The organism is Actinobaculum suis (genome assembly GCF_900102025.1).
Taxonomy (GTDB): domain Bacteria; phylum Actinomycetota; class Actinomycetes; order Actinomycetales; family Actinomycetaceae; genus Actinobaculum; species Actinobaculum suis.
This window is the reverse complement of record NZ_FNAU01000002.1, coordinates 115,344-173,014: the sequence shown is the minus strand read 5'-3', so window position 1 is coordinate 173,014 and position 57,671 is coordinate 115,344. Positions and strand designations below refer to the sequence as shown.

45 protein-coding genes and 1 tRNA gene (2 of these 46 cut by a window edge) are annotated in these 57,671 nt (G+C 58.4%); 20 read left to right on the top strand and 26 right to left on the bottom strand.

Features of this window, described 5'->3' with window-relative positions:
* From BLT47_RS01870 to BLT47_RS01855, 4 genes are all read left to right on the top strand, one after another.
* Nucleotides 1-598: the 3' portion of a glycoside hydrolase family 13 protein gene (locus BLT47_RS01870; protein WP_074661024.1), read on the top strand. It extends 1,166 nt beyond the left edge of the window; only the last 598 of its 1,764 coding nucleotides appear in the window; its start codon lies off the left edge, out of view; the stop codon is at nucleotides 596-598.
* A 341-nt stretch (nucleotides 599-939) separates the two neighbouring features.
* Nucleotides 940-1,440, top strand: a complete 501-nt coding sequence (locus tag BLT47_RS01865) for a phage holin family protein (protein ID WP_074661023.1) — start codon at nucleotides 940-942, stop codon at nucleotides 1,438-1,440.
* The gene (locus BLT47_RS01860) at nucleotides 1,437-2,009 is read left to right on the top strand and encodes a DUF3618 domain-containing protein (protein ID WP_074661022.1); all 573 of its coding nucleotides are present in this window, start codon (nucleotides 1,437-1,439) and stop codon (nucleotides 2,007-2,009) included. Before BLT47_RS01865 ends, BLT47_RS01860 begins: the two co-directional genes overlap by 4 nt.
* 316 nt (nucleotides 2,010-2,325) lie before the next feature.
* Nucleotides 2,326-2,574, top strand: a complete 249-nt coding sequence (locus BLT47_RS01855) for a DUF3073 domain-containing protein (RefSeq protein ID WP_049619769.1) — start codon at nucleotides 2,326-2,328, stop codon at nucleotides 2,572-2,574.
* A 226-nt stretch (nucleotides 2,575-2,800) separates the two neighbouring features.
* Here BLT47_RS01855 and BLT47_RS01850 read toward each other — a convergent pair whose 3' ends face one another.
* From BLT47_RS01850 to BLT47_RS01830, 5 genes are all read right to left on the bottom strand, one after another.
* On the bottom strand, nucleotides 2,801-3,181 hold the full coding sequence (locus BLT47_RS01850) for a sterol carrier family protein (protein WP_049619732.1): 381 nt from the start codon (nucleotides 3,179-3,181) through the stop codon (nucleotides 2,801-2,803).
* Nucleotides 3,182-3,274: 93 nt separating this feature from the next.
* Nucleotides 3,275-4,609 carry an NADP-specific glutamate dehydrogenase gene (gdhA, locus tag BLT47_RS01845; RefSeq protein ID WP_074661168.1) on the bottom strand — a complete coding sequence of 445 codons (1,335 nt, stop codon included), beginning with the start codon at nucleotides 4,607-4,609 and terminating at the stop codon, nucleotides 3,275-3,277.
* 415 nt (nucleotides 4,610-5,024) lie between these two features.
* Entirely contained in the window at nucleotides 5,025-5,978 is a 954-nt protein-coding gene (locus BLT47_RS01840; RefSeq protein ID WP_065414745.1) for a phosphoribosylaminoimidazolesuccinocarboxamide synthase, read from the bottom strand.
* A gap of 524 nt (nucleotides 5,979-6,502) precedes the next feature.
* A complete protein-coding gene (locus BLT47_RS01835) occupies nucleotides 6,503-7,915 on the bottom strand; it encodes a thioester domain-containing protein (protein ID WP_074661020.1) in 1,413 nt (470 codons plus the stop codon).
* Nucleotides 7,916-8,202: 287 nt separating this feature from the next.
* Entirely contained in the window at nucleotides 8,203-9,489 is a 1,287-nt protein-coding gene (locus tag BLT47_RS01830; protein WP_065414743.1) for an adenylosuccinate synthase, read from the bottom strand.
* A gap of 296 nt (nucleotides 9,490-9,785) precedes the next feature.
* Here BLT47_RS01830 and BLT47_RS01825 point away from each other — a divergent pair, with 296 nt between their 5' ends.
* Nucleotides 9,786-12,152: a glycogen/starch/alpha-glucan phosphorylase gene (locus tag BLT47_RS01825; RefSeq protein ID WP_143021738.1), complete on the top strand. Its 2,367-nt coding sequence runs from the start codon at nucleotides 9,786-9,788 to the stop codon at nucleotides 12,150-12,152.
* Nucleotides 12,153-12,692: 540 nt separating this feature from the next.
* Here BLT47_RS01825 and BLT47_RS01820 read toward each other — a convergent pair.
* The 4 genes from BLT47_RS01820 to fbaA all read right to left on the bottom strand — a co-directional run bounded on the left by BLT47_RS01820 (nucleotide 12,693) and on the right by fbaA (nucleotide 17,162).
* Nucleotides 12,693-13,922, bottom strand: a complete 1,230-nt coding sequence (locus tag BLT47_RS01820) for a tetratricopeptide repeat protein (protein ID WP_049619727.1) — start codon at nucleotides 13,920-13,922, stop codon at nucleotides 12,693-12,695.
* On the bottom strand, nucleotides 13,919-14,371 hold the full coding sequence (locus BLT47_RS01815; protein WP_074661015.1) for a tetratricopeptide repeat protein: 453 nt from the start codon (nucleotides 14,369-14,371) through the stop codon (nucleotides 13,919-13,921). The genes BLT47_RS01820 and BLT47_RS01815 overlap by 4 nt, the downstream gene beginning before the upstream one ends.
* Before the next feature lie 248 nt (nucleotides 14,372-14,619).
* Complete coding sequence (locus BLT47_RS01810) at nucleotides 14,620-15,861, bottom strand: hypothetical protein (RefSeq protein ID WP_143021737.1); 1,242 nt, start codon at nucleotides 15,859-15,861, stop codon at nucleotides 14,620-14,622.
* A gap of 278 nt (nucleotides 15,862-16,139) precedes the next feature.
* A complete protein-coding gene (gene fbaA, locus BLT47_RS01805) occupies nucleotides 16,140-17,162 on the bottom strand; it encodes a class II fructose-bisphosphate aldolase (protein WP_049619767.1) in 1,023 nt (340 codons plus the stop codon).
* A gap of 170 nt (nucleotides 17,163-17,332) precedes the next feature.
* Here fbaA and BLT47_RS01800 point away from each other — a divergent pair, with 170 nt between their 5' ends.
* Both BLT47_RS01800 and BLT47_RS01795 read left to right on the top strand, forming a co-directional pair.
* The gene (locus BLT47_RS01800; RefSeq protein WP_065414739.1) at nucleotides 17,333-18,169 is read left to right on the top strand and encodes a Sir2 family NAD-dependent protein deacetylase; all 837 of its coding nucleotides are present in this window, start codon (nucleotides 17,333-17,335) and stop codon (nucleotides 18,167-18,169) included.
* Between the two features lie 87 nt (nucleotides 18,170-18,256).
* The gene (locus BLT47_RS01795) at nucleotides 18,257-20,815 is read left to right on the top strand and encodes an HAD-IC family P-type ATPase (RefSeq protein WP_074661011.1); all 2,559 of its coding nucleotides are present in this window, start codon (nucleotides 18,257-18,259) and stop codon (nucleotides 20,813-20,815) included.
* Here the strand turns inward: BLT47_RS01795 and BLT47_RS01790 are convergent.
* The 3 genes from BLT47_RS01790 to tadA form a co-directional block, all read right to left on the bottom strand.
* Nucleotides 20,812-21,078, bottom strand: a complete 267-nt coding sequence (locus tag BLT47_RS01790; protein ID WP_074661008.1) for a hypothetical protein — start codon at nucleotides 21,076-21,078, stop codon at nucleotides 20,812-20,814. The genes BLT47_RS01795 and BLT47_RS01790 overlap by 4 nt on opposite strands.
* A gap of 208 nt (nucleotides 21,079-21,286) precedes the next feature.
* A tRNA-Ser gene (locus BLT47_RS01785) sits at nucleotides 21,287-21,375 on the bottom strand.
* Nucleotides 21,376-21,421: 46 nt separating this feature from the next.
* Nucleotides 21,422-21,952 (bottom strand): tRNA adenosine(34) deaminase TadA, encoded by a 531-nt coding sequence (gene tadA / locus BLT47_RS01780; RefSeq protein WP_143021736.1) that lies wholly within the window; start codon nucleotides 21,950-21,952, stop codon nucleotides 21,422-21,424.
* Nucleotides 21,953-22,008: 56 nt separating this feature from the next.
* On the opposite strand from tadA, the gene upp reads away from it, so the two are divergent.
* The 3 genes from upp to BLT47_RS01765 all read left to right on the top strand — a co-directional run bounded on the left by upp (nucleotide 22,009) and on the right by BLT47_RS01765 (nucleotide 24,880).
* The gene (upp, locus tag BLT47_RS01775) at nucleotides 22,009-22,647 is read left to right on the top strand and encodes a uracil phosphoribosyltransferase (protein WP_074661006.1); all 639 of its coding nucleotides are present in this window, start codon (nucleotides 22,009-22,011) and stop codon (nucleotides 22,645-22,647) included.
* Nucleotides 22,648-23,040: 393 nt separating this feature from the next.
* On the top strand, nucleotides 23,041-23,907 hold the full coding sequence (locus BLT47_RS01770) for a DUF5926 family protein (protein WP_074661004.1): 867 nt from the start codon (nucleotides 23,041-23,043) through the stop codon (nucleotides 23,905-23,907).
* Nucleotides 23,908-24,097: 190 nt separating this feature from the next.
* Nucleotides 24,098-24,880, top strand: coding sequence for a glycosyltransferase (locus tag BLT47_RS01765; RefSeq protein WP_065414735.1), 783 nt, complete (start codon nucleotides 24,098-24,100; stop codon nucleotides 24,878-24,880).
* A gap of 3 nt (nucleotides 24,881-24,883) precedes the next feature.
* Here BLT47_RS01765 and BLT47_RS09265 read toward each other — a convergent pair whose 3' ends face one another.
* The 5 genes from BLT47_RS09265 to BLT47_RS01735 form a co-directional block, all read right to left on the bottom strand.
* Nucleotides 24,884-27,994 (bottom strand): hypothetical protein, encoded by a 3,111-nt coding sequence (locus BLT47_RS09265; RefSeq protein WP_176764467.1) that lies wholly within the window; start codon nucleotides 27,992-27,994, stop codon nucleotides 24,884-24,886.
* Between the two features lie 271 nt (nucleotides 27,995-28,265).
* Entirely contained in the window at nucleotides 28,266-29,252 is a 987-nt protein-coding gene (pheA, locus tag BLT47_RS01755) for a prephenate dehydratase (protein WP_074661002.1), read from the bottom strand.
* A 260-nt stretch (nucleotides 29,253-29,512) separates the two neighbouring features.
* Nucleotides 29,513-31,126, bottom strand: a complete 1,614-nt coding sequence (locus BLT47_RS01750; protein ID WP_074661000.1) for an alpha-L-fucosidase — start codon at nucleotides 31,124-31,126, stop codon at nucleotides 29,513-29,515.
* Nucleotides 31,113-32,831 (bottom strand): MFS transporter, encoded by a 1,719-nt coding sequence (locus BLT47_RS01745; protein WP_074660998.1) that lies wholly within the window; start codon nucleotides 32,829-32,831, stop codon nucleotides 31,113-31,115. The genes BLT47_RS01750 and BLT47_RS01745 overlap by 14 nt, the downstream gene beginning before the upstream one ends.
* A 647-nt stretch (nucleotides 32,832-33,478) precedes the next feature.
* Nucleotides 33,479-34,150 carry a CYTH domain-containing protein gene (locus tag BLT47_RS01735; protein WP_074660994.1) on the bottom strand — a complete coding sequence of 224 codons (672 nt, stop codon included), beginning with the start codon at nucleotides 34,148-34,150 and terminating at the stop codon, nucleotides 33,479-33,481.
* Between the two features lie 244 nt (nucleotides 34,151-34,394).
* On the opposite strand from BLT47_RS01735, the gene ilvA reads away from it, so the two are divergent.
* Both ilvA and BLT47_RS01725 read left to right on the top strand, forming a co-directional pair.
* A complete protein-coding gene (gene ilvA / locus BLT47_RS01730) occupies nucleotides 34,395-35,666 on the top strand; it encodes a threonine ammonia-lyase IlvA (RefSeq protein ID WP_049619712.1) in 1,272 nt (423 codons plus the stop codon).
* 204 nt (nucleotides 35,667-35,870) lie between these two features.
* Nucleotides 35,871-36,545 carry a 1-acyl-sn-glycerol-3-phosphate acyltransferase gene (locus tag BLT47_RS01725; RefSeq protein ID WP_049619711.1) on the top strand — a complete coding sequence of 225 codons (675 nt, stop codon included), beginning with the start codon at nucleotides 35,871-35,873 and terminating at the stop codon, nucleotides 36,543-36,545.
* Here BLT47_RS01725 and BLT47_RS01720 read toward each other — a convergent pair.
* On the bottom strand, nucleotides 36,535-37,893 hold the full coding sequence (locus tag BLT47_RS01720; RefSeq protein ID WP_049619710.1) for an alpha/beta fold hydrolase: 1,359 nt from the start codon (nucleotides 37,891-37,893) through the stop codon (nucleotides 36,535-36,537). The two genes, BLT47_RS01725 and BLT47_RS01720, sit on opposite strands and share 11 nt — an antisense overlap.
* A gap of 37 nt (nucleotides 37,894-37,930) precedes the next feature.
* Here BLT47_RS01720 and BLT47_RS01715 point away from each other — a divergent pair, with 37 nt between their 5' ends.
* Complete coding sequence (locus tag BLT47_RS01715; RefSeq protein WP_049619709.1) at nucleotides 37,931-38,770, top strand: aldo/keto reductase; 840 nt, start codon at nucleotides 37,931-37,933, stop codon at nucleotides 38,768-38,770.
* 106 nt (nucleotides 38,771-38,876) lie between these two features.
* Here BLT47_RS01715 and BLT47_RS01710 read toward each other — a convergent pair whose 3' ends face one another.
* Both BLT47_RS01710 and BLT47_RS01705 read right to left on the bottom strand, forming a co-directional pair.
* Complete coding sequence (locus tag BLT47_RS01710) at nucleotides 38,877-39,812, bottom strand: LysR family transcriptional regulator (RefSeq protein WP_049619708.1); 936 nt, start codon at nucleotides 39,810-39,812, stop codon at nucleotides 38,877-38,879.
* Between the two features lie 157 nt (nucleotides 39,813-39,969).
* Nucleotides 39,970-41,130, bottom strand: coding sequence for an NAD-dependent formate dehydrogenase (locus BLT47_RS01705; RefSeq protein ID WP_049619707.1), 1,161 nt, complete (start codon nucleotides 41,128-41,130; stop codon nucleotides 39,970-39,972).
* Between the two features lie 445 nt (nucleotides 41,131-41,575).
* On the opposite strand from BLT47_RS01705, the gene thiD reads away from it, so the two are divergent.
* The 3 genes from thiD to BLT47_RS09500 all read left to right on the top strand — a co-directional run bounded on the left by thiD (nucleotide 41,576) and on the right by BLT47_RS09500 (nucleotide 44,299).
* The gene (gene thiD / locus BLT47_RS01700; protein ID WP_197077818.1) at nucleotides 41,576-42,379 is read left to right on the top strand and encodes a bifunctional hydroxymethylpyrimidine kinase/phosphomethylpyrimidine kinase; all 804 of its coding nucleotides are present in this window, start codon (nucleotides 41,576-41,578) and stop codon (nucleotides 42,377-42,379) included.
* Nucleotides 42,380-42,626: 247 nt separating this feature from the next.
* Complete coding sequence (locus BLT47_RS01695; RefSeq protein WP_049619706.1) at nucleotides 42,627-43,349, top strand: HD domain-containing protein; 723 nt, start codon at nucleotides 42,627-42,629, stop codon at nucleotides 43,347-43,349.
* 92 nt (nucleotides 43,350-43,441) lie between these two features.
* Entirely contained in the window at nucleotides 43,442-44,299 is an 858-nt protein-coding gene (locus BLT47_RS09500) for a VIT1/CCC1 transporter family protein (RefSeq protein ID WP_083329988.1), read from the top strand.
* 401 nt (nucleotides 44,300-44,700) lie between these two features.
* Here the strand turns inward: BLT47_RS09500 and BLT47_RS09260 are convergent, their stop codons facing one another.
* A complete protein-coding gene (locus BLT47_RS09260; RefSeq protein WP_049619705.1) occupies nucleotides 44,701-45,657 on the bottom strand; it encodes a hypothetical protein in 957 nt (318 codons plus the stop codon).
* Nucleotides 45,658-45,827: 170 nt separating this feature from the next.
* On the opposite strand from BLT47_RS09260, the gene BLT47_RS01680 reads away from it, so the two are divergent.
* Nucleotides 45,828-46,352 carry a peptidylprolyl isomerase gene (locus BLT47_RS01680; RefSeq protein WP_049619763.1) on the top strand — a complete coding sequence of 175 codons (525 nt, stop codon included), beginning with the start codon at nucleotides 45,828-45,830 and terminating at the stop codon, nucleotides 46,350-46,352.
* A 159-nt stretch (nucleotides 46,353-46,511) separates the two neighbouring features.
* A complete protein-coding gene (locus tag BLT47_RS01675; protein ID WP_049619704.1) occupies nucleotides 46,512-47,189 on the top strand; it encodes a rhomboid family intramembrane serine protease in 678 nt (225 codons plus the stop codon).
* Between the two features lie 591 nt (nucleotides 47,190-47,780).
* Here BLT47_RS01675 and BLT47_RS01665 read toward each other — a convergent pair.
* Nucleotides 47,781-48,911, bottom strand: a complete 1,131-nt coding sequence (locus BLT47_RS01665) for a 6-phosphofructokinase (RefSeq protein WP_049619702.1) — start codon at nucleotides 48,909-48,911, stop codon at nucleotides 47,781-47,783.
* Nucleotides 48,912-50,934: 2,023 nt separating this feature from the next.
* A complete protein-coding gene (locus BLT47_RS01660; protein WP_082160063.1) occupies nucleotides 50,935-51,339 on the bottom strand; it encodes a cell division protein CrgA in 405 nt (134 codons plus the stop codon).
* Between the two features lie 488 nt (nucleotides 51,340-51,827).
* On the opposite strand from BLT47_RS01660, the gene BLT47_RS09405 reads away from it, so the two are divergent.
* Both BLT47_RS09405 and BLT47_RS09255 read left to right on the top strand, forming a co-directional pair.
* On the top strand, nucleotides 51,828-53,135 hold the full coding sequence (locus tag BLT47_RS09405) for a class E sortase (RefSeq protein WP_082160062.1): 1,308 nt from the start codon (nucleotides 51,828-51,830) through the stop codon (nucleotides 53,133-53,135).
* 4 nt (nucleotides 53,136-53,139) lie between these two features.
* The gene (locus BLT47_RS09255; protein WP_176700763.1) at nucleotides 53,140-53,307 is read left to right on the top strand and encodes a hypothetical protein; all 168 of its coding nucleotides are present in this window, start codon (nucleotides 53,140-53,142) and stop codon (nucleotides 53,305-53,307) included.
* A gap of 245 nt (nucleotides 53,308-53,552) precedes the next feature.
* Here BLT47_RS09255 and pknB read toward each other — a convergent pair whose 3' ends face one another.
* The 3 genes in view from pknB to BLT47_RS01640 are tightly spaced (at most 57 nt apart) and all read right to left on the bottom strand, a layout consistent with a single transcriptional unit that may run on beyond the window.
* Nucleotides 53,553-55,538, bottom strand: coding sequence for a Stk1 family PASTA domain-containing Ser/Thr kinase (pknB, locus tag BLT47_RS01650; RefSeq protein ID WP_049619699.1), 1,986 nt, complete (start codon nucleotides 55,536-55,538; stop codon nucleotides 53,553-53,555).
* Between the two features lie 57 nt (nucleotides 55,539-55,595).
* Nucleotides 55,596-57,053: a penicillin-binding transpeptidase domain-containing protein gene (locus tag BLT47_RS01645; protein WP_049619698.1), complete on the bottom strand. Its 1,458-nt coding sequence runs from the start codon at nucleotides 57,051-57,053 to the stop codon at nucleotides 55,596-55,598.
* A protein-coding gene (locus BLT47_RS01640; RefSeq protein ID WP_231583112.1) for an FtsW/RodA/SpoVE family cell cycle protein crosses the window boundary here: on the bottom strand, nucleotides 57,050-57,671 show its 3' portion. The gene runs 1,052 nt beyond the window's last position; 622 of the gene's 1,674 nt are visible here — the last part of the coding sequence; its start codon lies off the right edge, out of view — the gene reads right to left on this strand; it ends in the stop codon at nucleotides 57,050-57,052. The genes BLT47_RS01645 and BLT47_RS01640 overlap by 4 nt, the downstream gene beginning before the upstream one ends.

The window sequence follows — 57,671 nt, the reverse complement described above, 5'->3', positions numbered from 1 at the left end:
CTGGCATTTGCTCACCGCCATGCTTCCCGGTTCGTACTACATCTACCAGGGGGAAGAACGCGAACTTCCCGAACATACAGCCCTGCCGGCCGAAGTGCGCGAAGACCCGGCATTCTTCCGCACCGGTGGAGAAGAAGCCGGCCGCGATGGCTGCCGCGTACCTCTGCCCTGGAACTCTGACCAGCCCGGCTTCGGTTTCTCCACCAGTGGGGAAACCTGGCTTCCACAACCCGCCGAATGGGAACGCTACACGGTAGACGCCCAGGAAGTTGCCGGCCTTACTGCCGTGCCCAGCGCCGCTACCGGCCTGCCTTTCTTCCGCCGCCTGCTTGCCTTGCGGAAAGAATGGGAACTGGGAAGCGGCAGCCTGGCAGACTGCTCGGAACAGTACGCGCCGGCCGGCATTGCCTTCTGCAACCGCGCCGGGCAAGCCGCGGCCGCCCGGCCAGACCTGCTTGCCATCACCGCTTTCGATACACCCATCCCCTTCCCCGGGGAAGAGTGGACCTTGGTACTCAGCTCGCAACCGCTCGCCGAAGCTGCCAGTGCGCAAATCCCTGCCGATACCACGGCGTGGTTCATCCGCGCCCGTGACTAGTAGATCTAGCTATTAGGCAGCCGCCGGCCGGAATCCATCTGGGCGCCAGGAAGGGTTCTGGCCGGCGTGCTTCGGCGTCGGCCCCCGCTAGCCTCCCACCGGCCTTCCATCGGCCTCCTAAAGAAACCAAACTCGCCGGCCTCCTAAAGGAACAAAACTCGGAACGGCAGCTGTACACCCGGCGGTGGAAGATATGCTGAGGAGGGAAGTTTCGAGCCGCGCGGAAAACGGCTCGGGCGCAGTTCGGGGCGGATGCGATTTAGCTCCGGACGTCGAGTTTCAGCGCGGGAAAGCCTAGAATTTTTAACTAGCGCCATATTGGGCTAGTGAGGGGAAAGTAAGTGAGTAACACAGAAAGTACCGGAGCGCACAACGTTTCCGGGGAAGAATCCAGCGCGGGAATTCGCTACACCACAACCAGCAGCGCCCAAGCGCGCGAGGAAGTTGCGGGCGAACAACGCCGCACCATCGGAGAACTTGTAGCGGCGATGACGGCGCAGCTTTCCTCCTTGGTGCGCGACGAAATGACGTACACGAAGAAAGCGTTGACGCACAAGGTCAAGAACTTGGGTATTGCGGGGGTGCTGCTCGCCGGCGCCGGAGTGTTGGCACTGTACCTGCTGCTTTTCGTACTCCTCGGGCTGTCCGCGCTTTTCGCGGCACTGTGCGGCAATAATTGGTGGGCCGGATTCTTCATTACGGCAGGTATTCTGCTCGTTATAGTCGCGATTTTGGCGGCAATAGGCTTCGTCAAGTTCAAGAAATCAGGCAAGTATAAGGCGAATCCCGTGGGCGGAGTTGCCAAGGACGTGGATGCTATCAAGAAGGGAATTTCCAAGTGAGCACGCAGGACAATCGTTCCCCGGAGGAGATCGAACAGGATTTGGCACGCACCCGCGTCGAGCTCGAAAACACCGTGAATGAACTGGTGAACCGGCTAGACCCGCGGGAAAACTTGCGCCAAGCCAAAGGCGCCGCCCAAGCTTCCGTTTCCCAGTTCGCCAACGACGCGCGGGGCAAGGCAAGCGGGCTGGCAGTTTCCACCATTTCGAAGGCGGCAGATTTGAGCCAGGCTGCCAAGCAGAAGGCGGCCGATTTGAGCAACGCCGCCAAGGAAAAAACCACCGCTTGGCGGCAGGCCGCCCAGGAAAAAACTTCGGAACTGCGCGGCAAGGTCGAAGAACTGGCTGGTGATCTGGGTTTGGGCGGCGATAGGGAAACCAAGGCCTACGCTTTTGATTGGGAAACCGGCGAGTTCACCACGGAAGATGCCGCCACTCCGAACCCGCTACAAGCGGAAGCGGAGCGCCTTGCCAACGACGTAAAGCGCGGGGAGCCGACGGCGCTGGCCGTGGTTGCAGGCCTGGGCGTAGCTGCTTTGGGCGCGCTAACTTTGCTGCGGCGCCGATAAGGCTTTGCTCCGGCGCCGATAAAGCTTTGCGGCGAGACCGGTAGCGGTAACGATGCGTGCGGCTGGTAGCTCGCGGATGCGGGAGAGGCATGTTTACGTCCCATCCGCGGCTTGACCGGGGCCGGCGATAGGCTGGCCTGTCGGTTTCGCATTAGCAATGCTACGAGTGTAAAGTAGATATTTGCGTTCACCTTTGGCTCACATAGATATACGTCATGATTTATGGTCCGATCCGATAGTGGACGCTAGGATAAGGTCACGAAAGAGTAAACGCGGGGCGATTCTCGCCCCCAGTGAGATGAAGGGGGTCGAGCCAATGGGGCGCGGCCGTCAGAAGGCTAAGCAGCGTAAGGTAGCCCGAAATCTCAAGTACTACACGCCAGACACCGATTACGCGGCGCTCGAGCGTGAGTTACGTCAGCAGAGCGGGGCTTCGAATACCGAGCAGACCCAGGAGGATAGCGATCCGTACGCGGCGTATTACGACGACTACGCGGAATATGATCCTTGGGCGGATAAATACGAGGACGCCGAAGACGACTCGAAGGATCAGAAGAGCCGGTAATCCCGCACCTGATCTGGAGCGCTAAGCTCCCGGCGTTATTTTGGGGACCCTACCGGGTCCCCTTTCTCGTACCCGTGAGCGGCACGCGGTGCGCAGCTGGGTAGCGCCCGGGCAACACTCAGCCGCCTAGCATCCCAGGAGTAGACCAGTCCGGCGCTTGCAGGTTTTCGGCGCCTGGTACCCGCGCGGCACGCGCCTGAGCAGCGCCGGGACGGCACTCAGCCGGCTAGAGCCGGAAAAGTGGCAGGTACGGGGAAAGATCTGCGCGAATGCCAGAAGCGTCGATCTTGCCGGCAGCTTTGGCTTCCTCCCAGTTTTGGGTGCCAATCGCGAGCGCAATAAAAGTGTCGGCATCTATTTCCACCACATTTGGCGGGGTGCCGCGGCGGTGCGCCGGGCCCGCAATAGCTTGCACGGCCCCCGCGTAGGGCACGCGAATTTCTACAGATTTACCGGGATGTAGAGCCGCTATTTCTTCCAGTGCAAAACGCACTGCCGTGCGGCGAGCAGAAGCTGTTAATTCCTCGCCCGCGGCCGCCTGCCGCAAAATAGCCATGCCGGTAGCCGCATCAATTTTCCGTGGTTTATGCGCGCGTTGAGAAGCCATGCTACGCATTCTAGGCGGCTAGCGTGTTTATATGCCGGCGGGGCCGGGAAGCTCGCCGCTTCCCGGCCCCGCGAGCCATGGTTAGGGCAGGTTTTAGATAACGCCCTGGACGATCATCGCGTCTGCCACGGCTTCGAAGCCGGCAGCGTTGGCACCTACCACGTAGTTGCCCGGGTGCCCGTAGCGATCCGCGGCTGCCAAAGCCGAAGCGTGAATATCATCCATGATCGCATGGAGCCGAGCATCTACGGCGTCGAACTCCCACGATTGCCGCGCCGAGTTCTGTTGCATTTCCAGTGCGGAAGTAGCAACCCCGCCCGCGTTTGCGGCCTTGCCCGGTGCGAACTGTACGCCCGCGTCCTGGAACATGTGGGTGGCAGCCAGCGTGGTGGGCATATTTGCACCTTCCACCACCGCCTGCACGCCATTCTTGATCAGCGTGGTTGCGGCTTCTTCCGCAAGTTCGTTCTGGGTGGCACAGGGCATGGCAATATCTACCGGCACATCCCAGGGGCGTGCCCCTTCCCGATATTCTGCTCCGCGCTGCGCCGCATAGTCAGCCACCCGGCCTCGCTTGTTTTCCTTGATGTCTTGGAGCAGTTCGAAATCGATCCCGCTCGGTTCATAAACCGTGCCATTCGAATCCGAAGCGGTAACCACGGTGGCACCCAACTGCTGCGCCTTCTGGATGGCATACAGGGCCACATTTCCGGAACCAGAAACGGCGATCCGCTTACCTTCCAGAGATTCGCCGCGGTCTTCCAGCATGGATTGCGCGAAGTAAACGGCCCCGTACCCGGTGGCTTCCGTGCGGGCCAGAGAACCGCCATAGCTGATTCCCTTCCCGGTGAGCACGCCGGCCTCGAACCGGTTAGTAAGACGCCGATACTGGCCAAACAGGTAACCGATTTCGCGGCCGCCCACCCCGATATCACCGGCCGGCACATCCGTATCCGCCCCAATATGGCGGTACAGTTCCGTCATGAAGGACTGGCAGAAACGCATCACTTCGTTATCGGATTTGCCCTTCGGATCGAAATTCGATCCGCCTTTGCCACCACCAATGTGCTGGCGCGTGAGCGCATTCTTGAAAATCTGCTCGAACCCAAGGAACTTCAAAATAGAAAGGTTCACGGAAGGGTGGAAACGCAAGCCACCCTTGTACGGGCCCAGCGCGGAGTTGAATTCCACGCGGTAGCCACGATTCACTTGGATCTTCCCGGCGTCGTCCACCCAGGGAACGCGGAACATAATCGTGCGTTCCGGCTCCACAATTCGCCGCAAAATTTCATATTCGCGGTATTCGGGGCGCGCGGCGAGAACCGGCTCAATACTTTCAATAAATTCCTCGACTGCCTGGTGGAACTCCGGTTCTCCCGGATTGTCCTTGACAATCGATTCGTAGACCTGACGGACGCTATCTTTCATCAGCATTTCCCTTCCGTTGGTTTCCACGGCCGCGTCCTTCTAACGCGTTCCGACTGCGTGATACTACCGCGGCGTACCCGCCCGGCCCCCGGTAAATCTCGAAACTCGGACGCCTGCCCGCGCTCAGCAAAAGCACGAATTATTCCTCCACTCCCTTTCCGGCCGGTAAGTTCTAGGTTTACTTAACCCCTGGTTTTTCCTAGCTTTATCCAGCATGTGTTTTCCCGGGGTTTCCACCACGGCTCACAGATTATGTACAGACGCGGATTTTGCCGCGCTTTTGAAGCTAGTGAAAGCCTACCTGACCTTTTCCATTGCGTAAGAATTCACGGCCACGCGTAGCGATTTACGCCGCCGTCTACCCACCGCATTGAGCCCAGCGCACCGCTTTTACCGGGACCAAAGCGCGCTGCTTTTACCGGGACCAAGGGGTGCCGGTAAGCATTTGATATACCCGCGCATAGCGCGCGAAGGTATCGGCCACCACATCCGCCGGGATTGGTGGAGGTTGGGTACCCGAACGCACGTTCCAGCCAGACTGCGGGCTAGCCAGCCACTTTCCAACCACTTCTTTATCGTAGGATCGCAACACTTCGCCGTTCTGGCGGAGCCGCTCATAATCTTCCCGCAACCAGTAGTGGGCTGAATCGGGAGTGAAAGCTTCATCGGCAAACACAAGTTTGTCGCTCCCGGCATCCGCATTGCGCCCAAATTCGAATTTGGCGTCTGCCAGGATTAGCCCGCGCGAAGCCGCAATATCGTGGCCGCGCTCATACAAGGCCAGCGCTATTCTTTCGATCTGTTCCGCGCACTTGCTCCCCACACGTTCCTGGAAACTATCCCAAGGAATCGGCGTGTCCCGCTCCCCGAGCGGCCCTTTCAGATGAACCCCAATAATGGGCGTTGCAAAAGGGTCTCCGGAACGTAAGCCGGGCGGGACCGGGTTCAGATCGATCGTGCCATAGCGGGTGTATTCGCCCAATACGCGGTCAGAAACATAGCCGCGCACTTGGATTTCGTACGGTTCCATTTGCAAGCCGCGCACTAGCATCCCGCGGTCTTCAATTCCCGGGGAGTTATCTGCCGCGATCGCATGGTTGGGAACAATATCGGCAGTTTTTTCGAACCACCACAGCGAAAGCTGCGTGAGGATTTTGCCTTTACCGGGAATTTTCGTGGGAATCACGCGGTCGAAGGCGGCTATCCGGTCCGTTGCCACAATCAGATAAACATCGGAACCGGCGTACGGGCCTGAGGAAGCAGGCCGATAAATATCGCGGATTTTTCCGGAAAAAAGTTTCGTCCACCCGGGCAAAATCGCACCCAGTGACCCTGTGGTATTCACGCCGAAACTTGGAACAGCGGCCATTATTTCCACCTCCCGAACGTATCTACCTAGCTCGCATTCCGCGGGCAAGGATCCTCCGGCGCGGCGTATCAGCATTCCCGGGCGGGATACTTTATACATTCCCTTCGCGGGGTATTTTTAGCACTCCAGCGAATCGGAGGATATTGCTCGTTTTGTTTCCGAGCTGTGTCACTATCTAAAGCTACCACGGTTCACATGGTGGATTAATGGGTACGCCCGGCCGCAATTCGGCCGGGCAAATTCACGCCCAATGATTCCCCGCAAAGCAGCTTAACGATTACTGGCAAAAAGAAGTGGCCGGCGGGGAATACTTTTCCCCGCCGGCCACTTGCACAGCCGTTCCTATTTCAGCTGCCGCCGCAGCCGCGTAGACCTACTTTCAACCCCGCGGCCTGCTTTCGGCCCAGCTGCGGCAACATAGACCTACCTTCAGCCCCGCGGCCTGCCTTCCGGCCCAGCTGCGGCAACATAGACCTACCTTCAACCTCGCGGCCTGCTTTCGGCCCGGATTCAGCCGCGTAGGCCTACTTCTTTTCGCGGCGCCACAGCATCACGCTCGCACCCGTGCATAGCAATACGATTGCTCCCGCGATAAAGGTGAGCGTTTGCGGCCCGGTCTGGATCAGTTTCTTCGCCGGCGTCTGCGCGGCCGGCTTTTCCGCGCCCGGTTTTTCGCCAGCCGCCTTTTCCGCGCCCGGCTTTTCGGTGCCCGGTTTTTCGGCGCCCGGTGCTTCCGTGCCCTTATCCTCCGCGCCCGGGGTTTCCGTATCCGTGGTGCTCGGCGTCGTTACCGGAGGAGTTGCCGTTTCCCCGTTATCTTCGGCCGGCGGAGTTTGCCCGCGGGACGTAACTTCCTCGCCGTTACCCGGCACGGGCGGAGCTGCCGTCTTTTCCCAGTGGAACGGCGCCTGCACCGCCCGGGTTGCCGGCTGCGATTCCATCAAAATAATCGTCTGCCCGTGGTCTTCCGGCCGGGCATCCTTCGGGATAATCACAAGTTTGCCGGCGACGTCGTACCCCGAAACCTTCGCGGTAAAGGTACCGCTTCCGCTCGTGGAACCTTCCGGTTTGATATACAGCTGGGCCCCATTTTCTACCTGGCGCAGATCATAAGGCGTGCCGTCACGGTTGACGATCGAACCCTCCCCCGCATATTCGAGGGCAACGGTTTGGTCGGTGGTTACAGATAGCGGGCCGATCAGATTTGCTTCGGCCGCGCTAGCATCTCCCGCCTCGATCTGGAACTGCGGGGCGCGTACGCGCTGTTCGGAAAGTCCCGTATTTGCCGTACCGGTGAGGTACTGCAAGAGTGCCATGGGCCGCACACTTGCTTGCGCATCCGGACCCTGCTTATTCCCCGACTGTGAGAAACCGCGGGCCGAGTAGCCATCCGTGTACGTCCAAATCGCGGCCTGAGTTGCGGCAACCGCCTCAGCTTCCGTCAAGCCGGGTTGACCAATACGTTCTGCGAGCTGGTCCAGCGGAACCGTCGGATAAGAATTGGCTACAATCCACGCTACTTTTTCCCGTACTTGCGGATCGTCCTTGAAGTTATTGGTACCCGGGAATTCTTCCCAGGTGCCAACCCTAGCTTCCCCAAAACGGGTAGTCACCGTGCTTTCCAAGCAGTAGGCACGGTAAGTCTTGCCCCCAATTTCTACTCTGAACAAAACCGTGGTCTTCCGGCCCGATTTACCTTCCTCGTCCAGGTAGTAGAAATTCATATACTGTTTCTCAGAACCGACGATGCGCGCGGTTTGCGCGGTGGCCGCCTGGCTGTTACCGGCGGTCTCGCCCGAATTTTGCCCACCCGTTTGCAGGCCATCGGCCCGTGCCTGTACCGGCAGGCACATTAGTAGCAAGGCCGCGGCAGCAAACAGCGCCAGCACGGCCCGGAGGATCCGCACCCGACGCGTGGATTCCTCATAGGTATTCATCTAATCCCTTCCTATTCGGTGCACGAGCTTCTTCGTGCACTTCTCTCCGCTCACCCGCGGAGCCCACACAAGAAGGTACTAACACCACCTGGGACCGTCAAACGGTAAATGAACATTATCCACAACTGTAAGTATTTTTTTGCGTTAGTTATGGCTGTGGAACAAAGTATGCGACAATCTGTCGCACTGTACACCTCCCACATCAAAATACGCGAGGTTGCCGGTGGTAGCACCTGCGTGTGCCACCACAAGCAACCCCGCGTATCCGCAGGAAATCGCAGCAAACTCTAGGAAAGCAAATCGTGGAGCACGATTGTTTGCTCGCGATCCGGGCCCACACCAATCAGCGAGAACCGGCACTCACTCATTTCCTCCAACCAGCGCACGTAGTGTTGCGCGGTGGCGGGCAGGTTAGCAAAATCACGCACGCCGGAAATGTCTTCCTCCCAGCCCGGATGGTATTCATAAATCGGCTTAGCCTCTTCGAAATCCCAGGTATCCACCGGGAATTCTTCCACCCGCTGACCATTAATTTCGTAAGCCACGCACACCGGAATACGTTCCAAACCGGTCAAAACGTCCAGCTTGGTGAGCACCATATCCGTCAGCCCGTTCACCCGCGTGGCATAGCGGGCTATAGGAGCATCGAACCAGCCGGTGCGCCGCGGCCGCCCGGTAGTTACACCAAACTCGCCCCCGCGTTCACGCAACCAGTCGCCCCATTCGCCGTGCTGCTCGGTGGGGAACGGCCCCTGGCCAACCCGCGTGGCATAAGCCTTTGCGATTCCTACCACGCGATCAATCCGGGTAGGCCCGACCCCCGACCCCGTGCAAGCCCCGCCGGCCGTTGCGTTCGAGGAAGTAACGAAAGGATAGTTTCCGTGGTCAATATCGAGCAGGGTAGATTGCCCGCCCTCAAAAATCACCGTCTTACCCGCATCCAGCGCCTCATTGAGCAACTTCGAAGCGTCCACGACCATCGGCCGCAGCATTTCCGCATACCCCAGAAGCTCTTGCACCACCGCTTCGCTATCAATCAGCTTTTCCCCGGGGATGCAGGAAAGTACCATATTCTTTTGCGAAACAGCTGCCTGCACGCGTTCGCGCAAACGGTTTTCGTGGAATAGATCCTGCACCCGAATACCCACTCGGTTGGCTTTATCTGCGTACGTGGGCCCAATCCCGCGTTTCGTGGTGCCCAAGCGCCGCTCGCCGAGCGCGGTTTCGTTGATCCCATCGAAACGTTTCGTGTAGGAGGTAATAACGTGTGCGTTCGCGGAAACTCGCAGGTTAGAGGTGTCTACCCCGCGCTCTTCCAGCGCCCCCATTTCGGCGGCTAGTGCCTGCGGATCGACGACGACGCCGTTGCCAATCACAGACACGCAGTGCGGGTTAAGAATGCCGGAGGGAAGCAGGTGCAGGGCGAAACTCTCCCCATCGACGGTAACCGTATGCCCGGCATTATTACCGCCGTTGAATTTCACTACGTAATCGGCTTGCTGACCCAACTGGTCAGTAGCCTTACCCTTGCCTTCATCGCCCCATTGAACGCCCAAAATGACCACTGCGGGCATGATGATTCTCCTTTGGTGTTTCCCTCAACCTCGCCGTAAAGGGTACACCCCATATCAGGCGTTCCACTTTACCGTCAAAGCATACCGAAAGACCGGATTTTCTTCCCACAATCTCGCCATCCGGCACGCCTCTTATCACATAGCGAACTAGCCGCTAGGTGCGGCGTCGTCGCCCCTATTTTTCGTGAACCTGCTCGCATGGAAGGCTCGTAGGTCTCAGTACCGGCCGCCCGCCGGCAGAAAACCGCTAAGCTGGCTCGCGGAGCATAATGTTCCCCCATTTTAAGAGGAGAAACATGTCAGCTAAACTTACGCAACCTCTAGGCGCGTTCACCCAATCGGTTTCGGGTGTTTCAGCAGCCGGATCGGCCCCGCACGATTTTTGGTATGGCCTTTCCGAACTCGTGGTCTCGAAACTTGCCGATAACTGGGAAAAAACCCGCGAACGGTATCGGCAAGGGCCGCGCGCTTCGTATTTTTCCGCAGAATTCTTGATGGGCCGGGCCTTACTGAATAACCTGGTGAATCTCGGGTTGGTGGAAGAAGCTTCCGCAGCGCTCGCCGAATACGGGCTGAATCTCACCGATGTGCTCGATGAAGAACCGGATGCGGCACTGGGCAATGGCGGTTTGGGCCGCCTGGCCGCCTGCTTCCTCGATTCCACGGCTACCTTGAACCTGCCGGTTACCGGGTACGGGATCCTCTACCGCTACGGCCTGTTCAAGCAGACCTTCGAGAACGGTTTCCAGGAAGAAGAACCGGATGCTTGGATGGAAACCGGTTATCCCTTCGTGATCCGCCGTGAGGCCGAAGCACGGCTGGTGAGCTTTGCGGATTTGACGGTTAACGCCGTGCCTTATGACATGCCGATTACCGGCTACGGCACCGATAACGTGAATACTTTGCGCCTGTGGAAGGCCGAACCGCTCGAAGAGTTCGATTACGACGCCTTCAATTCGCAGCGTTTCACGGATGCGATTGTGGAACGCGAACGGGTGAACGATCTGTGCCGGGTGCTCTACCCGAACGATTCCACCTACGAAGGCAAGGTGCTGCGCGTACGCCAGCAATACTTCTTCGTTTCTGCCTCCCTGCAGGAATTGATCGAGCGTTATATCGAAACCCACGGGGAAGACCTGCGCGGCTTCGGGGATTACAACACTATTCAGCTCAATGACACCCACCCGGTGTTGGCAATTCCGGAACTCATGCGCCTACTGCTCGATGATCACGGCATGAGCTGGGAAGAGGCGTGGGCCGTGGTACAAAAGACCTTCGCCTACACCAACCACACGGTTTTGGCGGAAGCTCTGGAACAGTGGGAAGTATCTATCTTCCAGCAGGTGTTCCCGCGAATCTTTGAGATTTGCGAAGAAATTGACCGTCGCTTCCGCGCCGAACTGGCAGAAGCAGGCTATGACCAGGGCAAGATCGAATATATGGCGCCGATCCATGGCGGGCGCGTACACATGGCGTGGATCGCCTGCTACGCTTCCTTCTCCATTAACGGCGTGGCGCAGATCCACTCGGATATTTTGGTGCGCGATACCCTGCACGATTGGCACGATATTTGGCCTGAAAAGTTCAATAACAAGACGAACGGGGTTACCCCGCGGCGCTGGCTCAATAACTGCAACCCGCAGCTAGCCGCATTGCTCACCGAGGTGCTCGGGGACGATTCGTGGGTAAGCGATCTGGATAAGCTGGCCACGATCGAAGAACGCGGCAATGAGGAAATCTACCGGCGCCTGCTGGAGATCAAGCGTGCCAACAAGGAAGTGTTTGCCCGCTGGTTGTACAACCGGGATGGCATCGAAGTGCCGGTAGACGCCATGTACGATTCCATGATTAAGCGTTTGCATGAATACAAGCGCCAGCTGCTCAATGCGCTGTACATCCTGGATCTGTACTACCGCCTCAAGGACGATCCGAGCTTGCAGGTAACGCCGCGCGTCTTCATTTTCGGAGCGAAGGCAGCACCTGGTTACAAGCGCGCCAAGGCGATTATCAAGTTCATCAATGAGGTTGCCCGGCTGGTGAACTCTGATCCGCAAATGCAGGGCCGCATGAAGGTAGTGTTCGTGCCGAATTACAATGTTTCCCCCGCGGAACACATTATTCCGGCCACGGATGTTTCCGAACAGATTTCCACGGCCGGCAAGGAAGCTTCCGGTACCGGGAACATGAAGTTCATGATGAACGGCGCCCTCACCTTGGGCACCATGGACGGGGCAACCGTAGAAATCGTGGACGCCGTAGGTGAAGAAAATGCCTACATTTTCGGGGCGCGGGAAGAAGAACTCCCAGAACTGAAGCGCACCTACGATCCGCGGGAGAAGTACGAAACGGTTCCCGGTTTGAAGCGGGTGCTAGATTCCCTGGTGGATGGCACGCTCGACGACGGCGGAACTGGCATGTTCCACGATCTGCTGGCTTCTTTGCTCGATGGATCCAGCTGGGAAGAAGCCGACCAATACTATGTGCTGGGCGATTTTGCTTCCTACCGGGAAGTCCGCGACCGCATGGCCGCCGATTACCAAGACGAACTGGAATGGGCGCGCAAGTGCTGGATCAACATTTGCCGTTCGGGCCGCTTCTCTTCCGACCGTACAATCAGCGAATACGCCACGGACATCTGGAAGGTCTCTCCCGAAAAGATCTAACTAGCGTGGCGGTTAAGCGCTACTAGCACCAACAAGGCGGGGCCGGTTTTCCGGCCCCGCCTTTCTTATACCTTCGTCTTTATTGACGTACTTGGCTTACTTTGCGCACTCGGCATACTTTTCGTACTTGGCGTACTTGGCTTACTTTGCGTACTTGGCTTACTTTGCGTACTGGGTGCACTGGGTGGGCCGGGAGCATGGTTCGTAACAGCAGGCGCGATCATTGTGGCAACCGGTGAGCTGCTGTTGCTCAAGACGTGGGTACCTGGACCATCACAAGCCACGATCAAAGAAAACGTCCGAAAAACGCGCGAGCTGACCGACGAGATTTTCCATAGCGGCAAATAACAAATAACAAATAACAGGTAAATATAAAGGTGGCTTTGGTTGCGCATTCGCGCAGCCAAAGCCACCTTATTGTCCAGCGGTAACCGCCTCGCTACTACCAGGCTCAACAGCGTCAGAACCCTGTCTCACCAACGCGGTAGAGCCGTCCGCTTCACCGCGGCCAGAGGAACTTACAGCCCGCCAGAGCCGCATTTAGGGGCTGACGGAGACGAGTTTGGCCTTGAATTCTTGCAGGTCCGCTTCCATAGCGGCCCGTGCTTCCGGCGTCGTATAATCCTGCTCTGCCTGCTCTTTTGCTCCGTAATCTGGGAGCACCGGCCCGGGCGCGGGCGAGGCCGCGGCGGTCTCGGTTTCATGGAGAATCTTTTCCAACCGTTCCACTGCTTCCCGGAAATAACCGGCAGCTTCAATGGACTGGCCGGCTTCCGCGAACAGATCACCAATCAGGCCCACGCAGTGTGCGGCGGCTGCTTGCGCCCCAATTGCCTCATAAGTATCGGCAGCCCTCCCCATAGGAATCGCAGCCTCCATCGTTTTACCCGCTTGGGCCAAGGAAACTGCTTGGTGGTGGAAGGCTAGTGCGGCGATATCTGCTGCCCCTTCGGTACGCACCCCTAAGCGGCCCGCTTTTTCGAAACTGGCCGCTGCTTCTTCCAACTTGCCGAGCGCTACCAGCGCCCGCGCTTCCTCAAAAGCACATTTCACCGCGGAAACAGCCAGATCCGGCATGGCTACGTGAATATCTTCCAGATCCCGCAAATAGGTGAGAGCTTCTTCCGGACGGCCCGCATCAATCAAAGTGCTGGCCAGTGCTTGCTGGATTGTTTCCCACCCGAAATCGCCATCGAGGGCTTTCGCCACTCCTAGGCCTTCTGTCAGCGCTTCGGCAGCGCCTGCATGGTCGCCGGCCAGGGATTTTGCCATCCCAATATTGTAGAGAGCATTAGCTTCCCGGCCCATGCCCATACCCAGTTCACGCACAATCCGCAAAGCATCTTCCGCGGCCGTAGCCGCCGCCGCGAACTCGCCCAGATTTCCGTAAACTCCGCTCAAAGTCTCGCAGAGAGTAGCGGCCCGCTCCGTGAGAGCAGCCGTGCTGCTAGTGGCACTTTCTCCGCTGATCCCACTGGCCGCTACCGCTTTTTCGAGGTAGCGGCGTGCTTCGGCCATATCTCCGGCGTCGCGCAACATGATACCGGCGAAGGTTACAGCCTCCGCATCCGCGATTTCGGCGAGGTCTGCACCGGCCGCGCTACTCACCGCCTGGTCATATTTGAGCCGCGCTTCTTGCCTATTGCCGCGCTCCAGCGCCGCAAAGCCAGCGCGTAGCAGCTCGCGGGCGGCGCCCAGGGTAGGATCTGCCGTCCACGTGGGTCGGTCAACGGTCCCCTCTTGCCAATCTTTCCGCAAAAGATCGCTCATGAAAGCTCCAAGGTGCGTAACTTGCCAAGCACTTCAACTTGCCGTTCTTGAGTATTGGGTGCGCTCCGGTAGGCGGCATAAGCCTGGTTGTAGGCAACGCGGGCACCATCGAAATCACCGGCTTCTTCGTCGATTTCCCCGATGTGCCAGAAGCAGTTTCCCAGGCTAATCATCGCATCCGCATTTTCCGGATATTTCTGGAAGATCGCGATGGCCCGGCCAAAATAGTCCACGGCCTGCGCCATCTGATTTAGCCCCTTACAAGCAATACCCGCCTGCCCTGCGGTCACGGCCCGTTCCAAATACAAGTCCGGATCCCCATCAAAAAGATCGAGGGCCGCCAGGTAGTGCGGCAGTGCAGTTTCTAACCTGCCGGCGGAAAACTCTTGCTGCCCGAGGTGAAACTCCCTCAAACCTTGTTTCTTTACTTCTTCGCTCACCTTCGCCACAAATCTGCCCTCCCCTCCGCCAGCTTGCCGCGGCAAGCACTTCCGAGGTGCTAGGGCGGTGCCGGTTGGCAAAATTCTAATGCACCTGCAGGTATGCACAAAGCATTACCCTTTCAGGGAAGTTACCCAGCTCGGGAAGAGTGTTTCGCCTCCGGCTACTGCAGGCTTAGTACCGGTTTGCGGCCGGCCACGGCGGCTGGCACTGGTTTGCCGCCGGCCACGGCGGTTGGCTACCACTTAACTACCACTTACTGCCGGCTCCACCCGGTCACGCCGTCAGCGGAGGCAAATTTCAGCCCGTCCCCACGAACTGTCCAATACGGATAATTCATCACCAAGACCACTTGGCCGCCTTGCCCTATTTCCCCGGTAACCTCGCACGTCTCTAAATATTTTCCTTCTAAAGGCCAATCTTTCGGATACGGCAAGGCCAACTCCTGCCAGGTTTGCCCGCCATCTTGCGTGATATACAAACCCGTTTCCGGACTGCCCGCGTTTCCGGCGCGGCCATATTTCGGGTCATACGAAGCGTAGCCAATCTCCGGGGTAGCAAAGAAAAGTTCGTAAAAACCGCCGTTCGGCATATCTGCCACGCGCGTGCGTTCCCCGTTCGCTTTACCTTCCCGGTACAAACCATAAGCTCCAATGCCGCTCGCCGTATCCTCTTGTATGACGACGTACCGCAACTCTCCCACTTCGGCCCAGCCCACCGGTTCGGCATAAGCGTATTTCTCATTCGGATCTGACTTGCTTTCAGGCAGGTCATAATGAGCGTTTTCGGAAGGCAGCGCGGTGGGTGGGCCAGGCGTGAAAGGATCTAATCCCTGATTTTCTTCCGCATCTGCAGGGAGCGTATAGACGCCGTCTTTCTCCATAAAAAACGGCCCCACCGCACGCTGATAGTAGGTCTCAAGAAAACCGCATCGAAAATAGTAGTTACCACCGCTCGCAACCGGCGAGTCGCAACCGGAAACCAGGGTGAGAAAAGATCCGCCTAGCAACACCAATCCGAAACTGAGGGTGCCGAGTAGCGCGGCGCTTGCCTGCAAAACGGGGTGGTGTCCGTTTTCGCCAAGGCTCGAAACCACGAGCGTGATAAGCGCGGCAAGGCTGATAAGAAGGCACACCAACATGCACAGGCTCAGTAATACCCGCACGTAGGGATTCCACTCCAGGCCGGTCTGCCCCAAAAACCAGGTGGAAAACACGGTGAAAAGGCCAAATAAAACCAGCACAATCACCGCAACCGTGGCCACCACGGGGGAACGACGCCGTTGCGGTACCGGCTGTGGGACCCGCGACTGTGCAAGTGCTGGCTGCGGGACCTGCGGTTGTGCAAGCCCCGGCTGTACGAGCCCCGGCTGCGGGGGTGCAGGCGGCGTGAGTCTGGGTTGCGTAGGTACCGGCGGCGTTTTCGCCGCGTTGGCTACCGTTTCCTCACTGGCTTTTGCCGGCGTCTTTGCCGGCGTCTTTGCAGGTTCCTCGGTCATGTGTAAATCGTACTCACCGCGCGGTTTTGACAGAATGGCCACGGCAAAATTCGCATGCCGCAGCAAAGGCCTTGGAAGGCTTTGGGTGGGGCGGAGCGCAACTGAAACGGCGCGAACCGGGGCAAACAGCACGGGAGTCACAAGCGGCACCGGCACCACAAGCGGCACGGGCGTCACAAGCCACACCGGCCGCCACAAACAGCGCCGGCATAAAACCGAAAAACGGGGTGCCCTGACGCACTGTCAGGGCACCCCGGATGCTTAGGTTTTGCCTAAGATTACTTCATCTTGTTGCCAGCGGAGCCGAGCTGCTTAGCAGCTTCGACTACGCGTTCGGCCATTCCGGCTTCGGCGGCCTTGCCCCAAGAGCGCGGATCGTAGGTCTTCTTTACGCCCACTTCACCGTCGACCTTGAGTACGCCGTCGTAATTCTTGTACATCCAGTCCGCGATCGGACGGGTGAAGGCGTACTGCGTATCGGTATCAATATTCATCTTGATTACGCCGGCCTTCACCGCGGTAGCGATTTCTTCAGGCGAAGAACCAGAACCGCCGTGGAACACGAGATCGAAGGGACGTTCCTTCCCGATCTTCTTACCCACTTCTTCCTGGATCTCCTCCAGGAGCTCCGGACGCAACTTCACGTGCCCCGGCTTGTAAACGCCGTGCACGTTACCGAAGGTGAGGGCCGTGATGTAACGGCCGTGTTCACCCGTACCCAGAGCTTCTATCGTCTTCAAACCATCTTCCGGAGTGGTGTATAGCTTTTCGTCAATTTTGCCGACGATGCCATCTTCTTCACCGCCCACAACGCCAACTTCGATTTCCAGAATCGTGTTGGCCTTTACGGAAAGCTCCAGGAGTTCCTTCGCGATCTCCAGGTTTTCCTTCAGCGATACCGAAGAACCGTCCCACATGTGGGAATTGAAGTAGGTTTCCTTGCCAGCCTTGTGCTGTTCGGCTTCCAGCTCGAGGAGGGGCCGCACCCAAGAATCAATATTCTGTTTGGCGCAGTGATCGGTGTGGAGAGCCACCGTTATGTCGTAGTTCTTAGCCACTGCCCGCACGTATTCCGTGAAGGCAATAGAACCGGCCACGCGGTCCTTCACCGTGGATCCGGACCAGTACTCGGCACCGCCCACCGAAACCTGGAGGATGCCATCCGATTCTGCTTCGGCCAAACCACGCAGAGCCGCCGTTGCCGTCTGCGAGGATGTCACATTAATTGCCGGGTACGCAAAACCATTTTCCTTTGCGCGATCCAGCATCTCGTCGTACTGTTCACGTGTTGCAACTGCCACTGTGATCTCCTTTGACTGGGTTGTTGTTTCACCCATCTGGCCGCACACCGTGCCCGATAGGCGTACTTTCCTATTATCGCATCATTTACCACTAAACTTGCAGGCCTTTTGCTACGCGGGGAGTTTTATCTGCGCCACTTTATTCAGGTGGGGAGGTTAGAGTGAAAAGTATGAACACGGATGTTGAAACAGCCGCAGCTGAACTTGCGGAGTTAATGCGCGGAAAAACTACCGTGGCGATTACGGGAGCCGGTATTTCCACCGATTCCGGACTTCCGGATTATCGCGGAAAGGGTTCCACGCAAGAACCAAGCGTTTATTTTGATGATTTTGCGCGCGATCCGGTGTGGCAACGCTGGGTGTGGCAGCGCAACCAAGAAACCTGGCGGGCCGTTGCCAATATTTCCCCAAATGCTGGGCATATAGCGATCGCGCGGCTAGAAAAAGCCGGGCTCATTAATGGCATCGCCACCCAAAATGTGGACGATCTGCACCAAAAAGCCGGTTCCACCAAGGTGGCCGAATTACACGGCAGCTTCTTGCGCGCAGACTGCCTGCAGTGCGGGGCCAGTTATGCGCGCGAAGAAGTGGATGGCTGGCTCAAGCAGCTCAACCCGGGCTGGCCGGAAGATCCAGACCCGGCACATGCCGCTATTTTGGCTGGCGCGAACCGGGAGGCTGCGCAGGCTTCCACTTTCCAAGTAGCTCCCTGCCCGCGTTGTGGCGGGGTTATCAAGCCGGCGATCGTTTTCTTCGGCGAATCCTTGCCGCAACAGGCCATGCATCAAAGCTTTGCCTGGGCGGGCGCGGCCGATCTGGCGCTCGTCGTCGGCACCTCACTCATGGTAGGCACCGGAATGATGGTGCTCGGAGAAGCGCTCCAAAATGGGGCGCAATGCGCGATTGTTAACATGGGCCCCACGCAAGCTGATAATTATGCAGACTTGCGGATAGATGGCGATGCGGGGCCGATATTGGCCCGTACAGCTGAAATCCTGCTGGATTGATGCTGTAGATTTCCTTGCCACTAGCTGTGCCTTTTCTCGCTGCTAAAGGCGTTTCGCCGGTGCGGGGCCACGATTAGACTCACGAGCATGACGTTCGAGGATCCGACCCTCAATAATGAGGACGTACCCCGCGCCGACCCCGCGTTCGGGTTAACTGAAAAACAAGCGGCGGAACTTCACGCTGCCGGCCGTTACAACGCCCTCCCCGCTCGTTCCGGGCGCAGCACTTGGGAAATTATTCGCGACAATGTTTTCACGCGGATCAATTTCATGCTGGGCGTGCTTTTCGTGCTCGTAATGCTTACCGGTTCGTGGATCAATGGCGCTTTTGGCCTGCTCATTTTCTTCAACTCGATCATCGGGATTGTGCAAGAGCTACGCGCCAAACACACGCTCGACAAACTGGCCGTGGTGGGCGAGGCGCGCCCGCGGATCCGGCGCGAAGGCAGCAGCCGTGAAGTCTCCCCGGAAAGTATCGTGATCGGGGACATTATCGAGGTACGCCCCGGTGATCAGATCGTGGTCGACGGCGAGGTCACCGAATCTTCCTACCTGGAAATTGATGAATCCTTGCTCACGGGGGAATCTGATCCCATCCATAAAGCCCCCGGCATGCCGGTAATGTCTGGCTCTTTTGTGGCTTCTGGTTCGGGCACCTACCGAGCCACACGGATCGGCGCGGACGCCTATGCCGCTAAGCTCACCAGCGAAGCTTCACGTTTCTCGCTAGTAGATTCGCAACTCCAATCCGGAATTAATTCCATCCTAAAGGCAATCACTTGGATACTTATTCCGGTAGGGATTTTGACCATTGTGGGGCAGGTGCGGGCCGGCAGCGGCGACTGGCGGGAAATTATTCTTTCCGTAACCGGCGCCTTGGTACCGATGATCCCGGAAGGGCTGGTACTTATTACTTCCACCGCTTTTGCTTTGGGAGTGATCCGGCTGGGCCGTTTGCGGGTGCTCGTCAATGAGCTACCCGCGATTGAAGGCCTGGCCCGCGTAGATACCGTAGCGGCAGATAAAACCGGCACGCTCACCGAAAATAAACTGACCTTCGAAGGTGTGGAACTGATCCCGCCCGCACCGGCAGCGGCCGGTACCGAAAACTCGGGAACTCCAGTGCTTGCCGAGCCCGGCGAAACTCCGCCCGCATCTGCTGAAACTCCGCCCGCATCAACTGAAACGCAAGTGCGAGAAATCCTCGCCCAGCTCGGTGCGGCAGATACTTCCCCGAACTCCTCCATGGAAGCGATTATCGAGGGGGTGGGCACGCCAGCAGAAACCTGGCAGGTGCTCGGCCAGCAACCTTTCACTTCCGCGAAGAAATGGTCTGGCGTGAGCTTCGCACCGGGCCGAAATTACGTACTGGGCGCGCCCGATGTGCTTCTCGATTTGGCACCCGAAGCCGAAGCTGCCAAACAAAGGGTGGCCGATATTTCTGCTACCGGGCAGCGCGTGCTGTTGCTCGGCGAGGCTACGCAACCGGTTACGGCAGCTGAAGCTCCCGGCGTGGTAACGCCGCTGGCTTTCATTTTGCTGGGCCAAAAGATTCGCCCCGATGCTGGCGACACCTTGAAGTTCTTCGAATCGCAGGGCGTGGAAGTAAAAGTTATTTCCGGAGATAATGCCCAGGCCGTGGGTGCTGTAACCCGTAACCTTGGGGTAGACCTCGGCGAACCGGTAGACGCCCGGCAAATTCCGGAAGCAGATTTCGATTCCGTTATCAACGAAAACCAGGTGTTTGGCCGGGTAACACCGGAACAAAAACGCGGCATGGTGAAAGCCATGCAGGGCGCCGGCCACCGCGTGGCCATGACGGGCGACGGCGTGAACGACGTACTCGCCATGAAAGATTCCGACTTGGGCATCGGCATGGGTTCGGGCACTTCCGCCACCCGTAGCGTCGCCAAAATCGTGCTCCTGAACGATAAATTCTCTTCCCTGCCCTACGTATTGGCGGAAGGCCGCCGCGTGGTGGGAAATATTGAGCGGGTGGCCCGGCTCTTCCTCACCAAAACCACCTATTCGGCACTATTGGCCATACTGGTACTCATTTGGGGTTTGCAATACCCCTTCCAACCGATTCACGTTACGATCACCGGCTGGTTCACGATCGGCATTCCCGCCTTCGTGCTCTCCCTGCCGCCTAACAACAACAAAGCCCAAGACGGCTTCGTGAAACGAGTGATGTCTTTCGGTTTCCCGGTAGGGATAATCGTCGGCATCGTAACCTTCGCCACGTACCTCATACTGGGCGGAAACCGGGGCATTGACGGCCCGCTCGCCACCCAAGTTTCCACCGCCACTCTGCTGGCGATGATTATCGCTTCTTCCTGGGTGTTGGTAGTGGTGGCCCGGCCCTACAACTGGTGGAAGACGCTCCTCATTTTGTTGCCCGCGATCGGTTACGGCATTATTTTCTCCTGGGATTTCACCCAAGAGATCTTCCTCCTCGATTCCTCGAACGCTGCCGCCATGGGGGTAGGTGCTGTAGCGGGCATTATTGGCGCGGCCTGTATCGAAGCTCTGTGGTGGGTAGTTACCTTGCGTTCCGGCCAGCGTCCGCGCATTTTCGAGTCCGACGCCGAACGGGAAAACCGCCGCCTGCAAGCCGAGCTGCGCCGCAAAGCCACCCACAGCTAAGCGCGGGGCCGGCGCCGCGGGAAGTTCCGCACGTCAATAACCGAAAAATCGGAGAGCTGGATCTCTTCGTTTTCGGTGACGGTTTCGCCATCTACTGAAACCGTGGCACTTTCTAGGGCCCGGCTAAAAACTTCCGTATTACCGGGACGTAATTCAGCGCGCAGCTGTACCAAAGAAAGCCGGGCCGGCAGTTCAATGATTTCATCGCGAATTCCGGCCAGCTCCGCCATAACGCCGTGGTAGTTCACCACTACTCTGACCATTTGCTTCTGCTTCCTCCTCTGCGCTGCATTCCGACGTTTTACTCTGCGCTGCATTCCGCTACCTGGGATGGATGCGCCTAGCACCCGCGCACTCTTCCTCTCTTATGCCTTGCATTCCGGCTTCTTTGCAAGAAATGCCCGGCCTGAGAATCGGGTATACGAAAAACCTCGAGGTATCTCTTCTTCAGATGATATCTCGAGGTTTAAGTGGCGGTGGCGGCGGGATTTGAACCCGCGGAGGCTATTAACCTCACATCATTTCGAGTGATGCACCTTCGGCCGCTCGGACACGCCACCGTCAATAAAGGTACCGGATTTACCCCCGGTTCACCTAATTGATGCGTTATATATCACCCAGGCAATTCTGAGATGCCGGTATCCCCGGATTCTGAGCCGGCAATTCTGAGCTGCCGCTGGCGCCGCGCAGCCGGCCCGCAAAGAAGTCCGCTAATTGGCGGGATGCTTCCGCTTCCAGAATCCCGCCCACTACTTCGGTGCGGTGGTTGAGCCGCGGATCGCGGACGACGTCGCGCACGGAACCTGCCGCGCCGGCCTTAGCATCCCAAGCCCCGAAGACAAGCCGCCGCACCCGCGCGTTCACGATCGCCCCGGCACACATCGTGCACGGTTCGAGCGTTACATACAGGTCCGCATTTTCTAGGCGCCAGGTGCGCAGCGCTTGCCCGGCCGCTTGGAGCGCGTTGATTTCCGCGTGTCCCACCGGGTTGTGAAGGGCTTCGCGCGTATTAAAACCGCGCGCTACCACGGCGTCGTCGATAACGATAAGCGCCCCTACCGGCACGTCACCGGCGCTAGCCGCACGCTCCGCTAACGCCAAAGCCTCCCGCATGTACTCTTCTTCACGTTCCCACACGCGATAATCATCCCACGTTACCGCCGTATTCCGCTCCGCCGTTGTAGTCTGAAGGTATGGAAACGCTTGAGATCAACCACCCGCTAGTGGCCCATAAGCTCGCAGTTTTGCGTGATAAGAACACTCCTTCCCCGATTTTCCGCCAATTGGTGGAAGAACTCGTCACTTTGCTGGCCTATGAGGCCACGCGGGAAGTGCGGATCAAGGAAGTTGAAGTAGAAACTCCGATCAAGGTAACTTCCGGCGTCAAGCTGGCTACCCCGGCACCGATTGTGGTTCCGATTTTGCGGGCCGGCTTGGGAATGCTCGAAGGGATGACGAAGCTCCTGCCCACCGCGGAAGTTGGGTTCTTGGGCCTGCGCCGCGATGAGGAAACTCTGGAAGCCGTTACCTACGCGAACCGCCTCCCAGATGACCTTTCCGGCCGCCAGTGCTTCGTGCTCGACCCGATGCTTGCCACCGGCCACACGATCGTGGAATCGGTGCGCTATCTGCTAGAACGCGGCGCGCAAGACGTTACCTGCGTGTGCCTGCTGGCCACCCCCGAAGGTCTGGCAGAAGTGGAAGAAAAGGTGGGGCACCACACGAATTTGAAGATCGTGGTGGCCTCGATTGACGAAGGTCTGAACGAACACGGCTACATCGTGCCGGGCCTGGGCGATGCGGGCGATCGTCTGTACGGCGTCATCGACTAAAACATCGGGAAGGTGCCCCGGCACGGAGCCTCCCCATAACGGAGGCTTCTCCAGAACAGAGTGCGCGGGCCTTTCGGGGCCGCTAGATCCGGCACTAATATTTGCATGTACGCTTGGCCCGGTTGGCACAGCTGCCCGGGCCCTGCGTGTTTCCTACAGGCAATTCCATACCCACCCCCGGTACTCGCACCCGAGTAGCCACACCGGTATCTCGGAGCTTCCTACCGCGCAGTACCATCGGAGCCCAGTTACTGGCGAACAGCCAGTACCACCGGAACCGGGCACTGCAAACAGCAAGTACTACCGGAACCCAGTACCAGCGAACAGCAAGTACTACCGGAACCCGGTACCAGCGAACAGCAAATACCACCGAATAAACGAGGATGAGTTTTTATGGCGAAGAAGAGCAGGCGGCGTAATCGCGCAGACCGGCCGAAGCAGAAGCGGGTACAGATTCCCTTCGTGGAGCGCGCTTTTGCCGATCTGGATGCAGAACTGGATTTGGTGGCAATGCGGGAAGTATTGCCGCTGGCTACTTTGCCGGCTACCACCACCGCGGAGTATGGGGAACAAGAAGTGTTGATCTCTACCCTGCTTCCCGGGATGGCGGCCGCCTATCGCCGGCAAGACGGCAAGCTCTTGGTGGCTGTACAAACTCTGACGGCTTCCGGGGATGCTTCCTTGGATATCGCCCACCGCATTATTGCCGGGGCAGACCTCGCCGCCGGGGAATCGTTCAACGATTCGGAACTGCCCGAACCGGATAGCCCGCGCTTGCAGGATATGATCGCCAGTTTCGGAACTTTGGAACTGCATAACGAGGTAGATTTCTGGTTCACCGCGGAAGAAGCGAAGCGGCCCGAAATTGCGGAAGCCATGCACAATATTGAAGCGAATATGATTCCCTCCGCGCGGGTGGAAGGCATAGAAAACGCTTATTGGTGCCGGATGAATAACGAGTTCTTGCGGTGGATCCGCCCCGAACCGCGCGCCCAGGTTTTGGACGGCTTGGCGCGTTTGCGCGGGCGCGGCGAAGAAAAATGGGAAGAAGGCGTACGGCTGGCCGGCACTTTCCGCGCGCAAGGCCTGTGCGTGCCGGTATGGCAGTTGGTACGCGGCACGGAAGCCGATGAGCTAGCTGGCCCGTTGGCCGAGTTTGCGCCCAAACTGGGAGCAGCGATTGCCAGTACCGAACCGCTCACGGCCGAAGAAAAGCGCGCACGAGCCGGAATCACTTCCCGGCAAGTCACCCTGCGGTAACGAATTAAGCCAATCCACTGTTTTGCGCAAATAAACCTTAAAACGCGCGCACAATTGATTTACAACCCGCATAAATTCGCCATTTACCCGGCACGAATGGGGTGATGCGGCGGGCACGCGTGGCTAAAATCGCGAAATTACCGTTTTATGGGGTAAGCATTTCCCCAAGAAATGGTTATATGGTTATGCCGTGGACGAAGGTACTCAACGCGTTGCTGTGGTTATTGCCGCCAAAGATGAAGCTGCCCGCATTGGGCGCACGGTACGGGCAGCCCATGCCCTACCGCGCGTAGACCTGGTGGTGGTTGTCGACGACGGTTCCGAAGACGACACGCAGGCTATTGCGCGCGCTTCCGGTGCCACCGTGGTGCGCCATTCGGTGAACCGGGGGAAAGCTTCCGCGATGGAAACGGGAGCCTCGGTGGTGCGGATGCGGGACCGGGAAGGTACCCCACCGCGCCTGCTGCTTTTTCTCGACGCCGATTTGGGTGATTCTGCCGTCGCTACCACTCCCCTGATTGAGCCGGTAGTGCGCGGCGAAGTGGATTGTACGATTGCCGCTCTGCCACCTCAGGAAGGGGCCGGCGGGCGCGGTTTCGTGGTCAACCTGGGCCGCCAAGCTATTCAGCGGGCTACCGGGTGGAAACCCGTGGCCCCACTTTCCGGGCAGCGTTGCCTCACCGCCGCGGCTTTCGACGCCGCCCGGCCGCTCGCCAAAGGCTGGGGCGTGGAGGTCGGAATGACGATCGATCTGCTCACTTCCGGCTACACCCTGCAAGAAATTCCTTGCGATTTGCAACACCGGGCCACCGGCAACGATCTGGCCGGGATTATGCATCGAGCCGCCCAATACCGGGATGTTTCCCTGGCCGTGTGGGCGCGCCGGCTCCACCAGATCTCGCTTCCCGCCACCAAAAAGATTCGTGAATCGCCAGCCTTCAAACCCGTGCGGGCCGGCGCCCCGGTTGGCTAAGCGCTACTGCCCTGGTTGCTTAGCGGCCGTTGCACTGGCCTCTGAGCCGGCCTTAGCGTTGGCCTCCGAGCCGGCCTTAGCACTGGCCTCGGCATCGGCGTCGGCGTCGGCAACGCTTACGGCTACCACGTAACGTTCGACCATGAGCACCCAGAGCGGCAGCAGCAAGCAAGCCCCGAAACCGGCAATGGAGAACCCGGAATCGTTCATGAGGCTCCCCAGGAGGAGGGCGAGCACGCTAGCGGTGAGTACCGCGCGGCCGAGCGGGGTATCGCGCCAGGCCAGGGCGAAAGCGGCAAGTAGCGGATGGCGGGGCCAGCGGATTTTGCCGCGCGAAATAAGCCAGGCTCCGAGCACTATGGCGGCGGCGATGACCACGAGGAGTACGGCGCCGGCGCGCGGGTCGAGCCCGTAAAACATGGCTTGCAGTTTGCGGGCAACTACTCTTTCGAGGCCGCCGTGGCTGGCGGTGGCGGCGAAAACACCCAGGTGGGTGGAGGCGCCGAGCAGGCGGTCGAGCACGGCAATTCCGGCCGAAATTAGCCCGCCGGCTACGATCGCGCCACCGGCGGCGAGCCAGCCGAAACGTTTCCCAGCCGCGTAGCCGATGGCAAGAGCCGCAAAACCGAGCGTAATAGCTGGAGCGCCCCCGAAGTCAGCGCCCAGGAAAGGCAGGGCATCCAGGCAGATCGTTACCGCCCACATGACGACGACGGCACCCACCGCGCGCCGGCGCTCCCCCCGCCGCACAAACAACCGTGCCAGCCACGCGGCAATAGCCAGGCCGCCCACGGTGAGCAGAGCAAACATGGTATTTGGCAGACCGTAATAGCGGGCGCCCAGTGCCGGATGCATCCCAAATACCGAGGAAACCATCCAGCTACTGCTGGGCTGGAAAAGCCAGCGTTGTAAGAGGTCGGCCGCGATCAAGATAAAGGTTATGGCGGCCACGCGTACCAGCGGCGCGGTAACCCACGAACTCACCCGCGCGGTAAGCCGGGCGGCAAGCTGAGCGGCCCGGGCAGACGCGGCCGCCGCAGCCTCGGCACGTACTTCTGCCGCCGAGCGGGAAGCAGTGGGCGAGGCGGAGGGTTTGCCGGTAGCTGGGCTGGCAGCCTGGCTGGTTGCCGGACCAATTTTACCGGTTCTGGTTTCGCTAGTTCTGCTTTCGTCGGTTCTGGTTTCGCCAGTTTCGTCTATTTCGCCGCCGGCGGTAATGGTTTCGCCGCGGTATACGGCTCGCCTATCCACATTTAGGAGCACGCCTTCGGGTGCGGTAACTCGACCTTTCACACTCCGCTGCCGGCGCCCGGAAAGCAGGCCGGCTACCGGGCCGGGCGTGCGGCGGTGCGGGTTTTTCGCTCCCCCGGGCGCATAGTCGCTTTGCGCGCCGATCAGGTTTTTGCCATATCCAGCGGAAATGATGCGGCTGCGTAGCTTTTGCGGGGTCCACAAGGCGAAGACGGCGATTATCGCCGCGCACAGCGCAATACAAACCAGCAGGCTCAGTTGGGGGTTGTTGAAATACCACCAGGGCAATAAATTCACGAGCAAGCTGCCGGCCGGAATAGCCGCCACCCAGCAGATGATTTGCGCAAAGCCAGTGGAGCCGTCACCGGGACGGCGCAGAATAATACGTGCCAGACCGAGCACGGTTACGGCCATGGTAAGCACCACGAGGATCAGCCGGGCCGCAGGTGCAACCCTTTGGGAAACATGGGCTTTGCGGGCTTCGATGTAGACCGTAGTCCGCGCATCATATTTATCAGTGGCTTTGCCGGCACTCAACAATGGCTCGGCCGGGGCCGCACCGGAAGTATTAGCGACAGCTGCCTGGGTGGCTAGCGTGGGCGCAATATCGGTGAGTTGCACCAAACCGTAAGTTCGCGTGGCTTTCGAATAGGCCAAACCCGGGCCAGTAGCGGTAGCGGAATCGGCGGCAGCAGCGGTAGCAGCGGTAGCGGAATCGGCGGCAGCGTCGGTGCCGGATCCAGCACCGGAATTAGTGGCAGAACTGGTGGTACCGGCAGAGTCAGATACCGCGGCAGGGTCGGACATCGCGGCAGAGCCAGGACTGCGCATGGCGAAATAGCCGAGCCGGGCCTCCGCGGTTTGGGATTGCCCCACCCCGGTAACGATAATCTGCGCCTGCGGAGCCGCGGTTTCCACGGCCTGCAAAACCTCGCTGAACCGGCGATCGATCTCCGCTAGATCTCGCCCTGCCAAAGCTGTTTTTTCCGCGTCCGCATTAGCATTGCCCGCCGGCGCGGTGTCTGCTTCTTCCGCGGTGCTCGCCGGCGCGGCGGGCGGGTTTACTACGCCGAGGTCGAAGACCGCGAGCGCCTTGCCTGGCAAAACGCTCGCCACTTGGGAAGCCAGGGCACTGCTTGCGGGGGTGGAATCAATATCCAGGTAGGTGCCCGAAAAGACGCCTTCGCGGGCCAGGGCCAGTGCCGCCCCGGGGCCAGCCGCTAGGGTAGCTTCCGGATCTGCAACTTGGGCCAAGGCTCCCAAGCGGGCCAAAGGTACGGCGTCGTTATCAATATGGGCACTGGTAAGTTCTGCCCACCCGGGGATGGTGCCATTAGCTTCCGGGCCGGAAAGTGCCGTGCAGGGGCCGTCAATTTTGGCGCGGGCGCCGGCACCCAAAGTGAGCCAGCCTTCGGCCGGGCAGGGCGTGCGCGAGGCGCCGCGCACCACCACGTTCGCGGCCCGCGCGGTGGTTTGGAAATCGAGCAAGTGCGGCGCGTTTTCCTCCGTGAGCTGCTCCCATTCCAAACCGCTCGCCCCAATAATCACCACCGGCGCGGCTCCCGTTTGTGCCGTTGGCGCCGTTTGTGCCGTTGGTACCGTTTGTGCCGTTGGCGCCGTTTGTGCCGTTGGTACCGTTTGTGCCGTTGGCGCTGTTTGCGTGCCAGTCAGCGCAGCAGGCGCGGCCGGGGCTTGCTTAGCGGTGGTGTTAGTTCCAGTAGCCGCGGGCGGGCTGGCCGGCGCGGTGGTTTGCGCCGCGGCTGGCACCGCCAACGGTAGAGCTATTGCGGCCAGTGGCAGTGCCACCAAGACGCTTATGAGCAGGGCTATGACCGCAGGTATCCGTCCCCATCGCTTTCGCATAGGGACCAGCCTACTGCCTATAGCCAACAAAACTGGGCACAGTCTTACGCAGCGCGCCGGCTATGCGGCACAGCTCGCCGCGCGTGCGAAAACAATAGCTGTAACGGAAACAGAACGGTAACGCGGCGCATCTTGTGCGCGGCAATCTTGTTCTCTTATTCGGCTCTATTCCGCTCTATTCCGCTCTATTCCGCTCTATTCCGCTCTATTCCGCTCTATTCCGCTCTATTCCGCTCTTTTCGGCGATTTTATTCGGCGGCTTTATTCGGCTCTATTCAGCGGTTTTATTTGGCGATACGCGATCTAGGATCTCCCCCACCCAGGCGCGGGCGGTAAGAAAATCGGCGTCGGAAGTGCCCGGCCGCAAGCGGAACTGGCGGCCATGTGCCGCCGGGTAAGAACCGAGGAAGGTTACCTTCGGGCACACCCGATGCAAACCGACCATTACGGCCTGCATGCGTTCTTCATGCACGTGGGCTTCGGCGTCGATCGAGAAAGCGTACCGGCCCAGAGAATCTCCGATGGGCCGCGATTCGATGCGGGAAAGGTTCACGCCGCGCGCCGAAAACTGTTCGAGCATCCGCAACAAAGCCCCGGCCTCATTGGTGGGCAATTGCACCATCAAAGTGGTTTTATCCGCCCCGGTAGGCGCCGGAATTTCCCCGGGCTGGCCCACCAGAATAAAACGCGTGACGGCATTCTTATTGTCCGCAATATCGTTCGAGAGGGATTCCAGCCCGTATTCGGCTACCGTCGGCACCGCACAAATCGCCGCGTCAAAATCTGCGGCATGGCCAGTTGCGGCGCCCAGATCGCGGGCAGCGGCGGCGGTAGACGTCGTCGGCACGTGCACGGCTTCCGGCAAATGCTCCGCCATCCAGTTCCGAGTTTGCGCCCAGGCGTGCCCGTGCGTTCCCACCCGGCGAATATCCGCAAGTTGCGTGCCCGGCCGCACCGCCAGCGCGAAAGCGATCGGCACCACCATTTCCGCAATAATTTCCAGGGGTTTGCCGTGGGTGAGGGTGTCGATGGTAGCGTTCACGCCTCCTTCCACCGAGTTCTCGATGGGGACGACGCCGTAGTCGGCTTTCCCTTCCCGGATCATGCGTAGCGCTCCGGGCACATCTGCGGCCGGGAGCAAGGTCGCGGTTTCATCCGTGGCTACCTGGTTGAGCGCCGCATGGCAGAAAGTGCCGCGCGGCCCCAGAAACGAAAAACGCAATTTCCTTGAGTTTTGCGCGGGTGCTGATGCGTTCATCGTTCCTACTCCTCCTTAGACCACGAAACTGAAAGTGCGCGCGGGCGCGCACTGATTACAAGCGTTCATTCTATCCGTTCGTCCAAAACCCTGCGCGGGATAGGGAATTTCACTCCTTCCCGGGCGCCGCAAAATACGCACCATGCTTCCGAGTGCGGCGAAAACTAGATGCCACGATCCAGCGCCAACCAGGCAGCGCGATCGGACGCAAAGCAGACACCGCGATCGGGCGCAAACTGGCCGCTGCGGCGCGGGCCGGCTTAGGCCTCGCAGATTTCGAAGACCACCGGGCCAACGCTTCCCGCCGCAAAATGCACGGGCACGCGCCGGCCGGCCGGCAGGAATTGCGCGGGCTGCGTGGGCGGTGCGGAATATGCGAAATCCGCAGGCTGCCCGGACTGCGCGGGTGGTACCTGTGTTCGAATACCTGCGCCGGCGCGAAAACCCGTGCCTGGAAGCCCGGGCCCCGCACACCAGCGCAGCACCTTACCTGCCGGTGCGACGAGGGTTATATCTTCCGCGCGGCTGCCTGCGGAGTGCCCACCTGTTATGGCATTGCCGGGTTCCGCGCGGCTGCCTGCGGCCGGTTGAGCTTCGGGCCGGAACACGAAAGCGTATTCGCGCCCGCCCGCGCCGCCCGTTGCCGCGGTAATCACCCGCGCAACTTCATTTGTGGCGGTATTGCCAGTAGCCGCGCTGCCTGTGGCCGAATTGCTTGTAGCCGCACTGTTTGGCGCGGTGCCATTTGTGGCCGAACCTTCTAGTTTCGCGCCTTCTACTTGCACTGGTGTTATGCCGGGCCGGTTAATCGTGCGCAGGATCTGCCTGCCTTCCCGCATCCACGTGCCAATACCTTCCAAAATGCGGACCTGCCAGGCCGGGAGTTGACCATCGGCCTTGGGGCTCACGCCCAGCAGTACCCGCCCGCCGCGCGCGGCCGCATCCACTACCGTGTAGATCGCCTCTTCTACGCTCAGCGCCTCGCTCTCCCCTTCCACCTGGTTATAGCCGAAGGAAAGCCCCAGGCCGCGGCAGTTTTCCCACGGCCGCTCCCCCTCGTTACCCCGATCGGCCTGATATTCAGAGGTCAAGAAATCACAGTGCGGTACTCGCCAGCGGTCATTGACCACCCCTTCTGGGCATGTGGCGTAATACTCTTCGGCGAAGAAATTGCCCAAGGAAATATTGGTATTGAGCTCCTTACCAGCATCGGGCCAATTGATGTCATTCCACAGCACATCGGGTTGATAACGCCGCACCAAATCTCGCAAGTGGGCAAGCGCGTAGGCCGCGTAGTCGGCGTCGCGCGGGCGATGAATATCATGCACGGAAGCAGCCGTAAGATGCGGCGGGCCGGGCCGATACCACCAGTCCAAACCGCCCGAATAGTAGGCACCAAATTTCAGCCCCTGGCGCCGCGCGGCCTGCGCGTACTCGCCCACAAGGTCGCGGTGCGGGCCGCGTTGCACCGTGTTTCGCCCGCGCGTTCCGGGGGCCTGCCACAAAGTAATCCCATCATGCTGCTTCGTGGTGAGCACAACGTAGCTCGCCCCGGCCTGCGCGAAAAGCTGCATGAGTGCCGCGGCGTCGAACTTTTCTGCCTGCCAAAAATCGAGCAGATCGTCATAGTCACAGCCGCCCCAAACCTCGCGGTGATGTTGCTGGGCCGGGCTTCCCGGAATGCGAATCGTATTGAAATACCATTCGGCGTACGGGTTGTGGGCGTACCAGCCTTCGTCTTCCGGGATTTCGCCGAGTTGCGCGGTCGGTTCCGCCCAGCCAGCAACCGAATAAGCACCCCAGTGCACAAAAATCCCGAGCTTCGCTTCCTCGTACCAGGCCGGCAAATCTCGCTGTAAATCACTCCACCGCATTTCCTGCCTCACTTTCAGTGCTGTAGTTGGTGCGGTTTTGGCCGCCCTTTTCCGTGCGGTATTTAGTGCTGGTTTGGGTGCCAGTTTGGGCGCTGGTTTGGGTGCTGCCGGCCGGGCTTTCGGGGTTATTCTGGTGGTGGTCCGGGTGTGCAGGTTCGACGCCGCTCACGTGGTGTGCTTGGCGTGCGGCGTCTTTTTCGCGGTCTTTCAAAGTGATTCCCTGCTCCAGATCGCGCGCAATTTCGGGGTAGAAAGTATCAAGATCGTAGAAGTAGAAAAGCACCAGGAGTAGCGCGGCAATAATGACGGGCGCCCATGAGAAAAGGAATTGGATGGATTCGAGTACGCTAGCCGGTTGCACCGCATCCTTGGCGGAAATATAGCCAGCCGCGCCCATAATCCACACAATTCCGGAAGAGGCAAGGCCGGAGCCAACCGTCGTCGAAAATGTGCCACCCGAATAGCTAATGCCTTCGTTCCGCACCCCGTTTTTCCACTCCCCGTAATCGATAACGTCCGCGAGCATGGCGTAAGCGGTACCCATGAGCGGGGAAAAACCAAGGCCGCGAATAATGCTAGCTACGGCGAGCACGTAAATATTTTGCGGGCCGGTGAGCACCAGTAACGAACCCACAATAATCATGCCCAAGCCGAAGACGATCGTGCGCCGCCGGCCAAAACGCCGAATCGGGATACTTACCAGGAAGAAACCCACAATCTGCGCGCCGGTAAAGGCCGCATTGAGCACTCCCACGTAATTTGCATCGCCCAAAATATGGCGCGCGTAATACACGTTCACGCCGCCAAACAGATTCACCAGAATCCAGGTGAGGATCATAATCAGGAAGATCAAAATCCAGTATTTATTGCGGAAGAGCAAGCCGATCGAAGCAAAAATACCCAGGCGTTTGGCGGGGGCAGGTTTTGCGGGAGCGGTGCCAGTGGCGCCGGCAGACTTTGCGGGAGCGGTACCGGTTCCGGCCTCCGGCCCGCCGTTGGGCGGGGTGGAGTTTGCAGCGCCAGATTCTGCGGCGGCCGCGCGTTCGGCGTCGCGCCGCATTTCGGAAGTGGAACGCACCCGTTCGCGAGTGCAACTGTACGTAAAGTAGAAAATGATGGACATGATGGCGCCATAAATAACCATCGTGTAAATCCACCCGCGATTGCTGCCCCCACCCAGGTAGGCCACCAGGCCCACGGTAATAAAGGAAAGCAGAATCGAGACGCCGTGGTAGCCGATCATGCGCAGCAAGGTGAGTTCGCTACGCACTTGCGGGTCGCGCGAAATTAGCGTGCCGAGCGTGCCATACGGAATATTCGAGATCGTATACACCAGGTAGTAAATATTGACGACGATGGTGATCCACACGATCGTGGCCGTACTACTCATCCCGGTTGGGATCGCAAACACTGCTACGAGGGCGGCAAACATCGGCAAAATTGCCCATTTCACCCACGGGCGGGCTTTCCCTTCTTTCGTGCGGGTTTGATCAACCACGTAGCCCATGATGATATTTGTAATGGCGTCGAAAACCCGGGTGAAAATCAAGACGGTACCCAGCGCCGTTGCCGAAACTCCCACGTAGTCCGTGAAATAAAACATGGAGAAGCTGGCGACGCTCACCGCTGAAAAGGCGGTGGCCGCATCCCCCATCCCGTACGCGAATTTTTCTTTAAAAGAGATGCTCTCCTGGGATTTTCCCATGGTGACCTTTCCTTATGCGCGGCCGGTACAAGTACGGGCACTACTGCCCGCATTCCCTGGCCTTACGGGTACGACGCCGTACTCCGGGCGAGGGCGGGCATATCCCGCAACCACTTTCGCGGCAGTGTGCAATGCCGGCCACCGCGCCTATATTCTTCCGGTACCCTACCGAACCTCCGCCCGTTTTCGTACCCCGCGGGCCGGAATTCGTACCCCGGGGGCGGGCCGCACCCCGCGGGCGGGCCGTACCCCGCGGGCCGGAATTCGTACCCCGGGGGCGGGCCGCACCCCGCGGGCCGCGAACTCCTACTTACCGCGAACTCCGACTTACCGCGCCGCCGCTGGAGAAAACGCCGCAAATCCTGCGCGTAATCAACCAGTAAATATATGGGCTATTAAAAGTAAAGGAGGGGCGGCTCGATCCGGACTCTCGAAAATCCATATCGCACCGCCCCTCGACGATAGGGATCACCCTCACCCGCTCACCTCAGGGAGTTAGATCAACCTACCGTTGTGTGCATACCCGCAGGTAACACCGGCTATCGGCGCATTTTTGGGAACAAAAAAGCGCCTGCGTGAAAGTGTACTTCCGACTTCCGGAAATCACAAGCTATTCAAGGGCAAATTGCTCACATGTCCACTTAGTTTCAACTTCCACTATTTTCCGACGGGTCCCGCAGGTCAAGAAAATGCGGCCCACGCAGGGATAACTCCTCTAACCAAAGGGGTCCCCACTGACTCCAAGGCAATTTCGAAAGGTAATCGTTAGTGAAACGTAAATCATTTGAAACTTCGGTGATACAGAATTCAGGTATTCGTAAATTAATGACCGGGCTCATGCGTTCACATTCGGCCACAATCAATCCCGCGTTTTGCCCGCCGAAAACATCGAAGAGCCACCCGTCTTCGTCGTACCAAAGCGCGTAGCGATTTTTCAGCACGATATTGGTAGAGCGGCGCAAGATTTGGACGGCTACATCCAAATCAATCTCCTCTTCCATTTCGTATCTTTCCGCAGAAACTACGGGAGATTTCACGGCCACCGTGGCCTGGGTTTCCACCCCGCGCGCGAGCAAATGCGCAAGCGCGGCGCGTTCATAGCCGCCCGCGTAATGCACTTCTTCCCGAAATCGCGGCATTTCTAATTCCGCTCCCGAAAAGCGCACGCGAATCCGCACCGCGTATCCATCTTGCGCAAAGAGATAGGCTTGCACGATGGCCTGTGCGGCGCCGTGCGCAGCTACTTCCGGCGGCAATTCGCGCACATAGAACTTACGTTCATACTCAAAATTGAGGCAATCGCGATCCATCTCACTCATGCTCTCATCATATGTTTTCCGCGCGTAGTACGGCGGAAAAGTGGTGGCGAGTAGCGGGAAGCGGGTAAGGGCCAGAGCCGGCTAGTACTCCCCCACCAGCATTGCCACGGCCGGCGAGCAGCCCCGCAGCCGGCGAGTAGCGCCGCGCCAGGCAGGTTCGGCGTCGTATTTTTGCGCCGAATGCGTGACGGATACCAAGAAAAAAGCGGGAAGCCGGGGCACACGAAGGAACTAACATGGGTTCATGGCTAATCTTCCTTCCGGAGCGGACGTAGTAGTTGCGTCCCAAACACTTGGCGGCATTGTGCGCCGCACCCCACTGCAACTTTCGGAACGCCTCTCGGAGATTCGTGGCCGGCAGATTCTGCTCAAGCGTGAAGATCTGCAGGTGGGGCGGAGCTATAAAGTGCGCGGGGCCTACAATTTCATTTCTTCGCTCGGGCCGGAAGAACGGGAAGCCGGTGTTATTTGCGCTTCGGCCGGTAACCATGCGCAAGGCGTGGCCTTTTCCTGCAATAAGCTGAAGATCCGCGGCAAGATTTACCTGCCTTCCACCACCCCGCGGCAAAAGCGGGACCGGATTGCCGATATTGGGGGCGGCTGGGCCGAACAGATTATTGGCGGTGCCACTTTCGATGAGGCGGCGGCCGCCGCGCTCACTGCCGCGCATGATACCGGCGCTACTTTCGTGCACCCCTTCGATGATCCACGCACGATTTGCGGCCAGGGCACCGTAATAAAAGAGGCCTTTGAGCAGTGCGTGCAAGAATACGACGCCGAACCGGTAGCCGTGATCGTCCCCGTGGGTGGCGGCGGCCTGCTGGCCGGCATCGGCACGTGGCTCCAGTCTTTCCACCCGAATGTGCGGGTGATCGGCGCTGAATCAGATGGTGCTATGTCTATGCAGGCAGCTTGGGATGCGGGCAAACCGGTCTCGCTACCCAATATTGATACGTTCGCGGACGGTACCGCGGTGGGCCGGGTTGGGGATATTACCTACCAAGTTTCCCGGCGCACGGTAGACCATCTGGTGCACGCCCCGGAAGGCGCGATCTGCACCGAAATGCTCGACCTCTACCAGGTGGAAGGGATTATTGCCGAACCTTCCGGCGCCCTGGCTTCCGCCGCCGCCCGCCGCTTCACCCCCGAGCTGGACGAACTGCCCGAAGGCCCGGTAATTTGCATCGTCTCCGGCGGTAATAATGACGTCTCCCGATACGCCGATATTATCGAGCGTTCCATGGTGTACGAGGGCTTGCGCCACTACTTCCTGGTTACCTTCGCGCAAGAACCGGGCGCTTTGCGGCGCTTCCTCGATAAAGTGCTGGCCGACGGCGAAGATATTATCCAGTTCGAATACACCAAGAAGAACAATCGGGAAACCGGCCCGGCCCTGGTGGGTATTGATATTGCCCAGGCCAGCGATATTGATTCCCTCATGGACCGGATCGCCAAATCGGGACTGCAGATCGAAAAGCTCGAACCCAATTCCCCCACTTTCCAGTTCTTTATGTAGGGAAAGCAGCGGCGTCGCGTGCGCGCAAAGCTACACTGGAGTCCGAAGCTACGGCGTCGCCGCCAAGCACCGGCATCGCCACAGGGCACCGGCGGCGCCGCAATACTTCCGCGCCGCACAAAACTATTGCGCGGTGGGGTAATTTCTACTACTAGAAAAATTGGAAAAATCCGCTACTACCGGTTTAACGGCAGAAAGGACGTCATGCGGTTCAAACGAGGTGTGGCCCGGCTATATCGGGCTTTTTCCCGCTGGCATTTTGCGCATGAACCTCTTCCCGAAAAAGTCATCGGGATTGGGATGCCGCATTCTTCCATGTGGGATGGCTGGTTCAATGTCATGATTTTCTGGCATGAGGGCCGCAACATGAAGTTCCTGATCAAAAAGTCTTTGCTCGATAAGCCCGTACTGGGCAGTATTATCCGCTGGGCCGGCGGGATTCCGGTAGATCGTAGCCACCCCAATGGGCTAGTGGGGTCCATCGTGGAAGAAGCGGAAGCCGATCCCCAGTTCACCTTGGTATTAGCGCCGGAAGGCACCCGCAAAAATGTGCCGTACCTGAAGTCGGGTTTTTACCGTATCGCTTTGGAAACTCGCATTCCGCTCGTCCTCGGCTATGTGGATAAAGAGAATAAAACCTACGGCTGGTGGAAGCACATGTATGTTTCCGGAGATATCGAAGCCGATATGGATATCTTGCGCGATTTCTATTCCGAAAAAGTGGGCGTGAAGAACAATAAAACCATCGTTCCGCGCCTGCGCGCCGAAGACGATCCGGCCGCCCGCGAACACTTGCTCAGCAATGTAGACCTCGCCGCAACTCGGGCCTATGCCGTGCGCATGAACCGGGAGACCGGCGGCGTCGGCATTACCGAATAGCGCGAAGCAGGTTGCGGATTACCTCCGGTCCGGCCACGCCCAGGGCATCGTGCTGGTAGGTATTCGTAACAATGGGTTGCAAACCGTTAATTTCTCGGGCTGTGCGCATGGACAGCTCGAAGGGCACGTACATATCGTCGTAGAACACGTAGGCCGCTACCGGTACTTGGTTTTCGGCTAGCTGTTCGCGGTTGTATAGATCGCGCCAGCTGGTGCGGAAAGCGAGCTGTTCTACCGCGCCGGCAGCGGCCCGCAAAGCCGGATCTTCTTGGAACTGCCAGGGGTACACCATTTCCCCGGTAAAGCGGAAACCGTAGCCGGCCTTCCGTAAATCGTGTTCGCCAGATCCGCCCGCTTCCCGGGCCGGCAGTTGGAATTCTGGGAATTCGGAGCGAATCCGGTGGGCGCTATAGGCCAGCGCACCTTTCTCACTTTGCCCGTAAATCGCCTCTTGCAAAATCGCGTAGAGCGGTGCCGTTGCTGAACTAAGCGCGGCGCCCACTCGTTGCAGGAATTCGGGCCGCAAACGGCGCTCCCCACGGAATGTAAAAATAGGATCTTCCAGCAGGTAGTGCAGGTGTTCCAAACCCCAGGAATAGCCGAGCTTCAAACCGAGCTGCCGGAACCGGGCCGGAGTGAGCCGCTCCCCGCTCGGCAAAGTCTCTTCCACATCCGCCAAGTGGGTGGCAAGGTACCACGCGGTTTCTTCGTCTTGCGGATAGCGGGTAAAGAACTGCCGGTTGCGTTCGGAAAGGCGCCGGTAGGTACGCCGGTACACCTCATCGGGACCTTCCTGGATGGAAGGCAAACCACCGGTCAGGAAAACCTCGCGCAAACCACTGGGAGCCTGAGAAAGATAACAGACGGCGGTAAAGCCCCCAAAACTTTGCCCGAGTACGGACCACGGTTCATCGTCTTGCAAATAGGTACGCATGGCTTCGGCGTCGCGCACGATCGAATCCTGGCGGAAGCAGGTGAGCACTTCCGCCTGGCCTTCCGCGTTCCCCATCACGCTCAAAGTGCGAGCATCAAGCGGGAAGGAGTTGCCGGTGCCACGCTCATCGAGAAGTACGAGGCGATAGTTCTTGAGCACCTCGTCCATCCACCCGGAAAACACGCGTGGGCGCGGGGCCGCAAACCCGGGGCCGCCTTCCAAGTAGACCAGGCGGGGTTTGTCCTCACAACCTGCGCGAACGATCTCGCGCGCAAATACGTTAATCGTCTTCGGTACGTAATCTAGTTCCGCGTTATGCGGCAAACCGTTCAGGGCGCCAAAGTAATCAAGCGGAACTTGTATCCAGTGTTCATAAACCGTATGCCCGGTAATGTGCGAAGAAACCGTCGTCATAACGCCAGGCTACCCGGAAACCTGAAAGAATAGTGCCATGAGTACGATTCCGGTTTTTCCTCTCAATTCAGGCACTACGATCCCCGCTTTTGGGCTCGGTACCTACAAAATGGATGATACGACGGCGGAGTTTGCCGTCAACGAAGCCCTGCAAATGGGCTATCGGCACATCGACACCGCGCAGATGTACCACAATGAAGAAGCGGTAGGCCGCGGCATCAAAAAATCGGGGATTGCGCGGGAAGATATTTTCCTCACCACCAAGCTAGACAATATGAACCATGCGCCCGCAGATGTGCGGCGCACCTTCGAAGAATCCTTGCGCAAACTACAAACCGATTACGTGGATCTTTTCCTGATCCACTGGCCAATGCTCACCGGCGACTACATCGACACCTGGAAAACCTTCGAAGAATTGCAGGCCTCCGGCCGGGCCAAAGCCATCGGGGTTTCCAATTTCGAAATCCACCATTTGCAGGCGCTGCGCAATAACACCGAAACGGTGCCGGCGGTGAACCAAATCGAATTGCATCCCTATTTCCAAAACACGGAAGTAGCGCAGTATTGCGCGGATGCGGGGATTCGCGTGCAGGCTTGGGCACCGATCGCGAAAGGCAAAGTGGTAGACGATCTGCTCCTGCAAAACCTGGCCGCGCGAAAAGGTTGCACGCCGGTACAACTGGTTTTGGCCTGGCACCTGGCAAATTATCGGATTATTTTCCCGAAGGCTTCCTCGGTGGCACACCTGGAAGAAAACCTGCGCGCGCTAGACGTAAAACTGTTGCAAGAGGACGTCACGGAAATTAACGACCTCGACCAGTTCGAAGACGGGCGCACCGGTATGCACCCGGATACCATGAAGCGCCGCGGGGAGTAGCGGTCAAGTAACGCAGCGGTTTAGTGCCGCGCGGGTACCGGTGCCGGCAGTTTCGTAACGCGGCCGACGTCGGTAGCGCGCGGCCCGCCGCCGCGCAACGTGCGCCTTAGCTGAATACGGAAAGCGCTACCTGCACGGCACGGGTGAGTGGTTCTTCATCGCACCAGGCGAGAACCGGGTGCAAAGTAACCGCAGGTTCGATAAGGGACCGCACTTCTAAACCGTACCGGCGGTAGTGGTTCCGTACCGCAGAGGCAGGCACCACGGCGGCCCAATTATTTGCTTCCACCATGGCGAACTGGGTGTAAAGCGAATCCGCTTCGATCCGCGGGCGCACCACAAGGCCACGTTCGGCTAGGGCGGCGTCGAGTTTGGCGCGGGCCGCCATTTGAGTATTGAGTAAACAAAGGGGAAGCCGGCCCAGGTCTTTCCCGGTAATGGCCGGCAAAGTGAGCCCTACCGGATTTGCTTCCGTAATGCGCCCGGCCTCGCAGGCAGTGCTTTCCAATCCTGCTCCGGCAAAACAGGCCGGGCTGGCAATCACCACCAACCGATCTTCATGCAGGGGAGCGGTACGCAAACCGGTGTAGTCATCATGTTCGGGCAAGACGATAGCGGCATCTAACTCGCGATGGTGGAGAGCGTTGAGCAGCCAATCGGTAGTTCCCATGGCAATTTCTACCCGCACCCGCGGGTAGGCGCGCGTAATTCGGGAAGCCAGTTGGGTAGAAAGCGCTCCGGCCCACGGAATCACTCCCAATCGCACCCGTATCCGCGATTCATGCGCATCGGGTTGGGCCATTTCGCGGAGTTCATCTACCAGGTTCAAGATTTTTTCGGCAAAAGGTAGCAGGAGCCGACCATCGGCAGTTAGCTCACTGGTTTGTTTACCGCGGTCTACGAGACGTACCCCCAGTTCGTTTTCGAGCTTTTTGATCGCCTCCGAAAAGGCGGAAGGGGAGATGTAAGACTGTTCGGCGGCCCGGCCAAAATTCTTTTCCCGCGCTAGGGCAACAAAATATTCGAGCTGCGATAACTGCATGTGAGCGCTCCTTTACCTCCTTCCGGCCTCACTGGGCACCGATGTTCCCTAAGTTTAGACGGAAGGTGGGCGCGCCCGGAGTCATCATTACCATCGCATATATGCCGAGCGCGCCCACTAAATACAGGTCAATTTTTAGGTTTTGATAGTCGATTGACTATTTCTTGGAAGCGTAAGACTTAGCCCCGGTACCGGCGTAATGGCCACCTTCCACAATGAGGTACTCATCGCGGATCTTCTTGCCGGCGAAGAAATCTTCGAGGATTTCGCGCGTACCAGCCGCATACCGGGTCTGCGCCGAAAGGGAAGCGCCGGAGGTGTGGGTGGTCATACCATTGTGGGGCATGGTCCGCCACGGGTGGTCGGCCGGTGCTGGCTGCGGGAACCAGACGTCGCCCGCGTAGCCGGCAAGCTGGCCGGATTCCAGCGCCCGCACAATTGCGTCCCTATCCGCGATCGCGCCGCGGGCCGGGTTCACAATGTAGGCACCGCGCCGCATGGTGCTGAGAAGTTCGTCGTTGAACAAACCACGCGTCTCATCCGTAAGCGGCGAGTGGATCGTTAGTACGTCTACGTTCTTCACCAGTTCCTGCACCGTGGGGTAGTAGGTGAGGTGGTACTTTTCCTCGTATTCGGCAGGGAGGCGGTAGCGGTCGTTATAGCTGAGTTTGACGCCGAACGGGGCGAGGCGCTCGAGCACCGCGCGGCCAATACGGCCGGCCGCGAAGACGCCTACATCCATGCCTTCCAGGTCGTAGGACCGGGCAACGGCGTCGGCAATATTCCAGCCGCCATTGCGCGAAATGTCGTGTTGATGGATGTAGTCACGCACCAGTGCGAGCACCATCATCACCGTGTGTTCCGCAACGGAAATCGAGTTCGAGTAGGTAACTTCCGCCACGGTAATGCCGGCCTCGTTAGCCGCGGCAAGATCCGTGTGATCGGAACCCACACCGGCGGTGACTACAAGCTTTAGGTTCTTGGCCTTCGCGATCAGATCGCGGGTGAGGTAGGCCGGCCAGAACGGCTGCGAGATCACGATATCGGCGTCCGGCAGTTCCTTTTGGAACACCGAATCCGGGCCTTCCTTATCGGAAGTGACTACCACTTCGTGGCCTTCCGATTCTAGCCATTTCTTCAGGCCGAGGTTGCCGGATACCGATCCGAGCAGCTCGCCAGGCTGGAAATCAATTGCCGAAGGGGTGGGGGCAGTTTGTCCGCCTGCGTATCCCGTGATTTCGGGAATGGAGTCACGTGCATATTGGGTAGGCATCCCGTCTTCTGGATCCGGGAACAATACCATTAGTACCTTAGCCATGTTTGTCGCTCCTTTGCTCAAACGTTCAACAGTGACTTAAGTCCTAAGGTACCTGGGGTTTTATAGGAGGTAAATAAGGAGTTGCCTCATGTTCGTCCGGTTCTACCGAAGACTATTACCTTACTGCGGCTGCGCAGCCATTCTGCCACTATCTGCGGCGCTACCTGCTTATACTTGGCCGCTACCCAGTTGCTACCGAGCTGCTACCCAGGTTGCTACCAGGGCCGCCACCCGGGGCGCTACCAGGGCCACCACCGGGGCGCAATCCGCCTATCCTGCCTACCCCCGCCAGATTTTTGCCGCCTCACCGGCCGGAGCAGTACACCTCTCCTAAGACAGCCGCGCTATTACCCGCACCTTCGCGTTACGATTGACTCCAACTCGCACCATCTGTGCGAGTGGGTGCGCGATGCCCGAAAAATCGCGATACGTTATTTGGAGGATCATGAATTTCGCATACACGATCGCGGGGTCGGAAGCGACTGGGGGAGCCGGTTTTCAGGTTGATTTGAAAACTTTCCAACAGCTCGGCGTGTACGGGGCTGGGGCTTTAACCTGTATTGTCTCCTTCGATCCCGATAACGACTGGAACCACAAGTTCGTACCAATCCCGGCAGATATTATTCGCGATCAAATGCGGGCGGCGCTTGCCACGCACGATATTCGCACCACGAAAGTGGCTATGCTCGGCCATCCCGCCACCATAGACGCGGTAGAAGAAGGTCTGCGCAGCCAAGAGTGGGACAACATCGTGGTTGATCCGGTACTAATTTGCAAGGGGCAAGAACCCGGCCAAGCGCTCGATACCGATAATGCCTTGCGGGAAAAGATTTTGCCGCTCGCTACAGTTACGACGCCGAACAACTTCGAGGCCCGCACCCTTTCCGGCCTCGATTCTCTCGAGACCGTGGATGACCTCGTAGAAGCGGCGAAGCGGATTTCCGATTTGGGCCCCAAGTATGTGGTAGTCAAGGGCGGTATCGATTTTCCGGGCGAAGACGCCGTAGATGTGCTCTGGGATGGTTCCAATGCGGAAATCTACTCGGTTCCCAAGATTGGGGAAGAGCGCGTTTCCGGAGCTGGTTGCACGCTGGCCGCGGCTATTACCGCGGAACTGGCCAAGGGGTCCGAGATTCGCAATGCCGTGCAGGTAGCGAAAGATATGGTGACGGCCGGGATCCGTTCCCGGGTTGAAGCCAACACTCCGTTTACGACTGTTTGGCAGGGCGCTTACTCCCAGCAACTGTAAAGCACCGCGGCCGCAAAAGCGGCCGCAAAAACTGGGGAGAAAAATCCGGCTATTTTAACTGGCACTACAGTAAGATGACGGATTAAGGAGCACGCGGGTCAAACCATTACCGCAAAGCATACGGGCCCTCAATTGAGATCCCGTACTCGCGTGCTCCCCCTGTTTTTCACGCCGCCTTCCGCTAGCGGCGGGGCTTTGCACAGCGTCGCTATTTTCACTTCGAGCCGCGGCGTGCAAAGATAAAACCGTGAGTACCAATCCTTACCTTGCGCCGTCTTTGGTCTTTTTGCGTTCCCATCTGAAAAATGCGGATGTTTCTAAGCCGGCACAGCGCTACCGGTATTTCCATTGTTTACGCGTGGCCGCCATTGGGCGGGCCGTGGCCGAAAATGAGGGGCTAGATCCCGATAAGTTGGAAATTGCGTGCCTGCTCCACGATATTGGCAAGTTTGATTCCACCCGGCCGGTAGATCACGGGCGGGAAGGGGCGAAAATTGTGCGGCCCTTCCTGCAAAGCTTGGGAATGGCCGCCGCGGATGTGGAAGAAATCTGCCAGGGGATTGCGATGCACACGGATGGCAGGTGGAATTACCCGGCTGATTCACCCGATTATGAGAACGGCGTCGTCGATTATCCCCAAGAACCCAGCGTGCTGGCACGTTCCGTAGGGGATTGCGATAATATTGACCGCTACTCCGTGTACCGGATTTACGACACCCTCAATTACCACAATTTCGCGCAGTTGAGACTGCCCGCGCAACTCGACTTTGTGGAACGTTACCGCCGGCGGATCGCGCGGGAACGGAATTATCAGTGCGCCACGCGTTCGGCGCAGCGGCTGTGGATTGAATCTTTGGAACGGCAGGAACACTTTTTCGCGCAACTTGCCATGCAGGTGGGTAGCGCTCTACCCTATGAACACATCCGGAAAGCGGAGAAGAAAAAGCTGGGCCACAAGAAGCACAAATAAGTTCGGTGAGCCTGACCTTTCCGCGTCATACCGCGGGTTAGTGGAGCCTTTCCTACCTGGAATCTTTCCAGAAAAGCGGCCACACTGGGCGTATGAGCGAACAACTGGCGTGGAAATGTACAACTTGTAGTGAGCTGCCGGGCCCGCAACGCACCAAGGTGGAAATACCGGTGCAAGCGGTAGCTACGGCAGGAGCCCCACAAACCGTGGCGGGAACTTTGCCGGCGGAAAATGTAACCGCACTGGCACCGCAATCCGCACTGGCACCGCAATCCGCACTGGCACCGCAATCCGCACTGGCACCGGAAAGCGCGCCGGCTAGCGCACCAGAAACCGCTGCACCGCAAGTAACGGATGCGGCTTCGCAAGCGGCGGATGTAGCTTCGCAAGCGGCGGCTAGCGCACCGGAAACCTTGGACGGCGCGCACGAAAAAATGAATCGTTTGCGCGCGGGCGTACTTGGTGCCAATGACGGTATCGTTTCGACCGCGGCGGTAGTGCTTGGCGTAGCCGGTGCTTCTTCTTCCCCGCAGGCGATCATTATTGCGGGCATGGCAAGCCTGGTGGGCGGCGCGATTTCGATGGCGCTGGGAGAATACGTTTCGGTGGCGGCCCAGCTTGATTCGGAGAAAGCGGCCCTGCGCCGGCTCGGCCGCGAACCTCATCCCGGCGAACTAGTTTCGCCAATGGGTGCGGCCATTGCCTCTTTCCTTTCCTTCGTGGTGGGGGCGTTGATTCCTCTGCTCGCGGTGGCTTTGCCGCCGGTGGCGTGGCGGGTACCGGCCGCTTTTATTGCCACTCTGATTGCGTTGGCAATTACCGGTTACGTTTCCGCGCGCATTGGCGACGCCGATCCGAAGCGCGCCACCTTGCGCGTGGTAATTGGCGGCTTCCTGGGGCTGGGTGCCACCTTCCTCATTGGGCATTTGTTCGGCATGATCGTGAGCTAACTGGGCCCCATAAGCTTGCTGGCACCGGCACCCACGCTGGCTCCAGCACCCACGCCGTTATCGGCCACGTAGCCGCTGGCACCGGCACTCCAACAGAAACCGGAGAAACCAACCTGCTACCAGCTTCTACACTTGCATATGCACGCTCAGTTTTAGCTCACGCCGAGAAGCGAGTAGCTTAGCGCCTGGTTCATCGGACCAGTTACGGATCAGCCCAGTTGTGAGATGGACAGGTTACCGAACGGCCCGTTAGCGCCCCTGGCCCATCCACACCTTGCCGCAAGCTTTAAACAGCCGGGGCGGTACTCGTAAACGCAAATCTCACGCGCTACGAATACCGTCCCCGCAGTTTATGTATCTATTGCCCGCATCTACCCGGAAGTGCCCGAACTACGCCCGAACTACTTCCGATCGGCGGCCCGCTTGCCACCCGTCGCGTTGCCTTCCGAAGCTTCGGGAGTAACCACAGCCGGCGTTTCTTCTGCTGCGGTTTCGGCGGCCGGTGCGCCCGCTTCCGCATGTTCGCCGTGCGCGGCCTCCGTAGCTTCCGTAGCTTCTGTAGCTTCTGTAGCTTCCGTAGCTTCCGCGGCGGAAGGCGCGGTGGCCGGCGTTGCCGCAGCCGCTTCCGGCGCGCTGGGGGAGCTGGCAGGAACCGGGTTATCGACGTCGGCCCAGTAGGATTCCGCCCACGGATCTTCTACCGGCTGGCTACGCTTCCACAGGTAGTAGACGGCCACACCCAGCCCGCCTACCAGCGCTACGGTACCGAATAGCTTGCGCCCCCGACCGCGTTTCTTCGCTGCCTTTTCCGGAGTCTGCAATTCTTTCGACGCCGAACGTCCTACCGATTTTGCCGTTTCGCTCAATGTACCCTCCGATTCACGGGCGGCGTCTGCCGCTGCCTGCCACGCGCGTTGTGCACGCGGAATGTAATCTGTCTTAACTCTATCCGCCAGATCGGTACTGGCATCTCGCGCCGACTCCACATACGGACGCGCCTTCGCGGCCGCCGCCGTAGCGTAGGGACGCAAGCGCTGCGCCGTCGTATCCACGTAGGGCCGTACCTTTTCTGCCAATTCTTGGGCGCGCGGAGCCGCCCACTCATAGCCCTGCTTCGCATAATCTTGCAAGATCGTGCTGGCCGCATGTGCATATTCTTGAATATCGGCCGCCGCTTTTTGTGCGTGCCGGTCGAGCCGCTTGGCATGCAAGTGGCCTTTCACTTGCGCCTTTTCCGCTACGCGCTCCGCCTCGCGCCCCAGCGCCTCAATCCGATCCAAAATCTGATCCACTTCCTGTTGCGCTTTCTGTTGCGCCTTTGCCGCCTTCTTGCCGGCCCGAGATTTACCACACCCCATGGTGAGACCCCCTCTTCTCTGCCCGGCGGATTGCCCGCAGGACTATCGCTCCCTATTCTTTCACCAATCTTTGTTCTAGTGTCCTCGACCTCACGTTCAAGAGCAACTTTCACAATCGGCCAATTCACATGATGCACACCGAATGGGGTCGGTATGCGATGATATACGCCATGAACGCAGTTTTTCATACGAGTGCCGGCGATATTGCCGTTGAACTATTCCCGGAAGATGCTCCGGAAACCGTCGCGAACTTTACGGAACTCGCGCAAGGAACCCGGACGTGGACGAACCCGCGCACCGGAGAAGAATCTACCGATCCGCTCTACAATGGCACGATTTTCCATCGCGTGATCTCCGGTTTCATGATTCAAGGTGGGGACCCCCTCGGTAACGGTACCGGTGGGCCCGGTTATACGTTCGACGACGAAATCTCTCCGAACCGTACCTTCGAACAGCCGTATGTTTTGGCCATGGCAAATGCGGGCACGCGGATGGGCCGGGGCACCAATGGCTCCCAGTTCTTCATTACCGTGGCTCCGACCCCGTGGTTGCAGGGCAAGCACACTATTTTCGGCCAGGTAACCGACGCGGCTTCGCAGGCGGTAGTAGACCAGATTGCTGAAGTGGCAACCGGTAACAATGACCGTCCGCTCCAAGACGTAGTTATCGAATCCGTCGAAATCGTAAACGAGTAACGCGCGTAGGATCCGCCTCGGAAAAGGCGCAGCCCACTATTCCACCTGCCTACCGGTCTACCGGCTTACCATTTTGGGAGCCGGCCGGTAAGCCAAACTACCGGTCCGCCGGGTTAATAATCCGAGACCACAAAATCTGAGGGCAACTACAGAAAACAGATGAGAGGAAATCTCGGCATGCAAGAAACCGTGCGCCGGAAAACGTGGCGGCCTTGGCTGACCATTACGTTAATAGCCGCGAATGTGCTCGTATACGTGATGGAAATGGTGTGGTCCAATGCGAGCCAGGCCTTGCTTTTTGCGCCGGGCATTGCACAAATTGAGCCTTACCGGTTCCTCTCATCGGCCTTCACCCATTCGGGGTTCTGGCACCTCGTGCTCAATATGTATGCCCTATGGCTAGTGGGCATGTGGCTAGAACGCATGATCGGCCGCTGGCGGTTCGCCTGCATATATTTGCTCTCGGCAATTGCTGGCAATATCTTCGTGCTGCTCGTAGCCACCCCGGGAGAGATGAGTTGGTGGACGGGCGTGGTAGGCGCTTCCGGGGCCGTCTTCGGGCTTTTCGGGGCGCTCTTTGTAGCCCAACGCAGTTTCGGCCGGCGGGACACCCAGCTGGTTGTGGTGATCGCAATCAATTTGATCGTTGGGTTCATTCCCGGCATGAATATCTCGTGGCAGTCCCACGTGGGTGGGCTAATTGCGGGAGCGGTGCTTATGGCCGCCACTTTGCGGCCGCTCAAGCGCGGCCGGAGGGCTAGCGCCATCCGCGATATTGCCGTATATCTGCTCGTGTTGGGAATCTACGCAGCTCTAATTTGGTACGGCTACCGGTAGTTACTATCGGTAGCTTTACTGCCGGTGGTTTTACCGCCGGCAGTTTGACTGAATTTAGTACCGCTCGGAATGCAAAAAATACGAGTACCGCCTAGTATCGCTAGAAATACTAGTACCGCTAGGAAAACAAGAATATGAAGCGTGCGCCGCGCAGGGATCTTCCTTGCGCGGCGTTTCCACATGCGGCGTTTCCACCGAATAGCTGGTTCATTTCCACCGAATAGCAGGTTCTCGCAGAAAGCTGATTCCCGCAGGTGGCGGATTCTCGCAGATGGCGGCTTTATAGGCAAATTCCTTCCACAGTTATCGAACTCGAGTTCGAGTTACATCCATGTAATTATCCACAGCCTTATTCACACCTGGGGATAACTACATCGCTGTAATTCGCACACAGGTTCGAATTCGGTGGATAGTTGCAGCTACCTCGGCCGTGCTTCCGAAGCCGTTTTTTTGGCGTGTTTACGCACAAAAAGCCGCCCGGGCGTTCAAGATCTGCCCGGACGGCTTGGTAGCGCACTAGCAGTGCACCAAATATGTAGTTGTGGATAAATAATGCCCGGGCGAGATTATCGCCGCTGCCGGGCCTACGCCCTAATCGCCGAGGCTGGTGCCAACATTGCGGGCAGCTTCGACCCAGGGATGATCCACGGGGACGAGCTTATCTTTCCCGGCCACTTCAGCCAGAGGTACCGGCACGGCCTCTCCATTGCGGGAAGCAATCATTACTCCGAAATTACCTTCCGCCACTGCATTGGCTCCAGCTCCGCCCAGGAGGGTACCCAAAAGCCGGTCTTGCTGATCGGGTATACCGCCGCGCTGCACGTAGCCGAGCACCGTCACGCGGGCTTCCAAACCGGTAGCGGCTTCCAACTGTTCGGCTACCCGGAAGCTCGAATCGCGTTCATTGGCCTCGATCGTGCGCCGATGTTCCTTCGCCGCTTGCTTTGCTTCCGCATTCTTCGCGTGGGTAACCAGTTCGTTTGCGGCCGCAAGCCGGCGGGCCACTTCCACATTGTGGGCGCCTTCCGCCACGGCAACAACGGAGAAAGGCCGGCCGTGATCGGCCCGGCGTTGGATATACTCCGCGCACTTTTCGATCGTGTACGGGATTTCCGGGATCAGAATAATATCTGCACCCCCGGCAATGCCGGCCCCCAGAGTTAGCCAGCCGGCGCGGTGGCCCATTATTTCCACCACGATAATGCGGTGGTGGGAGTGGGCGGTGGAATGCAGGCGATCAATCGCTTCCGTAGCAATACCTAGGGCTGTGGAAAACCCGAAGCTGGTATCGGTATGCATGATGTCGTTATCGATCGTCTTGGGGAGGTGAATTACCGGTAGCCCGGCATCAACTAAACGCTTCGCGTTTTTGGCGGTGCCACCCCCACCAATCATGACGAGCGCATCGAGCTCATCTTTTTCAAAGTTCTCTTTGATTTGCGGGATTGCGTTGAAGGTACCACCTTCGCCGTCGGGAAACTTGTGCACTTTATCCCGCGAAGTGCCAAGCATGGTGCCACCCATGGTCAAAATTCCGGCGAGGTCTTCGCTACCAAGGCCTTGGAAATTATTGCGTACCAAGCCCGTGATGCCGTTACGGAACCCGATTAGTTCCATACCGTAACGGCCAATTGCCGTTTTCCCGAAGCCGCGGATAGCTGCATTCAGCCCGGGAGAATCACCACCGGCAGTGAGAATACCGACGCGCTTCTTCTTCGACATATCACTTCTCCTCATGGTGGGGATTGCGGATATGACCAGCCTACTCCACGCGGTCTACTCACGAGGCCCGTGCCGGGCCGATGAAAAACTGTTCTCCCCGCAAGCCGCACGTCTTCCGCCATATACCTCACTTACTTCCCTGTATAGGCTTTCTTTTGGCAGATTCAAAAACATCAATGCACGCGGTTTTGGCGTTATCTCAGTTTGACACCTCTGTGGTCTGTTTAATTGATAGCGCTCACTGCGCCAGTAGTTCCATATATTTACTGAATATTCACTGGCGTATAAGACGAATTTCCGTGACGCCAAGCATCGCCATCTGAATAATATACAAGAGGTAACCGATCTCGAGGTAGTTCCACGAATTCATATACCCGCTGAGTTGCCACCAGTTTCCCGTTGATTCATTGGACGTAGTGGCTGAGCATTGTAGGGGCGATACAGACTCGATCCTAAATGCTGGAAACGGCATTTTTGAGATTCGTTCGATACGCTCACTGAGCAATTGAGCGTCATACACTGTTGGTAGATTGACTTCAAGGGTAAACGGAAACTGCCTAGAAGCAGGAGGAGATGGTAAATGCCGAAAGACTTGCCTCGGTTGTACCTTCCCCTGCCCCTCCGGAAAACGTAGAGATACGGTATGGAGATCAAACTCCCCAAGAAAAACCAGTGACTGACATGCCCAGTAAACAAGCGGGACAAGGGCCCGAGGATGCTTATGTGCGATAGTTGCCGACAGTGTGACAGTAGTTTCTAGGGAATCTCCGTGTACGTGATCGAAAGTAGCATCATGAAAAGCCCACGAAAACTCGTTACTTGGATCTAACTGTGGATCATATCCAAGGTCGGCAGAAAGCGATCGAAAAAATTCCCGAATATCAGGCATGTCTAACCGTTCTGTTGTCACAAACATGCCACACCGTTGCGGTCGCTGTTGCGCGTTTGACCCAACTTCCGTTGCTATAGCTCCACAGTTCTGATGTTGTTCTCAGCTTTGGAGCCGAACCCCATTTCAACTCCCATGTCACATGCCCCGAAGCCTGGCTACCAGATTTATGTGGCCAGTGAGCCGTAACTTTTCCAACAAATGTGTTTGCCCGCAGTGCAAAAGTGCTTTTTCTATCAGCACCAAGAAGGCTACCGCCAGCTAGGGCATGAGACCGTACCGGACTATCATCTAAATTCCCAACATACGAGTCCTGCCCTGTTTCGATGCTCGGATCTATAGGATTCCCGTTAGTTGCCGCGTAGGCAGGTACTCCCGTTGAAAACAGAAAGAAAAGAATGACAGCTACCACGCCGGAGCATGTCTTCTTCGACAACAACATGACTGTCCCCTAAATCACACTAAAGCGATGGTGCAGGCCTAGTCCTTCCTGATTCCTAGCGTCAATGGATAACGTGCATGTTAAATTCCTCGTTTGATTCAAGCTTTTTACAGGAGGCAGACCGAGCCCTCTGTCCAGTCGACACGCCGCTAGAAATTCAATCACCCTACCCGAGCGAATCATGCTTAGCCGACCTGCCATTCCGCCGGCGATTTACGTCCAACGCGGAGATGCGATGAGCGGGCAGGGTTTATACAGCGCCATCAGGTTATTGAAGTCGTGGGTAGGGAAATCGTAGTGATGGTTACGCTGGTTAAGTGTTGATGATTTCAAATATTTTTCTGACGATTTCCCAGTTTCGTGTTTTGCGTGGCCGGTCGTTGAGTTCTTCGACTACGGCGTCGAGGTAGTACTCGGAGTAGAAGGATCGTGAATCTGGTGTCGCGCTCTATGAGAGTACCGATCGTGCTTTGGTTACCTGCTTATTATCCGAGAAAGTACGCGTGAGCCACGCAGATATTTGTTCCGGGCCCTGGGTGTTTAGCGAGTTTGTATGCGCTCAGCTCCGCTTAGATAGCAGGCGTGCAGTGGTACAGGTTATGGCATGTTGCCACGGCACCGATCAATACTTGACGCTTCAGAACCTGGCCGGTACAGAAAACCGCTACCGCAAGGCAGGTGGCGAAAATCTACTACCGCCACCCCATGGTCATGAGGAAGCCAACGATGAGCACACCGAAACCAATGAAGAGATTTCCTTGCCCGATCCCGGGAATGGGGAATGCCAGGCCGGAAACGTAGGCCACCACAATAAAGATCAGGCCTACGATCATTAGTGTGCACATTACCGGCGCCCACCAGCTGGGCGAACGGCGCTTTCCGCGCGGTACCTTTGGCTTGCTCGCAGCTTCTTTTTCAGCTTGCGCCCGCTTTTCTTGATCCGCTTTGGTACCCGGGCGGCGCTTTTCGGAAGCACGCACAGTACGACGATGGCGAGTCTTCGAACGACGGCGAGTTTCCGTCACCTCACCTTGCTCATCAACAGCCTCAGCAGCAGGTGTGGAGAGCTCGCTATCGAGATCGTCAGTTCTTGCCATCGTGTCCCTTTCCCATCCAGGCCTTAGAGCTACTCGGACTAGCTTAGCTAAAGTGGCGGTTTTCCACACTTTCTATGCAGACTTCCACCTTCGTGGCTTTGCGCACAGCCGCGAGATACTCTGGTGCAAGCTATGGTGCCAACTATCCGGCCGCCTCGCCATCACCCCGCCTCGCCGGCGCAGAACCACGCCGCCGCCTCACCATAATGCCATGTCACCACACCGCCATGTCACCACACCGCTATGCCGCGAGCTCACCGCCCCGCCACCGCGGAAGCGCACCCCGCTTCCTCGCTATCGCACGTCACCACCGCACCCCGCCACCGTGTTAAGCCGGAAAACGCCGCTTTGGCATTATCTGCCGCAAAGTCCCGTTTTGCCGTTATTTTGCGTTACATGGGCTGCTTTAGGCGAAATGCGCGCGTCATTACTGCGCCCGCTAATTTACAAGGTCTATCCTGAGCGAAGTTATCTCAGATTGGAGTCTCATGTCGGGAAGAAATAACGCTTCCGGGGATCCCCTGGGCGGCCGACACGCGTGGCAAGCCAACGCTAGCTCCCCGCAAGGCGCCGGTGGCCCCTACGGTGCCGGTAGTCCCTACGACGCCGGTAATCCGTACGGCACGGGTTCGCAATCAGGTTCCGCAAATCCTTACGACGCCGGTGACCCTTACGGTACCGGTAATTCTTACGGAACCGGCAACCCGTATGAGGGCACAGCCGGGAGTCCCTACCAAAACGGTGCTGGTAGCCCGTACCAAAGTGGCACCAACAACCCGTACCAAAACGATCCGTACCAAAATTACCCGTACCAAAACGATCCGTACCAAAATTACCCGTACCAAAACGATCCGTACGCTGGTGGTTACGGCACCGGATACGCCGGCCAACCGGATCCGTATGCCACGCAATATGCTCCCGCATACACCTCACAAAGCGGAAGCGAATATCGTGGGGCTCCAGCTCCGCAAACACAACCGGCGTCGGTAGCTTTTGCAGATTGGGAGCAAGACACGAGTTTCGATTATAGCGCCGCCGCTCACTCGGCAGCAGTAGCTGGCCCGGCTCCCACCACACCGCGCCGGCGGGGAAGTTTCTTCAGTAGGCTTCTGGGCGTTATCGGGGAGATTCTTATTACCCTGGGCGTGCTAGTGGGACTCTTTATTTTTTGGCAGCTCTACTACACCGATTTGGGGGCTAATAAAGACCAAGCGAAACAGGTCGAGCAAGCCCAGCACGCGTGGGGAGATCCGAATGCCCAAGAGCGAATCGGTACCCCGCGCTACGACGATCCACCGCCCGCCCGGCACTACACCACCGAAGGCGATATTGAAGGCATCATCTACATCCCAGAATTTGGGAAAGATTGGGCCTACACGATCAAATATGGCGTGGATCTGGAAAACATTATTGATACCGGGAGTTTTGGCCATTACCCGGAAACCCAGTATGTGGGCGAAGTAGGCAATTACGCGATCACCGCGCACCGGCAAACCTACGGGGCGGCAATGCGTGATGTAGACAAGATGCGCGAAGGTGATTCCATCATCGTGCAAACTGAAGACGCCTACTACGTGTACAAGATGGTGGGCTCGGATATCGTCCAACCCACGGCTACGGAAGTTCTATCCCCGAATCCGGGGCATCCGGAACTGCCGGCCGAGAAACGGATGATGACTATCACCACTTGCCACCCGCCCTATGTTTCTAATGAGCGCTGGATTGTGTACGCGCAGTTTGATCACTGGGTAGATCCGCATGACGGCAAACCGGAAGAACTCGTGAAGGGAAAGTAAGAACGTGTACGGATGGATTTGGCGGCACCTACCTGGCCCAACTTGGTTCAAGGTCATCGAGGTCATCATTATTTTGGCGGCTATCATCTACGGCCTGTTTGAGCACCTTTTCCCGTATCTCAACGAACTCATCCGGCCGATCGACACCACGATCAGCCCGGATATGCAATAAATAGCAACCCAGACCAGCTACTCAAAATAGCGACCAATAAACAACGGGTCCCCCGCGTGCTTTTTCGCCGCGGGGGACCCGTTTCTTTTCGCTGTGCCAGCTAGTTTCGCGCCAGCTAGTTCGGTACCTACTAGTACTCAGTTCGGTGCTAGCTAGTTCCGTACCAGCTGGTCCTATACCAGCTAGTTCAGTGCTAACCCGTTCCGTACCAGCTAGTACCGTGCTAGCTCCGCACTAGCTCTGCGCTAGTTTTGCCCCTGGGTGGGGGTGGGGCTGGGCTCCGGTTGCTCGGTGGGCCGGCCGTTTTCACCCGGCTGTTGCGGCACGCCGGGCTCGCGGGTGGGCTCTGGCGCGGGTTGCCGGTAGTTACCCACGTAGATCGTCACCTGCGTGCCCTGGGATACCGCGCGGCCTGCTTCAATCGAAGTATCGACCACCACGTTATGCAAAGACTCGTCCTGCACCGGCTGTTCGATCTGGTTGATAACCGTCAATCCAGCCGCAGAAAGCTCTTGCTGCGCCGAAGCGGGGCTCATTCCCGTCACATCCGGCACGGTGGTCAGGCCCGTGGAAATATGTACGGTGACCTGCGTATTGGGCGAAACGCGTTCTCCGGATGCCGGCACGGTAGCTACAATCCGATCCTTCGCGGTACTCGGATCATTCACCTGCTGCTGGTCGCCAATAGAAAGATTCGCGTTCTCCAAGGCCGAACGTGCCTGTTCGAAAGTCATGCCCGTTACGTCCGGGACGGTCACTGCCGAAGGCCCGGAGGAGAAACGCACCGTCACCGTAGAACCGGCCTCCACGCGGGCACCCACTGCCGGATCGGCGGAAACAAATTCACCCTTGGCTATCGAATCGGAAGCCTGATCGGTGCCGCGCTTGAACACTAGACCAGCGTTTTCCACTTCTCGCTTGGCTTGAGATTCCGTCATGCCTGCCAGATCCGGTACGGATACCAACTGGGCTTGGGTGGCAGTTGGAGTCGGCTCGGGTTCGGGGCTCTTATTACCCCAAATCAACCAGGCACCCACCGCGGCAGCAACCACGAGGAGTACCACAGCCAACCAGATGGCCCAACGGCTCTTCTTGGCCGGCGATTCTTCTTCCTCTTTACCTCCCACCGCGGCCTGGGTGGCCGTATTTTGCGTAAGCTGCTGGTTGGTGGGGTATCCGGCGGCCCCGTAGGGGCCGGCGCCCGCGTACTGTTGGGCGGTTTGTGCCCCGTACGCCTGGGTGGGTGCGCCATAAGCCTGGGTAGGAGCCCCGGCCTGGGCACCATAAGCTTGCGTGGCCGCACCGGCGGCGAGCCCGGCGGCAGCACCCGCGGCCCCGGCCGCCCACGAACCGACGGCGGGGGCGGAAACGCCCTCGCCGCGTGCCGCCGCGAGCAGATCGTTGCGGAATTCGGCGGCCGTTTGGTAACGCTCTTCGCGGTTCTTGGCCAAAGCCTTCATGATTACGCGGTCAATCGCATCCGGAATATCGGGAGCGATTTGCGAGGCCGGTTGCGGGGTTTCCGAAACGTGCTGGTAGGCCACGGCCACTGCGGAATCACCCACGAAAGGCGGCCGGCCCGTCAAGAGTTCATAAAGCACGCAGCCGGTGGAGTACAGGTCAGATCGTGCATCCACCACTTCGCCGCGGGCTTGCTCTGGGGAAAGATATTGGGCGGTACCTACCACCGAGTTGGTTTGCGTCATGGTGGCGGCAGAATCGGCAATAGCCCGGGCGATCCCGAAGTCCATCACCTTTACCTTGCCGTCCGTGGTGAGCATGATATTGCCCGGTTTAATATCGCGGTGGATGATCCCTTCCCGGTGCGAATATTCGAGGGCGGCAAGCACGCCTACCACAATCTGCACGGCTTCCCCGATCGGTACCGGATCCCCGCCCTCCAGCAGGGAGGCAACCGTGCGTCCCTTCACCAGTTCCATAACGATATATGGCAGAGGAACGCGCTGGCCGGTAGCGGAAACTACGGATTCTTCACCGGTGTCATACACGGACACAATCGAGGGATGGTTGAGCGCCGCCGCCGATTGCGCTTCGCGCCGGAACCGCGCCAAGAATGTGGCATCTTGTGCCAAATCCGCGCGCAAGATTTTAATCGCGACGGTGCGAGAGAGCCGGGTGTCATAACCGCGGTGTACTTCGGCCATGCCACCGCGCCCGATAAGGTCTCCGACTTCGTATCGGCTTCCGAGTACGCGGGGGATTTCAGTCACGTCGCGTCACCTTCCTTGTTGCCGTTGTTCCTTGCCTGTGCATCGTTTTCCTTGAGCCTAGCTCAGCTTAGTTTCCAGAATCTTCTTCGCGATGGGTGCACTTACCGAACCCCCATCCCCATACCATCCAGCATGCCCGGAATTCTCCACCAAAACGGTGATCGAATAAGTGCGACCATTAATGCTGGCATTAGCCACGAACCACGTATGCGGCGGAGTGTTCGCATCAATCTCCGCGGTTCCGGTTTTGCCTTGCACATCCACCCCTTCGATGGCGGCGCGATGCCCGGTACCGTTCTTGACCTCATCCGACATCATCACCTGCATGTAATGCGCGGTGTCTTTACTCATGGCCCTTCCCATCGATTCCGGTTTGGTTTCCGAGATCGGTTCGAGATCAGCCGTCAAGGTTCTTTTCACCAGATGGGGCCGCATAAGTTCGCCGTCGTTCGCGATCGCCATGGCGATCATCGTCATCTGCATCGGGGTGACGCGGATGTCCCGCTGACCGAAGGAATCCATGGCCAACGCGGCGGCGTCTTCCGGTTGCGGGAACCGGGAAGCTGAAACTGGCAGGGGCGTGGTAAGCGGGGCATTGAACCCGAACTTCTCCGCCTGCTTGATCATGGCGTCCGCACCTACTTGCACGCCGCCAATGGCGAAAGGCGTGTTACAAGATTGTGCGAACGCCTGGTTGAGAGTTACCTGCCCGGATCCGTCCCCGCACGCCAACTGGCCGGGGTTGTAGATCACGTGCGAGGTGCCTGGCGGGGAATATTCGCGCGGAGCTTCCACCAAAGAATCCGGGGTCAAACCCAAATTTTCGATCATCGCCACCGCGGTAAGCAGTTTGAAAGAGGAGCCCGGCGCGTACTGATCGCCGCCCGTTGCGCGGTCCACCAAGGGCTTTTCCGGATCCTTAGAAAGCTGGTCGAAAGCCTTTTCGGCATTACTGCGCGAATGGTCGGCCATCACGTTCGGGTCGTAGCCGGGGCTCGAATATTGAGTGAGGATTTCCCCGGTGTGCGCGTCCGCGATCACCACGGCGCCGCGTTGCCCATCCATCGCCTTTTCCGCGGCTTCCTGCAACTGCGGGTCAATAGTAAGTTCGACGCCGCCGCCCTGCGGTTCTGCGCCCGTAAACAATTCCTGCAGGCGTTGAATCGCCAAGGAATCGTCGGAACCGGCCAGTACTCCATCCATGGCCGCTTCCGTGCCCGTCATGGAATTAAAAGCGGTGGAGAAATATCCGGTGAGGTTCGAATAGAGCGGACCTTGGTGGTAAACCCGCTGGAACGAATACGTATCGTTCACCGGTTCGGAACTGGCAATAGCTTCCCCGCCCACAATAATCGGCCCGCGTTTGGTGCCGTACTGGTTGTACAGTGCCCGCACATTCCACGGGTTCGCGTTCAAAGACTTCGCTTGGAAGAACTGAATATACGTAGTAGACGCCGCCAAGGCCAGGAACATAACGCAAATGACGGCCACGAGTTGCCGAATCGGTCGATTCACGGTTGCACCACTCCTCGCCACGGTTCTGCTTGGTGGCCCCCGGCCGGTTTCGTTGGGTAGTCGCCGCGCGGCATAGTTGACTGCTCGCCACGCTGCTCCGCCAAGTACCCGCCACCACGCGGCGCGGTTTCCTGCTCGCCCTGGGCGCTCGGCGCGGTTTCCTGCTCGCCAAAAGCGTGCGGCGCCGTGGGTTGTGCGTCGTCGTACCCGCTACCGCGCGGGCCCGTTTGCCCACCATTGCTGTAGCTTCCCCAGCCCAACCCGGAGGCGACGCTGTTCGTCCCGGTTTCGGGGCCGCTGGCTTTGATGATGGCCTCGAGTTCTTCAGTGGAGGGTTGGCTGGTGGTTTCGGCGGGGCGGCGCGAAGAATCGGAGAGGCGGAGCAACAGGCCGACGACGATCCAATTGGAGATTAGGGCGGATCCGCCTTGCGCGAGGAAGGGTAGGGCCAGGCCGGTAAGCGGAATGAGCCGCGTGACCCCGCCGATCACAATGAAACATTGGATGGCGATCACGAAGGAAAGCCCGGAGGCCAAAAGTTTGCCAAACCCATCGCGCAATTGGATGGCGGTACGCATACCCCGCCCTACAAAAAGCAGGTAGAGGGAGAGGATTGCC

Excerpts from the sequence above, each read along its gene's own strand:
- BLT47_RS01835 (WP_074661020.1), bottom strand. The coding sequence starts at position 7,915 with ATGAATACCTATGAGGAATCCACGCGTCGGGTGCGGATCCTCCGGGCC.
- BLT47_RS01680 (WP_049619763.1), top strand. The coding sequence starts at position 45,828 with ATGAACGCAGTTTTTCATACGAGTGCCGGCGATATTGCCGTTGAACTA.
- BLT47_RS01725 (WP_049619711.1), top strand. The coding sequence starts at position 35,871 with ATGCGGTTCAAACGAGGTGTGGCCCGGCTATATCGGGCTTTTTCCCGC.
- BLT47_RS01665 (WP_049619702.1), bottom strand. The coding sequence starts at position 48,911 with ATGTCGAAGAAGAAGCGCGTCGGTATTCTCACTGCCGGTGGTGATTCT.
- BLT47_RS01745 (WP_074660998.1), bottom strand. The coding sequence starts at position 32,831 with ATGGGAAAATCCCAGGAGAGCATCTCTTTTAAAGAAAAATTCGCGTAC.
- BLT47_RS01840 (WP_065414745.1), bottom strand. The coding sequence starts at position 5,978 with ATGGCCGCTGTTCCAAGTTTCGGCGTGAATACCACAGGGTCACTGGGT.
- ilvA (WP_049619712.1), top strand. The coding sequence starts at position 34,395 with ATGGCTAATCTTCCTTCCGGAGCGGACGTAGTAGTTGCGTCCCAAACA.
- BLT47_RS01710 (WP_049619708.1), bottom strand. The coding sequence starts at position 39,812 with ATGCAGTTATCGCAGCTCGAATATTTTGTTGCCCTAGCGCGGGAAAAG.
- pheA (WP_074661002.1), bottom strand. The coding sequence starts at position 29,252 with ATGAACGCATCAGCACCCGCGCAAAACTCAAGGAAATTGCGTTTTTCG.
- BLT47_RS01830 (WP_065414743.1), bottom strand. The coding sequence starts at position 9,489 with ATGCCCGCAGTGGTCATTTTGGGCGTTCAATGGGGCGATGAAGGCAAG.
- BLT47_RS01715 (WP_049619709.1), top strand. The coding sequence starts at position 37,931 with ATGAGTACGATTCCGGTTTTTCCTCTCAATTCAGGCACTACGATCCCC.
- BLT47_RS01825 (WP_143021738.1), top strand. The coding sequence starts at position 9,786 with ATGTCAGCTAAACTTACGCAACCTCTAGGCGCGTTCACCCAATCGGTT.
- BLT47_RS01795 (WP_074661011.1), top strand. The coding sequence starts at position 18,257 with ATGACGTTCGAGGATCCGACCCTCAATAATGAGGACGTACCCCGCGCC.
- BLT47_RS01820 (WP_049619727.1), bottom strand. The coding sequence starts at position 13,922 with ATGAGCGATCTTTTGCGGAAAGATTGGCAAGAGGGGACCGTTGACCGA.
- BLT47_RS01705 (WP_049619707.1), bottom strand. The coding sequence starts at position 41,130 with ATGGCTAAGGTACTAATGGTATTGTTCCCGGATCCAGAAGACGGGATG.
- BLT47_RS01770 (WP_074661004.1), top strand. The coding sequence starts at position 23,041 with ATGGCGAAGAAGAGCAGGCGGCGTAATCGCGCAGACCGGCCGAAGCAG.
- BLT47_RS09265 (WP_176764467.1), bottom strand. The coding sequence starts at position 27,994 with ATGCGAAAGCGATGGGGACGGATACCTGCGGTCATAGCCCTGCTCATA.
- BLT47_RS09405 (WP_082160062.1), top strand. The coding sequence starts at position 51,828 with ATGTCGGGAAGAAATAACGCTTCCGGGGATCCCCTGGGCGGCCGACAC.
- gdhA (WP_074661168.1), bottom strand. The coding sequence starts at position 4,609 with ATGAAAGATAGCGTCCGTCAGGTCTACGAATCGATTGTCAAGGACAAT.
- BLT47_RS01750 (WP_074661000.1), bottom strand. The coding sequence starts at position 31,126 with ATGCGGTGGAGTGATTTACAGCGAGATTTGCCGGCCTGGTACGAGGAA.
- upp (WP_074661006.1), top strand. The coding sequence starts at position 22,009 with ATGGAAACGCTTGAGATCAACCACCCGCTAGTGGCCCATAAGCTCGCA.
- BLT47_RS09500 (WP_083329988.1), top strand. The coding sequence starts at position 43,442 with ATGAGCGAACAACTGGCGTGGAAATGTACAACTTGTAGTGAGCTGCCG.
- BLT47_RS01660 (WP_082160063.1), bottom strand. The coding sequence starts at position 51,339 with ATGGCAAGAACTGACGATCTCGATAGCGAGCTCTCCACACCTGCTGCT.
- thiD (WP_197077818.1), top strand. The coding sequence starts at position 41,576 with ATGAATTTCGCATACACGATCGCGGGGTCGGAAGCGACTGGGGGAGCC.
- BLT47_RS01675 (WP_049619704.1), top strand. The coding sequence starts at position 46,512 with ATGAGAGGAAATCTCGGCATGCAAGAAACCGTGCGCCGGAAAACGTGG.
- BLT47_RS01800 (WP_065414739.1), top strand. The coding sequence starts at position 17,333 with ATGAACACGGATGTTGAAACAGCCGCAGCTGAACTTGCGGAGTTAATG.
- BLT47_RS01855 (WP_049619769.1), top strand. The coding sequence starts at position 2,326 with ATGGGGCGCGGCCGTCAGAAGGCTAAGCAGCGTAAGGTAGCCCGAAAT.
- BLT47_RS01790 (WP_074661008.1), bottom strand. The coding sequence starts at position 21,078 with ATGGTCAGAGTAGTGGTGAACTACCACGGCGTTATGGCGGAGCTGGCC.
- BLT47_RS01850 (WP_049619732.1), bottom strand. The coding sequence starts at position 3,181 with ATGGCTTCTCAACGCGCGCATAAACCACGGAAAATTGATGCGGCTACC.
- BLT47_RS01810 (WP_143021737.1), bottom strand. The coding sequence starts at position 15,861 with ATGACCGAGGAACCTGCAAAGACGCCGGCAAAGACGCCGGCAAAAGCC.
- BLT47_RS09260 (WP_049619705.1), bottom strand. The coding sequence starts at position 45,657 with ATGGGGTGTGGTAAATCTCGGGCCGGCAAGAAGGCGGCAAAGGCGCAA.
- BLT47_RS01735 (WP_074660994.1), bottom strand. The coding sequence starts at position 34,150 with ATGAGTGAGATGGATCGCGATTGCCTCAATTTTGAGTATGAACGTAAG.
- BLT47_RS01720 (WP_049619710.1), bottom strand. The coding sequence starts at position 37,893 with ATGACGACGGTTTCTTCGCACATTACCGGGCATACGGTTTATGAACAC.